This window comes from Vibrio sp. YT-16 (assembly GCF_033337405.1).
GTDB lineage: Bacteria > Pseudomonadota > Gammaproteobacteria > Enterobacterales > Vibrionaceae > Vibrio > Vibrio alginolyticus.
In genome coordinates this window covers 57,672-115,342 of sequence record NZ_JAWOQQ010000012.1, presented here as the reverse complement: position 1 = coordinate 115,342, position 57,671 = coordinate 57,672, and the positions used below count along the sequence as shown (strand labels likewise).

At 40.0% G+C, this 57,671-nt stretch carries 54 protein-coding genes (1 of these 54 only partly in view); 12 read left to right on the top strand and 42 right to left on the bottom strand.

The window, feature by feature from the left end:
* The 4 genes in view from R7F07_RS18215 to R7F07_RS18200 are tightly spaced (at most 11 nt apart) and all read right to left on the bottom strand, a layout consistent with a single transcriptional unit that may run on beyond the window.
* Positions 1-1,600, bottom strand: the 5' portion of a protein-coding gene (locus R7F07_RS18215) for a DotA/TraY family protein (RefSeq protein ID WP_025634141.1). 962 nt of this gene lie to the left of the window's left edge; the window shows 1,600 of its 2,562 coding nt (coding positions 1-1,600); it begins with the start codon at positions 1,598-1,600; its stop codon lies beyond the left edge, outside the window.
* Positions 1,601-1,608: 8 nt separating this feature from the next.
* The gene (locus R7F07_RS18210) at positions 1,609-2,229 is read right to left on the bottom strand and encodes a hypothetical protein (protein ID WP_025634142.1); all 621 of its coding nucleotides are present in this window, start codon (positions 2,227-2,229) and stop codon (positions 1,609-1,611) included.
* A gap of 2 nt (positions 2,230-2,231) precedes the next feature.
* Complete coding sequence (locus tag R7F07_RS18205) at positions 2,232-3,380, bottom strand: hypothetical protein (RefSeq protein WP_025634143.1); 1,149 nt, start codon at positions 3,378-3,380, stop codon at positions 2,232-2,234.
* 11 nt (positions 3,381-3,391) lie between these two features.
* Positions 3,392-3,715 (bottom strand): hypothetical protein, encoded by a 324-nt coding sequence (locus R7F07_RS18200; protein ID WP_025634145.1) that lies wholly within the window; start codon positions 3,713-3,715, stop codon positions 3,392-3,394.
* A gap of 75 nt (positions 3,716-3,790) precedes the next feature.
* Between R7F07_RS18200 and R7F07_RS18195 the strand changes: the two genes are divergently transcribed.
* Genes R7F07_RS18195 through R7F07_RS18180 form a run of 4 tightly spaced genes read left to right on the top strand, consistent with a single transcriptional unit; the run spans position 3,791 to position 7,724 of the window.
* Positions 3,791-4,309, top strand: coding sequence for a hypothetical protein (locus tag R7F07_RS18195; protein ID WP_025634146.1), 519 nt, complete (start codon positions 3,791-3,793; stop codon positions 4,307-4,309).
* The gene (locus R7F07_RS18190) at positions 4,302-5,093 is read left to right on the top strand and encodes a hypothetical protein (protein ID WP_025634147.1); all 792 of its coding nucleotides are present in this window, start codon (positions 4,302-4,304) and stop codon (positions 5,091-5,093) included. Before R7F07_RS18195 ends, R7F07_RS18190 begins: the two co-directional genes overlap by 8 nt.
* Position 5,094: 1 nt before the next feature.
* On the top strand, positions 5,095-6,414 hold the full coding sequence (locus R7F07_RS18185) for a toprim domain-containing protein (protein ID WP_025634149.1): 1,320 nt from the start codon (positions 5,095-5,097) through the stop codon (positions 6,412-6,414).
* Positions 6,415-6,416: 2 nt separating this feature from the next.
* Positions 6,417-7,724, top strand: coding sequence for a hypothetical protein (locus R7F07_RS18180; RefSeq protein ID WP_025634150.1), 1,308 nt, complete (start codon positions 6,417-6,419; stop codon positions 7,722-7,724).
* Positions 7,725-7,814: 90 nt separating this feature from the next.
* On the opposite strand, the gene R7F07_RS18175 is transcribed toward R7F07_RS18180, so the two are convergent.
* The gene (locus tag R7F07_RS18175) at positions 7,815-8,321 is read right to left on the bottom strand and encodes a hypothetical protein (protein ID WP_025634152.1); all 507 of its coding nucleotides are present in this window, start codon (positions 8,319-8,321) and stop codon (positions 7,815-7,817) included.
* 72 nt (positions 8,322-8,393) lie between these two features.
* Between R7F07_RS18175 and R7F07_RS18170 the strand changes: the two genes are divergently transcribed.
* The 6 genes from R7F07_RS18170 to R7F07_RS18145 are packed head-to-tail and all read left to right on the top strand — an operon-like array spanning position 8,394 to position 19,595.
* Positions 8,394-9,023, top strand: coding sequence for a hypothetical protein (locus R7F07_RS18170; RefSeq protein ID WP_025634154.1), 630 nt, complete (start codon positions 8,394-8,396; stop codon positions 9,021-9,023).
* A complete protein-coding gene (locus R7F07_RS18165; RefSeq protein WP_025634155.1) occupies positions 9,020-10,045 on the top strand; it encodes a hypothetical protein in 1,026 nt (341 codons plus the stop codon). Before R7F07_RS18170 ends, R7F07_RS18165 begins: the two co-directional genes overlap by 4 nt.
* Positions 10,035-11,156: a hypothetical protein gene (locus R7F07_RS18160; protein WP_025634156.1), complete on the top strand. Its 1,122-nt coding sequence runs from the start codon at positions 10,035-10,037 to the stop codon at positions 11,154-11,156. The genes R7F07_RS18165 and R7F07_RS18160 overlap by 11 nt, the downstream gene beginning before the upstream one ends.
* 2 nt (positions 11,157-11,158) lie before the next feature.
* Positions 11,159-12,643, top strand: a complete 1,485-nt coding sequence (locus R7F07_RS18155) for a hypothetical protein (RefSeq protein WP_025634158.1) — start codon at positions 11,159-11,161, stop codon at positions 12,641-12,643.
* Positions 12,644-12,651: 8 nt separating this feature from the next.
* Positions 12,652-18,816, top strand: coding sequence for a hypothetical protein (locus tag R7F07_RS18150; RefSeq protein ID WP_077202327.1), 6,165 nt, complete (start codon positions 12,652-12,654; stop codon positions 18,814-18,816).
* Between the two features lie 2 nt (positions 18,817-18,818).
* Positions 18,819-19,595: a prepilin peptidase gene (locus R7F07_RS18145; RefSeq protein WP_025634161.1), complete on the top strand. Its 777-nt coding sequence runs from the start codon at positions 18,819-18,821 to the stop codon at positions 19,593-19,595.
* 66 nt (positions 19,596-19,661) lie between these two features.
* Here R7F07_RS18145 and R7F07_RS18140 read toward each other — a convergent pair whose 3' ends face one another.
* From R7F07_RS18140 to R7F07_RS18130, 3 genes are read right to left on the bottom strand one after another with little or no spacing between them, the layout of a single operon-like run.
* Positions 19,662-20,105, bottom strand: a complete 444-nt coding sequence (locus tag R7F07_RS18140; protein ID WP_025634162.1) for a hypothetical protein — start codon at positions 20,103-20,105, stop codon at positions 19,662-19,664.
* Positions 20,098-20,415, bottom strand: coding sequence for a hypothetical protein (locus R7F07_RS18135; protein ID WP_025634163.1), 318 nt, complete (start codon positions 20,413-20,415; stop codon positions 20,098-20,100). The genes R7F07_RS18140 and R7F07_RS18135 overlap by 8 nt, the downstream gene beginning before the upstream one ends.
* 20 nt (positions 20,416-20,435) lie before the next feature.
* Entirely contained in the window at positions 20,436-22,679 is a 2,244-nt protein-coding gene (locus R7F07_RS18130; RefSeq protein ID WP_025634164.1) for a hypothetical protein, read from the bottom strand.
* A 172-nt stretch (positions 22,680-22,851) separates the two neighbouring features.
* Here R7F07_RS18130 and R7F07_RS18125 point away from each other — a divergent pair, with 172 nt between their 5' ends.
* Positions 22,852-23,571, top strand: a complete 720-nt coding sequence (locus R7F07_RS18125; protein WP_025634165.1) for a hypothetical protein — start codon at positions 22,852-22,854, stop codon at positions 23,569-23,571.
* Positions 23,572-23,641: 70 nt separating this feature from the next.
* Here the strand turns inward: R7F07_RS18125 and R7F07_RS18120 are convergent, their stop codons facing one another.
* The 33 genes from R7F07_RS18120 to R7F07_RS17960 all read right to left on the bottom strand — a co-directional run bounded on the left by R7F07_RS18120 (position 23,642) and on the right by R7F07_RS17960 (position 53,977).
* A complete protein-coding gene (locus R7F07_RS18120) occupies positions 23,642-24,298 on the bottom strand; it encodes a hypothetical protein (RefSeq protein WP_025634166.1) in 657 nt (218 codons plus the stop codon).
* A 9-nt stretch (positions 24,299-24,307) separates the two neighbouring features.
* Positions 24,308-25,393: a ParM/StbA family protein gene (locus R7F07_RS18115; protein ID WP_025634167.1), complete on the bottom strand. Its 1,086-nt coding sequence runs from the start codon at positions 25,391-25,393 to the stop codon at positions 24,308-24,310.
* Between the two features lie 1,873 nt (positions 25,394-27,266).
* Positions 27,267-27,692, bottom strand: coding sequence for a hypothetical protein (locus R7F07_RS18110; RefSeq protein ID WP_025767165.1), 426 nt, complete (start codon positions 27,690-27,692; stop codon positions 27,267-27,269).
* A 523-nt stretch (positions 27,693-28,215) separates the two neighbouring features.
* Positions 28,216-28,461 (bottom strand): hypothetical protein, encoded by a 246-nt coding sequence (locus R7F07_RS18105; RefSeq protein WP_025636793.1) that lies wholly within the window; start codon positions 28,459-28,461, stop codon positions 28,216-28,218.
* 72 nt (positions 28,462-28,533) lie between these two features.
* The gene (locus R7F07_RS18100) at positions 28,534-28,974 is read right to left on the bottom strand and encodes a hypothetical protein (RefSeq protein WP_025636794.1); all 441 of its coding nucleotides are present in this window, start codon (positions 28,972-28,974) and stop codon (positions 28,534-28,536) included.
* 540 nt (positions 28,975-29,514) lie between these two features.
* Positions 29,515-29,889, bottom strand: coding sequence for a hypothetical protein (locus tag R7F07_RS18095; protein WP_025636800.1), 375 nt, complete (start codon positions 29,887-29,889; stop codon positions 29,515-29,517).
* A 10-nt stretch (positions 29,890-29,899) separates the two neighbouring features.
* Positions 29,900-30,238, bottom strand: a complete 339-nt coding sequence (locus R7F07_RS18090) for a hypothetical protein (protein WP_025636798.1) — start codon at positions 30,236-30,238, stop codon at positions 29,900-29,902.
* Positions 30,239-30,817: 579 nt separating this feature from the next.
* Positions 30,818-31,999 carry a DGQHR domain-containing protein gene (locus tag R7F07_RS18085; protein WP_025636717.1) on the bottom strand — a complete coding sequence of 394 codons (1,182 nt, stop codon included), beginning with the start codon at positions 31,997-31,999 and terminating at the stop codon, positions 30,818-30,820.
* Between the two features lie 468 nt (positions 32,000-32,467).
* Positions 32,468-32,998, bottom strand: coding sequence for a hypothetical protein (locus tag R7F07_RS18080; RefSeq protein WP_025636817.1), 531 nt, complete (start codon positions 32,996-32,998; stop codon positions 32,468-32,470).
* Positions 32,999-33,735: 737 nt separating this feature from the next.
* Positions 33,736-34,047 (bottom strand): hypothetical protein, encoded by a 312-nt coding sequence (locus tag R7F07_RS18075; RefSeq protein ID WP_025636688.1) that lies wholly within the window; start codon positions 34,045-34,047, stop codon positions 33,736-33,738.
* Between the two features lie 179 nt (positions 34,048-34,226).
* The gene (locus R7F07_RS18070; protein WP_025636691.1) at positions 34,227-34,424 is read right to left on the bottom strand and encodes a hypothetical protein; all 198 of its coding nucleotides are present in this window, start codon (positions 34,422-34,424) and stop codon (positions 34,227-34,229) included.
* Positions 34,421-35,011, bottom strand: a complete 591-nt coding sequence (locus R7F07_RS18065) for a hypothetical protein (RefSeq protein WP_077202324.1) — start codon at positions 35,009-35,011, stop codon at positions 34,421-34,423. Before R7F07_RS18065 ends, R7F07_RS18070 begins: the two co-directional genes overlap by 4 nt.
* Positions 35,012-35,486: 475 nt before the next feature.
* Positions 35,487-35,696 carry a hypothetical protein gene (locus R7F07_RS18060; protein ID WP_025636820.1) on the bottom strand — a complete coding sequence of 70 codons (210 nt, stop codon included), beginning with the start codon at positions 35,694-35,696 and terminating at the stop codon, positions 35,487-35,489.
* 36 nt (positions 35,697-35,732) lie between these two features.
* A complete protein-coding gene (locus R7F07_RS18055; RefSeq protein WP_025636822.1) occupies positions 35,733-36,026 on the bottom strand; it encodes a hypothetical protein in 294 nt (97 codons plus the stop codon).
* A gap of 788 nt (positions 36,027-36,814) precedes the next feature.
* Positions 36,815-38,335, bottom strand: a complete 1,521-nt coding sequence (locus R7F07_RS18050) for an LPD25 domain-containing protein (RefSeq protein ID WP_138058894.1) — start codon at positions 38,333-38,335, stop codon at positions 36,815-36,817.
* Positions 38,336-38,848: 513 nt separating this feature from the next.
* Positions 38,849-38,977: a hypothetical protein gene (locus R7F07_RS18045; RefSeq protein ID WP_257390153.1), complete on the bottom strand. Its 129-nt coding sequence runs from the start codon at positions 38,975-38,977 to the stop codon at positions 38,849-38,851.
* Positions 38,978-39,027: 50 nt separating this feature from the next.
* Positions 39,028-39,459: a hypothetical protein gene (locus tag R7F07_RS18040; protein WP_025636572.1), complete on the bottom strand. Its 432-nt coding sequence runs from the start codon at positions 39,457-39,459 to the stop codon at positions 39,028-39,030.
* A gap of 184 nt (positions 39,460-39,643) precedes the next feature.
* Entirely contained in the window at positions 39,644-39,775 is a 132-nt protein-coding gene (locus R7F07_RS18035) for a hypothetical protein (protein ID WP_254919935.1), read from the bottom strand.
* Between the two features lie 88 nt (positions 39,776-39,863).
* On the bottom strand, positions 39,864-41,054 hold the full coding sequence (locus R7F07_RS18030) for a class I SAM-dependent methyltransferase (protein WP_025636575.1): 1,191 nt from the start codon (positions 41,052-41,054) through the stop codon (positions 39,864-39,866).
* 501 nt (positions 41,055-41,555) lie between these two features.
* Positions 41,556-41,990, bottom strand: coding sequence for a hypothetical protein (locus R7F07_RS18025; RefSeq protein ID WP_025636763.1), 435 nt, complete (start codon positions 41,988-41,990; stop codon positions 41,556-41,558).
* A gap of 26 nt (positions 41,991-42,016) precedes the next feature.
* A complete protein-coding gene (locus R7F07_RS18020) occupies positions 42,017-42,409 on the bottom strand; it encodes a hypothetical protein (protein WP_025636765.1) in 393 nt (130 codons plus the stop codon).
* A gap of 465 nt (positions 42,410-42,874) precedes the next feature.
* A complete protein-coding gene (locus R7F07_RS18015) occupies positions 42,875-43,168 on the bottom strand; it encodes a hypothetical protein (RefSeq protein WP_025636768.1) in 294 nt (97 codons plus the stop codon).
* Entirely contained in the window at positions 43,168-43,812 is a 645-nt protein-coding gene (locus tag R7F07_RS18010) for a hypothetical protein (protein WP_025636769.1), read from the bottom strand. Before R7F07_RS18010 ends, R7F07_RS18015 begins: the two co-directional genes overlap by 1 nt.
* A gap of 441 nt (positions 43,813-44,253) precedes the next feature.
* Entirely contained in the window at positions 44,254-44,949 is a 696-nt protein-coding gene (locus R7F07_RS18005) for a hypothetical protein (RefSeq protein ID WP_025636716.1), read from the bottom strand.
* A gap of 71 nt (positions 44,950-45,020) precedes the next feature.
* Complete coding sequence (locus R7F07_RS18000) at positions 45,021-45,506, bottom strand: hypothetical protein (RefSeq protein WP_025636715.1); 486 nt, start codon at positions 45,504-45,506, stop codon at positions 45,021-45,023.
* A 514-nt stretch (positions 45,507-46,020) separates the two neighbouring features.
* The gene (locus R7F07_RS17995) at positions 46,021-47,094 is read right to left on the bottom strand and encodes a hypothetical protein (protein WP_025636739.1); all 1,074 of its coding nucleotides are present in this window, start codon (positions 47,092-47,094) and stop codon (positions 46,021-46,023) included.
* 484 nt (positions 47,095-47,578) lie between these two features.
* The gene (locus R7F07_RS17990; protein ID WP_025636632.1) at positions 47,579-49,435 is read right to left on the bottom strand and encodes a DNA cytosine methyltransferase; all 1,857 of its coding nucleotides are present in this window, start codon (positions 49,433-49,435) and stop codon (positions 47,579-47,581) included.
* A gap of 625 nt (positions 49,436-50,060) precedes the next feature.
* Entirely contained in the window at positions 50,061-50,642 is a 582-nt protein-coding gene (locus R7F07_RS17985) for a DUF2913 family protein (RefSeq protein WP_054574998.1), read from the bottom strand.
* 299 nt (positions 50,643-50,941) lie between these two features.
* Positions 50,942-51,205 carry a hypothetical protein gene (locus tag R7F07_RS17980; RefSeq protein ID WP_025633930.1) on the bottom strand — a complete coding sequence of 88 codons (264 nt, stop codon included), beginning with the start codon at positions 51,203-51,205 and terminating at the stop codon, positions 50,942-50,944.
* Positions 51,198-51,371, bottom strand: a complete 174-nt coding sequence (locus R7F07_RS17975) for a hypothetical protein (RefSeq protein WP_155486753.1) — start codon at positions 51,369-51,371, stop codon at positions 51,198-51,200. Before R7F07_RS17975 ends, R7F07_RS17980 begins: the two co-directional genes overlap by 8 nt.
* A 255-nt stretch (positions 51,372-51,626) precedes the next feature.
* The gene (locus tag R7F07_RS17970; protein ID WP_025633931.1) at positions 51,627-51,944 is read right to left on the bottom strand and encodes a hypothetical protein; all 318 of its coding nucleotides are present in this window, start codon (positions 51,942-51,944) and stop codon (positions 51,627-51,629) included.
* Between the two features lie 18 nt (positions 51,945-51,962).
* Positions 51,963-52,682 carry a hypothetical protein gene (locus R7F07_RS17965; protein WP_025633933.1) on the bottom strand — a complete coding sequence of 240 codons (720 nt, stop codon included), beginning with the start codon at positions 52,680-52,682 and terminating at the stop codon, positions 51,963-51,965.
* A gap of 215 nt (positions 52,683-52,897) precedes the next feature.
* Positions 52,898-53,977, bottom strand: a complete 1,080-nt coding sequence (locus tag R7F07_RS17960; protein ID WP_025633934.1) for a hypothetical protein — start codon at positions 53,975-53,977, stop codon at positions 52,898-52,900.
* Between the two features lie 742 nt (positions 53,978-54,719).
* On the opposite strand from R7F07_RS17960, the gene R7F07_RS17955 reads away from it, so the two are divergent.
* Complete coding sequence (locus tag R7F07_RS17955; protein ID WP_158083951.1) at positions 54,720-55,730, top strand: RepB family plasmid replication initiator protein; 1,011 nt, start codon at positions 54,720-54,722, stop codon at positions 55,728-55,730.
* Between the two features lie 1,121 nt (positions 55,731-56,851).
* Here the strand turns inward: R7F07_RS17955 and R7F07_RS17950 are convergent.
* Positions 56,852-57,616, bottom strand: coding sequence for a hypothetical protein (locus R7F07_RS17950; protein WP_025633937.1), 765 nt, complete (start codon positions 57,614-57,616; stop codon positions 56,852-56,854).
* Positions 57,617-57,671 lie beyond the last annotated feature (55 nt).

Genomic DNA, 57,671 nt, shown 5'->3' with positions numbered 1-57,671 from the left:
CGGAAGCAACAGATACTATTGCAGACTCGTTGCCAGTCGCCGCTGCTTTTGCGTTTTCATTTGTCGAGTGAACGGCCATTAGTGCGGACCAGTTATTCAACTTCTGCGCCTCAGGCCAATCTGATTTTATGTCTCCACTCATTGCAAGTTGTTCAGTTAAGTCCCAAGTGAACTTTGGAAAATTGCTTGCCAGCCAATACGTCTTACATTCGTTTGCTTCATCTATTTCATCATCAAGAGATGAATCGAAAAGGTTTATACTTGGAATCCATGAGAATACAGAACGGCAGAAACTGGTTCTTTCCGGTATATTTGTACTCATTACATTGTCTAATGAAAAACCTACTCCAGATGAAGCTAATTGCATCATTCCATTCATACGGCTAAACGCTAGAGGAGCCATCATCCAGCCCCCTTCTGTTAATTCTTCGACCAGCGAGGATGAGCCTGATATGCTGATATTCGCTTTAGAACTACCGCAACGACTTGCTTCATATTGACCCTGCCAAGACTGAGATAACTCCCCCATATAACCGCGCTCTACAACTTTAGACTTACACATTGCTAAATCAACGTGCGCTTTGAATAGGTTTTCAGCTAACTCTTTAGAGCCTAATTCATTGAGTAAATATTCACGATAATAAGAGTCATCACTTCTTCGCATTGCCGTTACATATTTTGATAAATCTGCGTTCTTCAGCCGCGATAACATACTCGATACAAGCGTGTGTAATTCTGACATGAAAGTGAACGTAGCCTCTGTACCGTAGTAGTTCGAGTAATATGCAAGCTTTTGCTCCACTGATGAGCTAGCAGTAGGTTTACGGGCGAAATCAAACCTGATTGAACCACAGGCTCCTCCACGAAATTCTAAAATAGCGCCAGTATTTTCAGCCCCATTCTTTCCTATAGGCTCATCGACATAATTAAGAGAAGAAGAAGACCCGCTTGAATTAGGGTACATTGAGCTGATTCGTGAAAATGATGGAAATGAGTCGGTTGGGAATATGCTAGATGTCCCATTTGAATTAATCGATTTTAAAGTGAATTTTCTATCATTTGAGCTTTCAAACAACTCAGCACAAGAAAGCATAGAAACCATAGTTTCTCCAACTGAGAACACTTCACCTACATTCGTAGACGCTATTTGCGCTCCAGTATGATTCACATAATCATTTACTCCAGCTTTCCAGAATACATCAGCTGCTCCCGCACCATGGACGATTACATACATCCCAGAAGCTTGTCCTACCGATACAAAGGAACCAGCAGCATGAATCATAGGCGCCAATGACCCCAACGCTATTGCAATTCTTAATGGAACGTATGGTGACATTTTCCCAAAGACATGACCTGTAGCAGCAGCATTCATCATGATGTGACCAGAGTTATATATGACATTTATTGATCCATAGAGTAGGGCTAAGAAATTGAGCCCCCCCAACATGACCATTAAAGGCGTCAATGTCGCTTCTACACTCTGATTACCAAAAAGGTGATGTACCCAACCACCGAATAAAATTGCTAAAAAGTTTGTTGTCGACCCTGTCTGAACATGAGCCTCTATACAAGTAAGAGTAAAATCTGCACAAGTTGCCATAGGGGACCTCAGTTCATGGTTGCAGCTGTGATAGTGTTGCTCAGTGATTGATAGAAGAAATCGATGTACACAAGGAAAATTCCGAACCCCATATGAACAACAATATGACTAAACTTAATTTGTCCTGACATCTGTGGATTGGCTAAGAGAGTTATTCCCATCACACCTCTGAAGTAAGATATAACTCCGTAAATAGACATGACCGCAAAACAAGCTCGTATAGCAATAGAACGAGTTTGCATCCCCGTTCCTACGGTAGAAACATTGACTAGGTTAGTAGCTCGCTGACTTATGTCATCAAACATTGCCGCAGAATAGGGAGTGCTAAAATCTAATCCTGAACCATGCCAAAATAGACTCCCCCAAGCAGCTATTCCTTCTCCAAATTTCCACATAAATGCTGAAGCTATAAAAACTGCCATTATCAATTTAGGTGAGGGAGGACTTCCATACATTTGGCTAACCATGGGGGACGACGTTCTTGTCCTCATGAGGGCAAGCCATAAATAGACACCCTGGACAAATAGATATAAACCCAGCCCCTGAGCTACTAGGATTATTCCATCAACTAAAATGACAAATTCATGCGTCAGAAACCGCTCTAGAACGTCAGTGACCTCTACAGCCATAATTAGTATTTCCTTGCATTTCCAGCTATTTCATTTAGCAGTTGAGTTTGTAAGCCTAAATTGAATTCGCTTGATAACTGGGAATCCAGTATATGACCCAGCAGAGCAAGGACCCTTGCATCAATTTGAGCGTTCATTCTTTGGACTTGTTCCACAGTGGTAAAATTAGCCTTGCAAGCTTGACCAGCTGGTGTGTTTAACCAATCATCCATTTCACGCTGGGTATTTACCATTGCGGCTTTGCGTGAATAACAAGACTTGTCACCACCATTTCCGTAGAGCTTTATTTGCTCAGGAGAGTTATAGAAATCAATATCAGCCTTTATTTGCTCAAGAATAGATTGAATAGGGCGCCCATTTTCATCACGAGGGTTGGTGAGCCCGTTAACTCTAAGAGCTGTATTAAATCCAGCTGTAGTTCTTAGATGACGTTTAAGCCATCGGTTGTAAGCCATCTTTGCATCTGCACCCGAGTTTTCATTGATAACTTGGTTATTCTCACCGCGGGGCATTTTATTTATTTCACCGGAGCTAAAAAGTACTTTAAGCATGGTGTCAGTGCGCTCTTTCTCATCAGTTGATTTGGAGTAGCCACCTTCACCCATGCCGGGTAAAACACCTTTTATATTTAATAAATCGAGTTCAACAGTATCTCCATGCGTAACGCCCTCTAAAAGTGATACAGACTCATCTGCTAATGATTGCAGCCCTGTTTCACATCTATCTCCTTCACAATCAATTTCATCTGAAAGCTGCACAGCAAAATCAAGGCTATTTGTCTGGGCTTCGCAATAAAAGTCATCTGTAGCTTCATAAAGTGCAGACACCGCTGCTATGCCATCACACATCAATGGTGAGGGTTCCATCTTTGCTTGAAGCTCAAGGTTAGAAGTTTCCGAAACACTGTTAGAAATGGCCTGTGTTGATGCGAGTTCGCGCATCGTATCTTGAGATGCTTTCCATTCCTCCATTAGTTCTGTCATTGTCATTTCAGAAATCTTTAAACCCTTTTCTTCAGCCCATAACATCGCATCTTGAGCACTTTGGCTGATTATCTGACCTAAGCCTGTTGGGTCTGTACAGATTACGGCGTTTGCTGTCCCTGGCAATAAGACCGCCAGGGATAAACTTAATAACGTTTTCTTAAACATTAGCGTGCTCTCTATAAATCAAACCCACCAATATCAAATGATAGGTCTTGAGTTGGTTGAGACGGTGAGTTTCCATCATTTGATGGTTTGGATGGAGTTGCTTCGTTGAATAGTTCGGAGAAGTCGAGTTCAGGCACTTGTGTATGTTCAATAGAATGACCAGTCTTCAACGCCCTATCCGTATTCAATGCGTATTCTGAAACACCAATTTGCAGACACATATGTTCGAACTTTGCATCGTTTAGTCCAACCTCGCGATTCGAGGCAGGGTGGTTTCTTAAGATATGCATTTGTGGGTCGACCAATGGGCCGATAATTGAGTTATTGAATTTCATTTCAACCTCTAATAGACTCGAAACTAATGTCATATTACAATAAAAAACAACATCAGCAAAACCCAAAAGTCACCTATGATTAGACTAACGTTCGATAAAAAATGGATAGATGAATACTGGCAAGAGGTTGAGCCAAAAGTAATGAGCAGCATTTCATCCTTTGAGGCCAGAGAAAGCTGGGTTGTTGAGGATCAGTCTCCATCATTAAGAGAACTTAATCGCATTGCTGAAAACCTACCTCAATTAGCAAATTTCCCATTGAATCAGGATGTGCAAGAGCAAGCCGATCGGTTACTCGTAATTTTGGGGTGCTTACCGCTAAAAACGTCTTTAGCTGCTTTTGGTTGGCTGGGGGCTTTTAGTCAAAACGATCACAAATGGAATTACATTGTCTCTATCCACGCGAACCAAACTCTAGCGAGTCAAAGTATAGAAAACCGAAACCGGTATAAGTTTGCCAAAATTCTTCACACAAGATTAAACCTCTTCAACTTTCTAATCGAATTCGACAAGCAATATATGAGTGAGGATGCAACTCGATTGGCACTGGCAACTCACAAAAGATTAATTCAGGAGAATACTAAGGATGGATAATAATAAAATTATTCGTTTTGCACTTCTAGCTTCAGTCATTGCAACTGTCACTCCCTTTAAGAGTGAAGCAGCAAGGGTATGTCGACAAAAAGTCTCATTGCCAGCACCTTCAGCTGGTATATGTGACGTAGATACAAGCAATCCTAAGATGGGAAACCCATTTGCTTATATAGACCCGACTCAAGGGTGTGATTTCTCTTTTAGTTTGCCAGGTCTACCTTCGTTTAGCCTCGATGGTTTACAAGGAGCTCTATGCGATACCATTCAGGATATTGGGCAGCAAGGCATTGACGACGCACTTGGCCCTGTACTTGATGCGATTCCAGATAGTGTAGACCTCGACCTAGATAATTTGATGGAAGGCATCTTCGATGATCAAATTGAGATGCAAAGTAAATTTTGCCCTGTCTATGACGACAAGGGAAAACTGGTTTCGTACGAATGTGCGTCTGATGGGAATGGTGGCGGTGACATTATAGACATAGAAGACCCTGATCATGGAGACAGAGAATGTTATACACAAAATGGAATTACATACTGTAAGGATGATGAAGGAGAGGTAACTGAACCAGACCCAGAACCTTATGACCCTGAGAAAGACCCAACTTTGCCAATATGCTCAGAGTTAGACAGTTTCTTTGACTCTGAAGGTAACTTAATACCTTGTAGAAACGGTACAAGCAGACAAGCCGTTTACCCTCAATCTGAACAAAACCTTCCTAGTTCATCAAGAGATACCAACCAATCTACCAAACCAAAATGGGATGTGAAAAAAGGGTGGTAATGTGAATTTAATACTTGTTGAAAGCAGCCTTAAATCGAAGCAAGTTAACTTGGCTCTAGGTGCACTAGGTATTCAAGAAGAGTTTACTTGCGGATTTACTATGGGGAGAGTTTTCGATTTTAAGGTCGGAGACCCTTCTCTAAAGTGGTCCCCAAGGAACTCTGACGTATACCAGTATCTGTCTACTCAAATTCAACGCTCAGACAATGTTATCGCTATGACAGATGCTGACGAACAAGGAGAGTACATCGCCTACCAATTGCAAACCATAGCAAATCAATATGGTCGTTCACTTGTGAAAGCCGATCTGAGTGAGTTATCACCTTTAGGCATAAAAACAGCACTGAGTAAGGTTAGGCCAATAAACCTAGACGTTGTAGCACAAGCACATACAGAACGACTATTAAATCTTAAAGTAGCCAATTATGGTATTAATCAGGGTATTGGACCAACGAGTATTCATAAGTTAATGGTTGCAAGCCATTTAATGGATACACCTACTCTTAATGTAGCTACATTCTTAGATGATGAAAGTTCCGTTAAAGCCCTAACTTACAACACTTCCCTAAAGTCAGCCGAGTCTGAATTAGTTGAAGTTCCAACGAAACCGCCATCAACCTTAAACATCTACCAGAACGTAGCAATACACTACGATACGCCTGTCTGTGATATCGCAAATAATCTTCAAGACTTATATCAATCTGGAAAGCTTTCATACGGGCGTGTGACCGAGAATTATTGGTATCCAAGTGCAGAGAACTCCGTAGAAGATACCCTAAGCGAGCTTTGTGTAGCTATAGACATGGAAAGATTTGCGGCATTAACAGAAAGAAACCAAGCCCACTCAGCTATTTATGTCGTTGATCATCGTTCCGTGTACAGCAAACATTCAGAAGTAGAAATGGTAACTGAATTTACAAAAAGTGCTTTGGGCTTGAGCGATAAAAAGACGTATCTAGCTGATGCTGGTGGACCTATTTTGTCAACTGAAGAACTAGTTCAGCCTGGTTTAAAACGCAGCTCCCCAGATATCCAGATCTTACAAAGCTTAAATGAACTTGGCCTATATAAGCCTTCTACCAGCCCAACTCTTTGTAGTTCCCTTAGCTCAGCTTTTTACATTAACTCACAACTGAACAAAGAAGCTCTAAAGTTTCAGTTTTCTATCACTAAGCGTCTTTTCCCTTCTCTCTTAGAACATATAGAGATGCGTCAAAATCCAATCACCCAACGAGTAAACCATAAAGTAGATGGGACGGAACTAACTATCACTAACAACATGGCCAACACCTTGTTTGATAATTTAACGATGAGTAGGTAATCATGATCAAATTCCATAAAAAGAAAGGTTTAGCACTATCATTAATGGCCTTAGCCAGTTTCTACGCTTTTGCTGAGTATAAAACTGATAAAGCACCTATAAAGAGTAATCCAACAAGTGAGGTTTATGTAAGTGGCTCGAGTACTTTGCCAATTGAACAACTCGTTGAAGAAAAAATGAGTGTAACCACATACAAAATAATTAAAATCATGGAAGACACTAACCTTTATGCCGCCTTCACAAACAAAGGGACATTCATTGTTGATAGCGATGTTAACTTTGCAATTAAGGGGAAAATGATTGATCTGTCCAATGGCGATAACATCCTTGGTCGTATATTCGGCGCACATAAGGATGAGATACAGTCAATAATCACCAAAGAGAAGGCAATAGTTGCTTTCACAGATAGCAGTCATAAAGCTTCAGTCAAATTGAGCGACACCAAGCCCAAGCCTCAACCAATTCCAGCTGAACCTTCTGAACATAACACCAACTTAAACAGCTCTCATGAAGAAAAGATAAACGAGATTTTACGTAAATCTCCAGGAGTTCAGGCGTTAATCAAAAGAAAGTTGGCCATGGAAGCGAAACAAGAACAGCTTGAGCATCAAGAAAGTTCTGATTCTAGCAAACAACAACCCGTAACTCAGTCATCTATTCCAAGCGTAAGCTCCGAAAAAACATCTAACACAATCATGGATGAATTAAAGAACATCGAGCCTCATATGCGTCAAAAGTTAGGACCTACATACGCTCCGATGCTTCTTCCAGCAATAGATGATGATAGCTTTATTGTTTATGAAAATGATGCAGATGTCCCTTATAAGGGAACTTTGACAGTTGCTACCGATTTTAGTTGTCCAGTATGTAAACAGCTACATACTCTAATTCCTTCTTTAAATGCTGAGGGTGTAAAGGTACGTTACATGCCTTATCCTAGAAAACGGATTATTGATTACCCATTCGAGAATAACTTTACAGTCGATCAGTATATATATCGTACTCACCAAGAGCCCCTTAATAGCTTTGGTGAGTTAGTGCTTAATGGATACTGCTCTGATGATAATAAAGCCGCATACAATGAACTCTTTTCTACTAAGAGCTTAAGAAACTTTCCAAGTAACATTTCGAAGAGTTGTGAAACTAAAATGAGGGAATTCAAGATTTTGGGCGATTTAATGTTCGCAGGTGGAACTCCCTACCTAGTTTGGGGAGACGAAGACACTCCAGCAAGTGAAAGGGGTTATATTCGCGGAGTTATGAGAAGTGATAGAACAATTTTCGATCTACTAAAACGAAAGGAAAGTTAGTAACTAGATAATAACTTTAGAGATCATCCCAAACCCTGAAACTTTATTTGGCCCATCTTGGGCCAAATTTTTATTCAATATAATAAAAGTCTAATCTATGGGAGTTACTACTATTGCATCCGCATCGTCAGACTCATGATTACCGTCATATGGCACTAGAGTAATTAGAGAGGCAGATTCTAACTTGTTACCAACGCTTGCTGTAACAGGTAGGCACATATGAAGTTGACGATTCTCACTCTTTGTCATGTTATGAACCCCTCTGCGAGATCGTTCAGAAACAATCACCTCCGTTTCGACTTCATAATGCAATTGCAATTCGTGACTACTTGATAAAGAGAGTGGTGTTGGTTCTACTTTGAACCCGGTAAACTCAATTTTCTTTACAGCATCCCAAACTTCACCTAGTGGCCAACCTAAATAGTGGTTGTGTTTTGAATCAATAGAATAAGCAATCATAGAAGACATACTCCTTGAAAGTCCTATTCTACCTTCCGACACTTCTTTAATTTCTAGGCTGAAGATAGAGTATAGCTCTATGTCTGCTCGCCCACTAACTGCAGCAATCCAGGCTGCATTTCCCTCATAGTCACCCATTTGACACCATTGTTTTTAATTGATGAATGTCTTATATTATACAACTATTACCCCCCGCGCAACGAGGCAAACATGAGGTTAGAAGATAGCCTACAAGACCATGTTTTTGATTCAATTAGTAGGTCATTAGGTCTAACTATCAATGAAAAGCAACACCTTCAATTTGCAGTTAACTGGAACACGAATGAGTTGATGCTTTCGTCTTACATGGCTGCTAATGCTCTTAACGGAACATCTACGTTTGACTGCCAGCTGCCTATTGTTTCTATTGATGAAGATGGGGATATAACATCGCTCGAACTCCCCCATGAAATTGATTGGAGCAAGCCAAAGCAACAGTCCCTTCTATCCATAATAGAGATGCACGGTATTCGTCTTGATAAAAGCGAACCTAGTGAAAACTTTAAGACATGGCTAAGGGTTGCACAGCTGAATGAACTACATAGTGTTATTAAGCGATCTGTTGAACACCATCGTAGCAGCAATTCACCGAATGCCCATCAGATTCCGTTGTTATTAGATAGAACAGACTATCTCTTCGAACCTTCGTCAGGTTTGGCCGTACCTAACACGCAATCAATGCTAAGTAATCGTGTTGAAAACCAGATAATCAACCAGACAACCTACAAGCACAATCTAATTCCAGATAACGAAATAGTGGTTAACCCAGCATTAGACATTTCTATTGGGGTGGAAAGATGAAGAAATTCTTTACAATTGGGGTGGCTATAGTTGCATTCATTCCGTACACAAGCCATGCATTCTTAGCTTGGACGATTGTAGATCCAGCCAAAACAGGTCAAAAAGCTAGTCAAACAGCCACTGATGGTATGACAGCAGCTGAAAGAGCGCTGACTAAGTCTCAAGAAATGGCAAACGAGATCAATAACGCGATTAAATCATTCCAAAACGACGACAACCTCAAAGCTTTCCATACAGCTACTGTATCAGGTAGTCACTCTGAAACGCACAATTTGCTAATGCAATCAAAGATGGAAGTTACACCAGGCCTTTGTGAATTTGTTGAGAGGGCGTATGTAGCTAATTTTGATGAACAAGGCTGTCTATTCTTTGATGATGATGGCCTAACTAGTTCACTAGTAATTGAGGGGGAGAAGGTACTTCCTGGAAAACTAGCCGAAGAAACCTTTGATAACCTTAAGTCCAGCATATCTCATAGAGCTCCTATTGGCGCACCTAACCTTCACGAAGAATACACAATCCTTCTAAATGACACCTTTGGGCAAGCAGTATTGAGTGAGTTATCGCACGAAGACCGTTTAGCTATGGATCAGTTAGTTGGTCTATTAACAACTCAAAATCAATCTACGATCCCTCACCCAAAAGACATGAAAGGTTCTGACGATGAACTCAGATTAACTAGAAAACTGAATAGATACCTTCGAAGTGACTTAGCGATTGCCACTATGAAATCGAGTTATATAAAACGCTCCCAATTGAGCGATATGAACTCTATTCAGTCAGATATATGGCAAGGCAGAACGGAAGAGCTTAGCGATATGAAATCCTTAGGAATGCCTGTAGAGACAGTTAATGGGCTGTCTCCTAGGCCGACCAGCGAAAGTGTTGCTCGGATGGATGCAATTCAATCAGCACGATTAGCAAGATACCTTTTGGCCTACTACGAATCACTACTTACAAGAGAAGCCAACCTTGCTCTTAAGACTCAAATTTTAGCGGAGTTAGCAGAAAATGGACTATAACAAACACTCAATAACAGACCTTATTAACAGCATCCCGCTAGAGTCTATTAGGCTTGAAACACCTGACTTTGAATTCGCAAGCCAAGGACAGAGCTTAAGCACCTCTTCTGTAGCTCCCAATTTACCAGAAACTATCAACTTCACTCCAATATCAGAAATAACACCTGACACACCAATAAAACGGTATTCATTTTCACCTACCGTTAACATTGAAAGTACTGGTATCGATGCTGGTGGTATTACAAATGTAGCTGCGAGCTTAAAAAATTCAGCTATTGAGCACTCCGTAGGAAAAGGATCACCTTCAACTGAAGAGCATGTATTGAAGCATACTGAACCTGCTGAGGAAAAGCATATAAAAACAAAAGAAGAACCCCCAGAACAAAAAACTGCATCCCCAGACCAACCAGCAACTATTGAACGTAATGTTGAGAATGAAAACGTTCCTAAACAGGATGAAGAGAAACCAAATAATAGAAAAAAAACTACCCCACCAAGTAAGGAAAACGGAAGGGAGCAGGATAGTGTACAAAATAAAGAAAACAAGAAGGTCGACCAGTACAACCAAAACATAAATACAAATAGGAACTCTTATGGCCTATTTAACCTCAACCATAACGGCTCCAAAGCTCAAGGTGGGCCTTCTTTCTTAACAAACTCCTACAACAAATTAAAAGGAGAACAGCCAGGGTTGAAACAAATCAACAGTGTCATTGATAGGTCAAGAGATCTTCAACAGTCCTACCTGGACCTAAAAGGACTGATTGCAGAAGGAGCACCAGCTTCAACACTTAAAAAAGCTGAGAAAAACTTCGAGAAGATAGCTAGTGACCTAAATAAAAGTGTTTCAAAAGTTCAAAAGGGATTGGACAACCTTGGTCCTAATGCGATTGACCAACTAGGCAAAGCCGTAGGCCAAGACAAGCTATCCCAATGTAAAAAATCACTTGAAACTGCAACTAAATTACTTTCTGGAGAAAACGTTCAGGAAGTAGGTATGCAGACTAGCAAGATTGTCCAGAAAGCTGCGGAAAACATGCACAAAACTGTTGAAAACATTACAAATACAATTAACACAACCATCAACATGCTTGGGTTAGGAAGAGGTTAACGATGAGCAATTTTATTGAGTTAATGGAAAGTGAAAACGTACCAACAAACTTTAAATTTCTTCTAGGATTCCATCAAGAGACCAGCAAGCTTTCGCACTTCGGAATCGCAAAGCACATTGGTTTACTAGATCAATACATTGAAGATAGCGTTGACTTAGGTTTGCTTAACAATATGACGCTTGAAGAACTATGCATTCAGTTTCCTCACCTAAATATGAGTAAAGAAAAGTTATCTATCTTGAAATCAGGAGTACCTTACTTCAATGGCTTGTATCAACTAGAAATAAACAAAGAAGCCTACAAGTATAAGGACCTCTATGACTATTGCACTGATGGTAAATCAATTGTTCTGAACCTAAACAATAAACCCATAATATTTTTGCCTAGCGAAAATGATTACTATCAACTACAGCTCGATATTAGTAGCAAAAACCACTCTAACGAAATCGTTTTTTGGCTTGATTGCGCTGGCTTATTACCTACAACAGCCACCGAATCATCGGCTCCCGGTACAGGGATCGCCATACAAGAACAAGTCATGGCAAATAACTACTATATAGCCATAGCACCTGAAAGTGAGATTGTTCGTAACCTTTCTAGGATAGACTCCAGTGTATTCTCGAAAGTTAATGAAAAGCTATATGAAGACCAATTACCACATCAGGCCGAAGGGTGTATTGAATTTCTTTCTTTTGCGGAAAAGCACCTGATACACAAGATCCACTTCAATATTATAGATAGCTCTATCAATAGAGTCGTCTGTCTAAATCAAATGGTTACTGAATCTTTTGATTGGACTTCTCTAGGTATGTATCAGGGGTTAAAGCTATTTTTGCAAGAATCCGGCATACCTACCAAAGCTTTAAATGAAACCCCGTATTCAGGTTTCACGGTTATAGAAATGCTTACATCAGAACATACTGATGAAAGCTTTGAATGCGGCATTAAAATAAACTCAATCCCTATCCCTGGCGGCTATACCCTAATTTTGGACATGATGTACACATCTGAGTTTGAGATAGAGACAAATCAGACAAGCACTCCTGAAATTCAAGAGGGAATTGTTCAGTTAAGCTTCGGGAGTATTAAACAAGATCCACTTGGTGGAATGATCAATAGCGTACGAGAGCATTTGAATGAAGAAAATGGAGATACATTTCTAGCGTATGAAGATTCATTTCCTATCTACTTAACAGATCTTGTTCACACAAACCTCTCAGGTGATATCAATAGTTTACTCTCACAGTACGCTTCTTCAGGTATGCAGTTCCTAATAATTGGAGAAATCTCTAGCGAATTCATTGCCAATACTGCACTGATTGCAGCACAAAATGGCTTTATGGTGTTCGGATGGGTTTATTCGGCCACAGAGTCAGGCGCACTAAAAAAATTCACGTATAAACAATCTATTTATAGACAAAGCGAACCTCATGCACTTGGGCAACTCGTTAGACCTATCCAAATTGAACATGAAACTAGCGAGTAGGGGGAACTATGAATCACAATACACCTAGTAACATTGTAGAAAGACTAGAAGCAAGTCTCCGAGGCACGGTCTATGCCACTAAAAAAGACCGTAACAAAACTATTTTGAGAGATTATGGACATCCATTCGGACGCTCCAAGAACTCAATGGGTGCTAGTTTAAAGCTTTCCGATTACGTGAATGGAAAGTCAAAAAGTCTCAATGAAACTTATTCGAGGGAATTTGCAGAAGTTCATTGGGCTAAAGCCGCTGCATTGGCCATCCATCTAACATCTGGATTTGAAGTCTATTCAAAAAATGGTATTTCTGAATTCTTTGAAGAGCGTAAAAAGCTCGGAAAAATTGCAAGTGAGCTCAGGGCTACCGGAGACGATGTATATAAAAATCCTGAGTATGTGGCCGCTAAAAACAAAGCATATGAAGCATGGCAACGTAGGTTTAGTCCAGAACACAACTCAGCATCAATCTTAGATAAAACTCACAAAGCTCAAGATTCACTTTTAAGTGAGTTCTCTAGCCAAGCAGTTAAACTTGGGTACATAGATCATTCTTCACTTTTTAGATTAGAGAAGCTAGTTAGAGAAAACATAAAGTCTCTAAATAACGGGGTTCATGAAAATGAACTAGCTAATCCTGCTCAAATGTATCAACACAAAGCTGAACTTTATGAGCTAATGTTGAGCGAAACGTATCAAGCAGACACTAAATCACTGCAGCTTCTTGGTAAAAATATGTTTCAAGAGCACTTAAGTGAGATACAAAGTTACGCAGATAGTCAAAAGTACACAAGCTCTAGTGGTAAGCGCGTTGATTTTGACATTGACCTAAACTCATACGCTGACTCTCCAACTATTGGTGAAAATGGTGCAAAAGTCGGAGGTATCGCTAAGGAATTCCACCACAAAGGCGGTAAAAAGTCAGAATGGTCGGTTGCAGCTGGGATTAGGGTTTTTTACAACGACAAAAATCCGAGTGACATAACGCCAACGGTCTCACTTGCCGTCGGTATTTCGCTTATAGGTCGAGACTCTACATTTATCAGTTTTAAACCTGACTTCAAAGGCTGGTGCGAACGTCTACCTTGTGCCCCTTTGGGTAACGAGGCAAACCTAACAGCTGAGCAAGCTCGTCTTGCTCACGAAACTCGTCAAAAAGAACTAGCGGATAAAATAGCTGCCTCCGCAAAAGAAGCAGAGCTTAAGCATCAACAGAAGATGCAAGAGATAGCTGAAGCTAACGCTAAACGTGAGATCGAGGTTAAAACCTTAATTGATGCCAATTTCGAAAAACCAGAACTCACTAAAGATTCCGTAAAAGGCACTTATATCCAAAAAAAACATTTGGAGGCCTTACTAAACTATCCAGAACTCCATGGTCTGATGAGACTAACATCTTTATACGACCAACCAGCGGTTAGCATTCAAATGGGCCCTAATGTGGAGGAGACTAGAGGGTTACAGTTCTTAGCCCATAATGGCTCTCCCTGGAACAAAGAAAATCCCACTAACAAAATGTTTGAAGTCATGAATGACGACATGAAAAACAATTTTGTTCAACTCGGCAATATTACACCTAAGACAACGATCATAACGAGTGAAGGCTTTGCTAATGGAGGGTCTTTGTTTATCGCCGCTAAGGAACGTGGTTTAGATGTTGCTGTTGTTTGTGCGATGTTTGCTAATAATATCTCTCACGCAATAAAGCGGTACAGCCAGGACTACCCTAACAACCCCCTATTAAACGCCTCAGATAATGACTGTTTTTTAAAAGCCCCTACGAGTGAACACTCGATTAGAGCTCTTAATTTGAATACAGGCGCGAAGGTCGCTCTTCAAGCTTACGACGAATTTGGGGTAAAAAGCTTTAGCGTTGATTGGGAAAAGTTAGATGTACTTCCAGAAGCCACTGCAATTAAGGCTACAGACTACAATAATTTATTCGATATTTTTGAATATGATAAAGCTATAGAAGTTATGGGAGACCAGTTAGAGCTGGTAATAAGCAACAATACTACACCATCAAAAGAGTATGTCGCTCCCAGGAAATTTCTGGATGCAGAAAGAGATAAATTCACTGATATCTTTGATGCATATGGCATCGATGGGACCCTACTAACCACTAGCTTTCCCGTTGGAATGCAATTCGAAACTCCAAAAGCAGTATCCGTAGAACAAGAGCGAATAGATCACCGAGTCTCTGAGCTACCTGTTCAAGAAGCTAACGTAGCTCCTAATGAACATAATATAGAACGAATAGTGTCATATTCGCTACAACGTCACATCGACGGAGATTGGCAAACTATTGAGAAAGCAGACACCGCTAAAGAAATTTTAATAAACCTAGAAATTGAAAAGGGACACGCAGTTCAGATAGCTTATGAGAAGTTTTCTCAAGCTGAAAAAAACCTTGATAGTGCTTACACCAAAGCTCTCGAATATGTTGGTTCAACATACAGATGCTTTGACGAGGAATCAAAAGTACCTTTTACTTCCGCAGATACATACAACGATATTAGGGATATTCAATTGGCCCATGATGTCGTTTTGCTTGTTGAGAATGAAACGGGAACATTTGCTAGACCAATAAGAGTTTCTGAAGATGGTGAGCTTGTTATCGGAGGTAGCAAAGGGCTGAAACAACCGAGATACAACAGCAGAGCAGACCTTGCACAAGACATCAACGCTGTAGTCGAATCAATATATTTTAGTAACAATAATTATCAGTGGCTTACTGATCAAAACTTTGTATTACGAGATATTGATGCAGATGGTAAGCCAGACAGAACTACTTCAAGGACATTTGAGGAAGAATTCGGCCTCAGCGTATCGGAAGTAATGTCTACATTAGTGGACCCAAGGTCGATACAAGCAAAGCTCGAAAACTCAAATCAGACAATCAAAATAAATTGTACGACGACAAACGAACTTGAACCAGTAACTGAATTAGAAATTGACAGTAATGAAGTTGCTTATGAGCTTGACAGAATCAGCTCTCAACCAAACATTATTGATATCGATACATCTGCTTTTTCTAGTGCAGATCAAAACTTCTATATCGAACCCGCTGAGCGGCAGTCAAAACCTTACACAGTTAAATCATTTGCACCTAATGGAGCTGTAAACGGTAACTATGAGTTCGATTCATTGGCTCTTGCAGAGAATAAAATTGACGCATTGAATGGCACTAAATTCACCATACCTACAACCGTTTACTATATTTCAAAGCATGGTGAAACGCCTATATCAACAACAATCGACCCTGTGGATTTACCGCTATTGCAGCCAAAAGCACCACTGCAAGAGGAACCTGGTCAACTTTCTCGAGAACTAGAAACCTGCTTAGTACAAATTGATTCAACAGATTGGGGGACGTACGAACTCCCAATATCAAATGATACCCCGATAATGTTGAACCAAGAGGGTAGCTGGGTTAATGCATCAACTGGAGAGCCGACAAAGACTCTTAGCTTAATTGAGCTATACAACATCGAAAACGCCCATACAGAAGGTTTAGATAACGATAATGAATTAACCTTAGATAGTACCAACTTCGCAGAGCTTGCTGCCGATGGTGGCTTCGATATTGATTTCAGAGAACAATATACAGGCTTGGACCATGATCTTATTGAAACCACACATGAAATAGAACCCATTGTCGATGATTTCAACTTTGATATTGACACATTAGCTAACCTTGACATGAATGAACTGGAACCTGAAATAGAGGGAGCCCAGTTAGAACAGCTCAAAGAAAATATAGTTGATGCTATTGACCTAGAAACAGACAACGAGCCTGTAAACCACGAGCAAGAACTGACTAACCCTGACGCTTGGTCCGATGAACTCACTCACGGCAATCATAACCTGGAAGAGAGCATTGAGGTTGAGGCAGAAACGGATAGCCCAGAATTACTCGATAATGCAGATGACTGGTTGGATGAATTATCTGAACTTGACGCCCCATCGTTTAAACCCTCAACAATCGACCCATTAGAGAGCGATATGCCTGATTTTTCAGGTATGGAAGACGTTGAATGGGGTCTTGATGATTTCGGCATAGATGAGGAAGAGCAAACCATTAGTGTTGCTGGCTCAGAACATGTTGAAAACCAGGGCACAATAGATTTGTTTGAGTTAGCTGACCAAGAAGTGGAAGTCCAATCCGTATCTAACGAACAGCCATCATCTGTAAGTCAAGCAGAAAGACACAGTATAGATACGACAATCAATGACGTAAGTATTGAATTGGGTCAAGTTGACCCCAAGTCCGATGGACTGGATCTTAAGCATCAGAAAACTACAGGGGTAGGCGAGCGTTCCTTGGCTGAGCAATCTATGGAGAAGATTGATAGAACGACAGATGTGCTTGTCAACTCTACAACAAGACCACCAAACAGCGATGAACAAGTAATAAAAACTAATACTGGGGCAAAATCATTAAGTCAGCTAGTGTTAGATGAACTAAATGCTACAAGTATTAACTTTAGTGACCAGTTCACACCAAAAGATACTTTTGTTGGAATTTCAAGCTTTACGACGGTAGGTGCCTGGGCCGATAGTTCGAAATATTGGAAATCAACAACCACTGTAGAAGCCTCTACTTTGAATGTTAGAAGTGAAATCGATTTACCTTTAGTAGACGTAGAAGCTCCAGATGTTAATGTGCCAACAACAGAACAATTAACGTCTATATTCGATAAATCTAAGCAGAAAGCTTGGAATGAACAACGAGCCGCAAACTCAATCCAGGCGCAAGTCGAAATGTTTGAGGAAATTGCGCTTTCTGAGAACCAAAACTTTAATGCGAACCTAGATGTTGCACCAGACCTTGATGGTACTTCCTCTTCCTATAACCCTAATAGTGAACAGACATCCTCAGATGCGATACCGTCAAAAGACACAACAAGCCCTGACATAGAAAATACAGCTCCTGCAAACGAGATAAAGGATGAATCCAGAAATGGACAACACCAAAGTGAGATAGAAAAGGAACTTTTAAAAGTACTTCAGTCACTCAAATCCTCAGATAAGGAGAGTGTGGCCCATCTTACTGGACTACTTACAAACATAGCTGAGAGTGCAGCCAAAAATGCCATAGACGTCCATGACGTTAAAAGTAGAATTGAGACACCACATAAAGTAGAAGTGACTAACCAATCAGAGGAGCCTATCCAGGTTGTAACCAAAACATTCTCGGAGACAACAAAGGTCAATATTAATGACTTCGACTTCGATGATAATCCTGATGTAAAAGCTTATGTGAAACTTGCTAATGAACTTGTAGGCGACAAAGGACAGTCAGCTATACAAAAGAAAGCAGCCTTCCTATACGCATCAAAGACATCTCCAGAATCAGATACCAAAGAGCTAACTCAAAAAGCACTTGAAGTATTGGTATCAATAAAAAAACCTGAAGACAACTTAGCTAAACAAGAATATGCATCTAAAGCTAGTGAAATAGGCAATTGGTTGGCGACTGAAGCTAGAGTGGGGATGATGATCGAATCTACACGCAATGAGCAAGGCTACGTGACGAAATTTTCTGCTCTTGATAAAAAGCTACACGCAAAGGTACATGAATATCTTACCACGCCTTCAAGCCCAATTAAGGGCGCTAATGACCCTATATACTTTAGTCGAATTTGTCTAAAGGACGCTATTGAAAAACGTCAAATACCTGAGGATACGCTTAGGCAAGCTCTTTTCGGCATATGGAATAGCCCTGTGGGTAATACAGGTGAACTATCTAAATACTACAACAAAGTTGCTACCAGACTGCACGAAACTGGAGTAAGGAAGGTAGTTAACGATCTTAAAGAGAAAGGTATTATTGAGAATGACCCTAGTAGTAGACAAAATCTACTGTATGAAGACCCACTAGATGGGACACAAAAGTCCTTAAAGATTTCAAGTTTAAAATCTGCAGCAGCTGGTTTGGTAGCAGAACGTGAAATACAAGCTGCAAAAGAAATGCCTCGAACAGCGAAGAAGAATCAACGTGAGCCATACAGCTACTTCGTAGCTAAAGCATTTGAGAATCTAACTGAAATTAGTACTCCTTTAAAAACGGAGATTGATTTAGATAAGCCATGGAGAGCAACATTGCGAAGAGGTGATGGTTCGCGTTCTGATATGAACTCCAAAGAGCAAGAAACTATGGAGATTACAAGATAACAATGATTTCTTATCTGTTCCTGGTAATTACTGGTAGTCTCATTGCAAAGATCACTTATGTCATAGCTGGATTACTGCCACAAATTGAAGAAGATGAGATCAGAAATGATCTCATCACCTATTATCCTGAATACTCTTTAGAACCAAGTAACCGTGAAGGACGGTTTGACTTCACTAGCTTATGCAAAAGTGTTGGATACTGGGTACCTTTCTCCTGCATTGCTGGTGGCCTGAAGGGAAACAACCAAACTTATAAAGAGGTATTTGTATTAGAAATTACCGTAGCCGCTTCAACGGTGACTCTATACCAAATAGCAACTTCATTTGAGCAGTTTCTTTTAATGCTCATTTTCTTTTGCCTAACAGCAATGGCGTTTTTGGTTGACCTAGCGAGTCAATTTCTACCAGAAAAACTAACAAATTTCATTTTATGGTCTGGTTTGGTTCTGGCTTGTACAGAGTATGGCTATCTATCTTCCGAAGAATCGCTTAGCGGTGCTTTATTAGGGTATGGGCTTCTTTACCTTTTCAATACTATGCATAAAGTGCTTTACAAAAATATTGGAATGGCAAATGGTGATTTAAGGCTGGGGGCTGGTATAGGGGCTTGGGCTGGCGTAGAGATAACAATGCTCACAATACTCTTTATGTTTGTGTTCATCGTCATAACATACATAAGAGGAACGAGAGGGCAGTATCCACTGGGGCCATATATAGTGATAAGCTCTTACATAGCATTCATAGTCAACAATCCCAGTTTTTTAACTATTAATTTTTAAATTAAAGCAGCTATCGTAGCTGCTTTATTTTCTAATATGAATAGTAATATGGGCCCTACCAAACCACTACCTCATGTTACTTTCATCCAACCCATATTCTGTCTCCGCTAAATCGAGTAGCAGATTTAAAAACTCATCATTCGTTGAAGACTTAGCTACTCTCTTACATAAGGAATCAAACCTTTTTTTGGTAAGCTTAGACAGTGCCATTGTGGTTGTTGAAGTTTTATCACGAGATTTCGCAGCATGAAACAAACCGACGAACTTATCTACTCTAGACTCTGGAAAGAAAACCAATAATTGCATGAAAGTAGACCGAATCTTCTGTACATCCGTTTCATCAATTTTATTAAGCTGAGATTGAATTGCTTTAGATGTTGTACGAAAACCATCCGGGTCATTGCAGTGGTTAAGTGCCAAAAAATTATCGTTAGCATCCAGAATCCACTTTAAAAACTGGTAGTTATTTGGCCCACGTATGTTAACTTTTTTGCTTAATGAATTAGACATGAGTATCGGCCTTTTTATACAGCGTGAAAAACACGGTCGTCCATAACCAAGCTAAAACGTAAAATCCCTCGCCGGGAGGAGCTGTAAGCAAACATCCAATAGATACAATTACCACTGCAACCTCAACGGCCTTTAAGAGGGTAGGAGATAGTACTCCACCTTTGAACTTATGAATGATGCATAGCAAACCAAGTACAAATGCCGACGTCATAAAGACTAAGACTGCATTTCCTTCAACAACTGATGACACCAAACTTACGGTAGCAAATAGGGCAAGTAACATCATAAATTTGTTAAAAATCTTTAGCATTTGTACTCCTGATCTCTTAGTTATATATACTCAAAGTCAGCATGCTTAGAAGCTTCAGTACCTACGTACGAGTATTCCGCTTTTCTCACACGAACAAAGAGGGGGCTATAGCTATTATGTTGGTTGAAGTGGCCAACAGCATGGTTTCTTTCGTCAGCGATAGCTCTTTCGATTAAAGCTGATTTAAACTCGCTATACGTAGTGCTCCTATTACCATCGGAATCCTCAGGTAACTCCAAAATCAAATTCAATATCAAATCTGAAAATTTATCATTTGGTTCTGGTAGCTCAGAGTCGAGTCTATCGAGTAAGGAAATCGAATCTGATATCACACGGTAGATTAGAATATCAGTAAATTTAAGCTTCTCGAGATCATTAGAAAACTCAGAATCGATGCCTTCAACTCTGTTTAGAATTGAGCCGAGAACATCGTTAATAGCAACGTCTGACTTGGATTTGAGTATTTCTTCATCAACCTCACTACTTTTGAGTGACATCAGAGTAGAACAAAGCTCATCGACAACGATTTGAATTGATTTTTCATAAATTGAGTCTCTTGTAGTTAGCAATCGCTCGCAGAATGACATGTGTCTTTCAGCAATATGAATCCTTTCAAGTTCTGAGTTCAACAAAGATCTCCTAGATTCACCTGCCTTTTCATACTGAGAAACTTTTCTGTTTAATCGTTGCAGTTCCTCTTGTAACTTATCAACTCTTAACGAGAAATCAGAGCACTCTGCTTTTAACAAACGTAAGTCAGAAGAGGTTGATTCAAGAGATTCGATTTTCTCAAGCTTCACCTTCTTATCTGCCTTAGCTTTTCTCAACTGTGTACGATTAGATGCAATTGAAGCGTTAGCTTTCTTGGCTCGTTCAATATATAAACTGGCAAGTTCAATTAGTCTTAGATAAAGAGGTTGTCGAGCGCCTTTATAAATGCTTCTTTGAGATTCAATAGCGCTTCTAGTGCATCTCTTTAAAGAGTCAACGCTATCCCTATTAAAAAGCACGAGCTGGTCTTTCTTAAGAATAATGTCCTTAGCAATAAAATCTTCAAAACGTTCGTCATACAGCTTTGCTGTCCTCTCAGATATCTCTTTTATGCTTTTCTCGCGGAATTCAGAGTTACTTAACGTTTGGTTTGGTGCATTCTTTAGTACGTCCATCATTATTTCTTCTGAACGACGAAGAGAAACATCAACGTTATCCAGTAACAGCTCAGTAGGACGAAGAGTATTGCTCTCATCAATCGTGCATAATCCCGCTCTAACGAAATACATTAAAGCGTCTTGCACTTTGAAAGGTATGTCAGAACCATAAGAGACATTATTCAATAAATTTGAGCGCTCTTGTAGAAACTCTAAATCTGAGTCACTTCTTAATGCGCGAGCTTGGGCCCGTACTGCTCTTGATATTTGGCATGAAAATAGGGCAATTGAAATCTCATCAACAACTTTAAAAATCTTAGCTGCAAATCTTGTAATCCTATTATCTAAAGAGTTAGTTAGGGTCAAGTAGCCTAATCGCTCATCTAGCCACATGAAATCCTTATGACAGATAAGCAAAGAGTGAGCTAATTCCTCTCTTTTATGTACAGGCAGCTTTTTAGGCATGAGAGGTAGTAAGATTTGCTCTTGTATCATCCCATTGAACTTTACAGCTCGTTCTGCGTGGTTAAGAAGGTTTTCTAACTTAACGTTAAAGTTGTTTGGAATAAGGAAAAGCGTAGACTCTTTAGTATTTCTCTCACGACCCTTTATACGTGTGTCATTGAACTCAAAATAGAGCCTCTTAATTTTGAGTTGTCTCGTGTCGACTTTTGGTCTGAACTCTAGGATTTTCATCAGCCCCAAAACATTAAATGGTTTTTCACTAAATGCTTCTTGATGTCCAAGCTTGGGGTTAAAACTCTGATATTTGGGATCGGCTAAACGTTGGGCAAGTAGCCCAATTTCAATTGGGACCTGAGAGTACAGGTAATCAAACAGATTTTCGAAAAACTCATCCCACGATTTAACTAGTTCCTTGCCAAACGAATCTACAAGTACACTCTTGATGACACGGATTCTTTCGGTACTAACAGTTGCTTCTGGGTACTCCACGTCAAGAAATTCTTTAATCTGAGCTTGAGTATGTGGACCCTCACCATTTAGCCCTAGTGCCAACTCTAAAATTCGGGCGTTGCGTTTGGGATTCTCTAGTAGTTCAATCTTTTGAACAATGTCTGCCAGCCTAGAGATAAGTAACTTTTTGGTTTTTGGCATTCTTATCACCTTAAATCAAAGGTTTACTACTTTTGTATTTATTATATTGCGGTAATAACCATATTGCTAAGAATTCTATTATATATTATAGCAAATGTTAAGTCAGCTTTGTGTTAATAAAATTAGATATATGCTATAAATGGACTATAAACAATAGAAAGTGGAGTTCACAATGACTGTAGAGCTAGAAGAGTTAAAAAGCCCTTGGGTGGAACTGTATGAACAATGTTTAGAATCAGCATACGATTACCCTTACAGTGACTTAGAAGGTTTCCCTGGCTTATACGCCAGAAGACTTAAAACAGCAATTTTGCTAAAACAAAATAGGAACAAAAAAATCAGTATAACTGAAGCAAGTACGATTGCAGATAGAGCAGCAAAACACACCCTAGTCGAACTTAGGGCTAAGTTCACAGAGCGTTGTAGTTTTTCACACATCAAAAACGAGCTCAGAAAGGGTAGTGCTAGCCAGATTCCAGGAAGAAAAATAATAGACAATGGTATGGCTGCAAAATTCATGAACATTGTCGTTGGTTTCCCTACCTATAAACTAAGTTCTAACGAGATTAAATTTCTCCTTTCGAAATTCGATAGTGACTTAGTACACTACGATAGTGAGAAGTGGTACATAACGATCAAGGTTTTTGAATTGCATTTAGAAGAGGCGGAACCGACACCACAAGAGATGGCTGTTCTGGATAGCGTTGCACGATCTTCAATTCCTAGCATTATTGCATACACATTGGACTCAGATTACAAGATCGACTGGAAGGACTTTTTTAACGCTGTTAAAGCAAGAGTTAAAGAAACAGTTAAACAAGGTTTTAATAGGTTCAAAAGTCGGAAAGGGGACTTAGACAATGAACAAATTGAGGCTCTCTTTGACGAATAAAATCGCTACCAACTCCTTTCAAAAGTGGGGCTTAACTAAACAGTGCTAAGCCCCATTAGCCCCATTTTTCTTAAGCTATCAGCAATGACTCCATGTTGAAATTATCAATAGCTAAGCTATCAGAGACACCATCTTTACTTTCAAGATAATCATCTTTCGTAGAAAAAGCATCTGGCTGTTCAGTTTGCCCCTCAACAGCTCTAAAGCCAATAGGGTGGTTTGAAAGCTTTTCAATACTTGAAGCTATTTTAGCCAAATGTTGCTCAACATTTTCGAGTGTCTTGTACTCATTACACTTAAACCTTTCTTTATTACTTTGGTTTTGAAGGAAATGAATAGCAGAATTCATCATATTGATAGCATGTTGGTTGACATCATTAAGAGCTTGCTTGGGATCGTTTTCGGAATGTGCAGACAAATAAGTATGAACGAGACCTTGGTGATACACAGAAGAATCCGTTATGTGTATGCTAGCTCTTCTCTTTACTTTATCAATGTGTAACCCTAAGTTGCGGCACCAATCCCAGTCTCTGATCTCATGAGGGAGGATGTTATCAAAATAATACATAAGCTTATCGAACTCACCCTCTTCGATGAAATACCCAATTCTAATTAACTCTTCGACTAACGATTTGAGAGTTATTGATTTTGAATTCGCTAACTCTCGGCATTCTGTTGAGTAATCATTTGGTATCCTTATTTCCACTTTTAATGAAAAGCGCCCCATGACCTTTGCCTACTTATTCTTTTTGTTGTTTTGGTACCAAAGCTCTGCAAACAACTCAAGGCCCCAAGCGTTTAGCTTGTCTGCTTCATCTGGTATGAGGAATGAGTTGTTATCTTTACCGTAATACTCTTCAATTAAAGGTGTAATTTCTTCACGCAATGCGGCAATAGTACCTCCAATGAATATGATTAAATCAATATCTACAGCTTTAGATAAGGTATCAGTGATTGCGCCAAAAATCTTACTAGCTAGCTCCTTCCGTGCATTCTCTGCCCATTCTGAATGATCTTTTTCAACCCCCCGAACTGTAACAATACCTTCATCAATTAACTTACGGCACTGCTGATGTGTGGGTGTGGTGAAACCTAAATCGTAAAGGTAGTTGGATGCTTTTTTGACAATCTGATTGAACCCGATGTCCTGGGTGACAGAACGATCCATATCAATAGTTCCATCGTCAAACACAGCTATATCAGTTGTTTTACCACCAGGATCAGCGATTGCGATCGTTTTTCCTATGTATTCAGGGTTATGTACCAACATCCCTGAATCATCTCTCTTAAATAGGAATACACGAAGGGCTGCTAGTGCTTCGGGCTGAACAAGTAGAGCTTCAATATTTGACTTCCGCAGCTTCGATTCCGGGTCAGTACCTAAGTGATCAAAAGATCTCTGCATAGAGAGCATCTTTTGCTTAACATTGTTTTCGTTGACGGACCCATCTGTTTTAAAGAACTGTCTTAATGGCATTCCAGTACAAAGAACGTACTTTTTATTGAGTAACTCATCTCCAAATTGATTTAAGCCATGCTGCAGTAAAACCTGAGCTGCTTCACTATTGGAGAAGTCATCGTTCCTGGGAATAGGTTGTTTTACCTCACCAATGGTGTAAGCGTTACCTGTAACAGCAGAAGTAAATTTCGTTTGAACAGGAGCATTACTTGATACTGAAAAGGTTTCATCTAGTACCGCAAAACGTTCAGTCGAACGTTGGATGTGTGTAGGAAAGGAGGTTTTAACAGATTCAGCTGAGATCTTATGTTGGGCATTACCGTCATCATACCCAATAAATAGTGTTGAACAGTCGTTAAACATAGTAAAATATCTCTATTGTTTTTTAGTGATAAATGCAATATATAGCATGTCTGTGACAACCTCAAATATTTTCACTTTAGGAGGCAGGTGTTGATTGAAGACTGGCGAGAGAAGTTAAAGGAGAACTTGGAGAGAAATTACCAAATAGAAGTATCATCTCTCTATATATCGAAAAAGAATCGAATGGTATATGTACAATTTTCTGACAGTTCAAATGTACAAAAATACTTAGGTTTAAATTTAGACCTAGTCGATGTAGTGATTAGACAAAATACATGGGAATATTGCCAGAATAGCAAGGTATCAACGTTAATTGAAAAACGACATAGAGTAAAACTACCAAAGAATAAAATGAGTAAATATTGCTTCGAATCTTAGTAAGAGTAATCGAAAACTAAGTTATTTTTTATCAGAAGATCTATTTAACTTTAGTTAAATAGATCTTCTGATAACCTATTTTATGGTAAATGGCCATTATGTTTAATACTCACAAATTTCAAATTCACAGGGGAAAGAGATTTCACATAGTCAACTTTCAAAAGGAGGTATCTAACTTATTGATATTTGGTAGGTGGTAACAACTACGTGTACAAAATTCCAATCGTCGCGAATTTAACATAACATAGATAATATACACTAAGAGTGTAAGAGCAATTTTAATATGTCCTCTTATACTTAATGAACATGCAGAGCTTTGAGTACCTCAACCGATGCTAAATCCCATGATTGACCGAGACTTTAATCGTATTACAGTGATGCAAAATGTTCGCGAACACCGCCTTCGTCAAATCGACGATTTAGGCTGCAAATATATATAATTTAAGCCCTCGACAATTGGAAGCTTATGTAGTCAGTTAAGCCAGTTTGGTGCTTCTACGTTAGCACATACGTCAAGAGCCGAATCAAGCAACCGACGTTTTCTTTGCCTAATCATCTGAACATCATGGGAGCTCAATACTTTGATTTGTAGCTAACATTCGCTTGTGAGGTTCTAACGGAACAACACAACTTGGCTCTGACTGTCTATACACTAAGTCAGTTGATGACAGTCGATGGCCCCACGTGCCACACTAGCCATTTGCTTGCCAACCTCGTTATTCACATAGGTCAAATAATAAATAGTATTTTCAATTTCTGAATACAAAGGTGGAAGGTTATCATTAAGGTTCCAACCTCATTTTAAAGTAAATTGTTCTGAGCTCCTTGCTCTAAGTAGACCTCAGTTGCTCTCCCCAACATCCCCCTGGCCTTCACTCAAAATATTCACATTATTTCAAAAGATACGTCTCTTAACATCTTAAAAATGGACGCACCTATCGCTTTGGCAACATCACACATTGAGCTGTCTAAAGCTAAAACATGCTCTTAAGTTGATAACTTAAGATAAATCCACCACAGCACTTAATTACTCACAGTTGTAGATATGCCCTGGCAAAGGGTCTTTTTTGTCCTGACCGATTAGTGGCTATTTGGTGGGACTGTAATGGCAATTGGATGGCATTAATCAAGCTAATATACCCGATGGACATTTAATAAGTGAGTAAAGCATTACGTCACAGTGAGAGTAATCGGACACTTAAAGGTCATAGAAAGGAGCCCAAAAGGACAGTGTAATTTTTGATATTTACAAATATGGGAGAAAAACAAGTCTGTTAAACAAAACGCAGACCCTTCTTTAGAATTAAAATATTTTAATACTTTTAAATTTAAAATAATTAAAAGGGCTTCGCCAAAATATAGATCGAAATAATCAATGTCAAGTTCTTTGATATTGCATTGTGATCGGGGGATGACGGGTTGGCTGGGGCCGAGCTGTCGGGGGTGACCCCCAAGAAGCGGGAAATTAAGCATTTAGGGCTTTAGCCCTAAGTGCTTAAATGGATAATTCGCTATATCCAGAGTGATCAATTGACTCTGTCATGGTGATCTTGCGACCAAAGAATGACCACTCTAATTTACGTACTAAACGTGTTTTGTACTGGACTTCTGAAATTACAGAAGGCGTAGTTTCCACACCAAACGTTTCTCTCAGTAACTCTTGTGCCTTAGCAACTATTGACCCCTGCGTAATCTCGAATTGAAGATCGAACAACTTTTCTTTCACAAGGTCTCCGATAGGTGTTTCTGAGGCTTTGCCGAATTCATATTTTATTCCCAGTTCACAGTAGACAGCGTTTGGAGTTTTTTTCTGAAATTCCGCGCTAAAGAATCTCCCCTGAGTTAAACCCATATCGTTATCACCAACTTGACCAATAATCTTGCCGTTAGTGATGTAGAAGTTATGAACTGTTACTTTCATTTTTTGTCCCGCCAGTAGTATTCCCAACTGTTTCCATTATACCAAAACCAGATTAAAATACCACATTAAAACACAAACAAAAGTAAAATATACTTAACTATTATTATTGACTTTTATCCAGACAAAGACGACACAATAGGGCTCGATAGAGGGTTAGCTTTTTAGGCGAAGCCGTTAAGAAAAGCGTTGAAATTTCTTTTAGCTGCCGAAGGCAGATCATTTAGGCCACCAGCCCCCTGCCATAGCAATGACAACGGGGTTTATGTTGGCATTGCTATGGCGCTGGAGGTCTAGCAGCCTTGAGCGATACATTGAAATGCATCAAACCTTATTACTGCACTAAGGATGACAACGTCTTTTTGTTGGCGTCCATAGTGAATTAGGTTTGATTGAAATTTCAATGACAACACTTAGCGAGGAACGAGCTTTAGTGATGTAGGGGTAAGTCCGGCGGGTGGGCCTCGGTGGCGACTAGGGGGAACCCCTATTAGTGGAGAGCGTCCAATTGAAACAAATTTACTTGTTACAATTGGATAGTTATTAGTATTAAAATTAAAAGTATCGCCAATTTTACTCTTTGCTTTGTACTCGTTTTCGTTTTGATAGTTTCTACAATTTTATCTATTAGACCGAAAGCCTCTGCAAACCCAACAATTAGTACAAATACTGTAAAAGCATCAGCCACATTTGAGAAACCCAAACGCTCAAAAATAAATGTTAGAGCGTCAGCTACTGCGTAAATGCGTAATAACAATGCTGCTAAATTCAATATGTTCCCCCTACCCTTAATATATTCCTTTTCAATTAGCTAGTATGTTCAATTGATATATGTCAGATATCACTAGATAAGTTTGAAACTAGATAATAATGAATCTGGCTCATTGGTCTGTTCGATTATTAAGGGTTGTCCTGACACATCCCATTCATAAGTAGAAACCGTCTTTCCCCTAAACTGTTTCATCACTTTTAACCTAGGTTCATTAAACTTCTTCCCTAGAAGAAACTTACCTATTGAAATTACTTTTGATAAAGAAGAACCACGATGCCCTTCCTCTGATAAGCAACTTAGGATTTCTACGATATTATGTCTTGTGTCGATATCCGAGTTAGTACCTAAGATAAAAGCTATGTCTGAGTCCATGTATATTGAATCATTGATCACCTTTTCATAGGTAATCGAAATAAACTTACCCTCTACTAAACCGACATTGTTTTTCCCAACATAACCGAATAAACGACTGCAAATAATGGTGTAATTATTGATGATAACTTCTAATTTCATACTGCCCCCAAGCCTATGATATTTATTTGTTCAGAGTATGTATTATAAATAAACGCAACTATAAATACCATATTAGAACACACAATAAAGTAAAATATACTTAACTATTCTAGTTGACTTTAGACCGGACAAAGACGACACAATAGGGCTCGACAGAGGGTCAGCTTTTTAGGCGAAGCCGTTAAGAAAAGCGATACAAAAGCTTCTAGCTCGCCGAAGGCGATTCATTTAGACCACCAGCACCCTGCCATAGCAATGACAACGGGGTTTATGTTGGCATTGCTATGGCGCTGGAGGTCTAACAGCCTTGAGCGATACATTGAAATTCATCAAACCTTACCACTGCACTATGGATGACAACGGATTTTTGTTGGCGTCCATAGTGATTTAGGTTTGAATGAAATTTCAATGACAGCACTTAGCGAGGCACGAGCTTTAGTGATGTAGGGGTAAGTCCGGCGGGTGGGCCTCGGTGGCGACTAGGGGGAACCCCTGTTAGTGGAGAGCAAATATTGCCCAGTAAATCTGAGCAATATTTATCTATTGATGGTCGAATGACAACGCTGCTCTTTCAAGCTCCTTCTCTAGCTCCACAAGGCGTGTCGGAAGTAACGCAAAAGAAAACAAGGTCAATAATGATTCGATTGAATCCCGCCATTGAGCCGTTGACTGAAGTATTTCTAGAACCCCGAAATCTGCACAAATCTGTTTTAGCTTAACTTCATTGTTAGCTTTTTCTTCACGCTTAAGGGCAACCTTCAAGAATTCATCGAATTTATTCTGAGACATTTCTTTGACTGAAACAAAGCCAGTTCCTTTTTCTGTCCATACCATTAGATGCGGTTCTCCGCTGAATACACTGATCTGGTCTTTATAGTGCTTACTAATTAGCTCAATCTGTTTCTCAGTTCTCATAGTGGTGCCCCTACTTCAATAAACTAATGTGATTTGGTTTGTTACTCAATAGCTCTGCGATCTCAAACTGCTCCGCTACATACTCGACATTAGGGATTAAGGTAGGCTCCCATGTACTAAGCGCGACCTTTCTGCCTTGTTGAACATCATCAACAATGTTGTCTAGACTTTTGACGCTACATACCTCATACAAGCTTGTACCAAATTCATCATTCTCTACTACACATGTAGCGAACGTGCCAACGTCCTTAGATTCAATGATTAATAGACGTACTTCTGACTCCTGTTTAACCCCGCCTACTATATGACCAATAGTCACTTTTTCAATGTTTTGAATAACTGTCTTCATAATGCCCCCAAGCAATTTAACAATATAAACAGTAACTTACTTGTATTTATTATATCAAACCACCCAGTTAAATACCACATAATAACACGATGTATTGAAAAATAAGTATTGTCCTTTCGATTGACATTAGCCCCGACAAAGGCGACACAATAGGGCTCGATAGAGGGTCAGCTTTTTAGGCGAAGCCGTTAAGAAAAGCGATACAAATGCTTTTAGCTCGCCGAAGGCGATTCATTTAGACCACCAGCACCCTGCCATAGCAATGACAACGGGGTTTATGTTGGCATTTCTATGGCGCTGGAGGTCTAGCAGCCTTGAGCGAGATAAACTTTTGCACCCTAGGGTAGCAATCTGAATGACAAATTCTTTTCTTTGGCAATCAGATTGCTCTAGGGTTTCATTAAATGAAGCACTTGAAGAGGAACGATTCTTAGTGCTTAGGGGTAAGTCCGGCGGGTGGGCCTCGGTGGCGACTAGGGGAAACCCCTGTTAGTGGAGAGAAAATTGTGAATGCGTTATATTGTTTACTCGCAACAAAAAGCCCTGAACTTAGTCAGGGCTTCTCTAATTAAAGCTTGGTTAAGCGGCTTGTTCTGTTGCTCCATTAATGTCACCACTATCATCGCTCATACTTTGAGAACCAAAGTACTGATCCTCTAACTTTTGCCGTGCTTCAGAAAGTGGTACACCCAGGGTTGTAAGGAGTTTATTTGCAGCCAAGTCAATGCTAGTTTTATTCACTGACATATTGCCACTCTTGTCATCTATGATGCGGCCAGTAAAGTCAGACGTACCTAGATCGCGTGAGTAGTTAAGTTCTTCAAGCTTATCCCACTGAACTGCTTCGAGAGAGCCATAGTGATTCATTGCGATATTTCCAGCTACTGCAACAGCCTTTAGTGTAGCTACATGAGTTAGAATACAGGTATTACGGAATTCTTCTGCTGACGTATCGCTGAATGCTAAGCCTCCCCAACCCATGGCTCTAGAAACAGTAGTCCAAAACTCGTTTGCTAGCTGGTACTTTGAATCAGAGATTTCTTTTACTTCCTTACTCAACCCCAGCAGGATTTGGTTGATATCTTTGATAGCTTTCAAAGGAAAGTACTTTTCAGACTTCTTGGTGATCGTATTGTGCTCCATATCAACCAGGTCTTTAAACGCAACGCAGTTCTCAGTTATGTAACGAGCTAAACATGGAAGAGGGTCACGTGTATTAAAGGCATCTGAAATACTTTGTTGAGGTTTGGCCAAGTTTTGGTTGATGTCACAAAAGCCCAACTGCCTCTCTTTAAGTGTCAAGTTCGTATATAGCATAATAGGAACATCTACGTTCTCTAGATCAAAACCTAACTCGGCGAGTTCATCACACAACATTTCTAGAGCGAAGTCGATTCCAACAGAACGATGTTGGCCATCGAATAGCTTAATGGAACTATCCATAGATATATGAAGTAGACCAACTCGCGCTCCTTCCATAACCTCTTCAAATTCAGGCTTTTTATCTTTCTTCGACACAACCACACCAATGATAGTTGGGATGATGTAAAAACGCTTATAGTTGTTCACAAGGTATTTCGCGAAATCTTTCGCTCGCTTCATATTTACCTCTCGCTGGCTACGTTTAAGTACACTACCCTTGTTATCGATGTTTAGTAGTGAGACCAATACTGAAGCTGGAACATTCACTAGATGAAATGGTTTGAATTGCTTACCTACAGTACAAGGAAGTGAGTATGCGAAGTTTTTATCAATTGACATATTTTAGCCCCCAAGCTATTTAAAAATCAGTTAACATGAAAACTATGCCTTTGTTTTCATGTATTTATTATACACCCTCACCCCAAAAAATACCACATTGTAACACCAAATATTTAATAATTATTGTTGCCTTTTTTGATTGACATTAGCCCCGACAAAGGCGACACAATAGGGCTCGATAGAGGGTCAGCTTTTTAGGCGAAGCCGTTAAGAAAAGCGATACAAATGCTTTTAGCTCGCCGTAGGCGAATCTTATGACCACCAGCATTCTGCTAGGTCGGTGACAACGGGGGTTTGTTGGCAACGACCTAGCGCTGGAGGTCAACAGCCTTGAGCGGCAGCACTTAGTGAGGAACGAACCTTAGCGCTGCAGGGGTAAGTCCGGCGGGTGGGCCTCGGTGGCGACTAGGGGAACCCTGTTAGTGGAGAGCAAATCAACAACCTGCCGCTTTGGGCAGGTTGTTGATATCAAGCACAACAAGAGTCTACTGATACACCTTCTAGGTATTGATGAGCCTTACCAATGTCTGACCAGTAAGTCAGCTTTTTGAGCCTCATTGATGGGAACTGCGTTAATGACCAGATTTTATCAAAAGCGCTATTTGCCTTTTCTTCGTCATCATACGCTGAATGAATACTCCCAGTTATTGAGTTGTATAAGACGATAGCGTTATATTGTTTTGTGTTTGTTGACTTACTAACAGTACCAAATTCTGTTGCTGTGCCTGGTTCACATGAGCCTAGCTTGATTGTTTTTTTAGTGTCCTCTTTCTGTCCTACTTCATAAGCCGATGCTAGTTGAAGAGTACCAGCAACGCCTCCATTGCAAGCTGCTTCAGTGTCAGCTGGTAGGAATAAACCCCCATTGATACAAACAACCGCCTTTAACTCTTCGCAGTACATCACTGATAAGCGCTGGTTCGTGTTAGGGATGAATACCATAGCAGGTATAAAAGTTTCCTCTCCAGTAACCATATGTGTAAAAGTATTTAATTCCATACATGCCCCCAAGCATTTAAATAATTGATTAAACTGGCGTTATTATATACTAACCCTTACAAATATACCATATGATAACACAATATTTTATAAATTATTGTTCCCATATTTTATTGACTTTGGGAAGGACAAAGGCAACACAATAGGGCTCGATAGAGGGTCAGCTTTTTAGGCGAAGCCGTTAAGAAAAGCGATACAAATTCTTTTTGCTCGCCGAAGGCGATTCATATGGCCACCAGCATTCTGCTAGGACGGTGACAACGGGGGTTTGTTGGCATCGTCCTAGCGCTGGTGGACAACAGCCTTGAGCGGCAGAACTTGGTGAGGGACGAGCCTTAGGGATGCAGGGGTAAGTCCGGCGGGTGGGCCTCGGTGGCGACTAGGGGGGACCCCTCTTAGTGGAGAGCTAAAATCTCACAAACCCACCTAATAAAAAGAGGCTCCCTTGGGAGCCTCTTTTTAGCGTATGATAAAAATCATCGATATAGTCATGTTTGAGTAATCAAGCACTCTTTATGACCAAATAGTGTAAAACACCCTGAATATGTCAAATGTTCATTCCCGGTAAATCTATTCAGATACACTCTCATTTGAACTAGGTAGTAACCGGTATCAAAATGCTCGTTGCAAACTTCACAGTCGCCAAACTTACATGTACCACTGCCAAGCTGTGTTAGCCTATACACATGTCGTAGATCACTTGTATCAGTCATCACTCAATTACCTTGTAGTTTAATCTATCCTAGAACTGTAAAGCCTTTAAGTTTTGCAAACTTGTTTGACACACTAAATCCTTTGACGACATCTAAAGGTAATCTCTGTCTTTTTATTATCCACCATGCTTTTCTTATGTGTAGCAATGCGAGTCTACGTTTTTTATTTATCGTCTCTTCTTGCTTTGTTGGTCCGCAATTTCGTAGGTAACTAAGAAGCAAACAATACAGACCATCTAAGCATTCGACCTGAAACCAGATGTCACTGCCAAAACTTGGAATGTCCTCCAGTTCGAAACAAACCTGTTGCTTTCCATCAATTTCTCTAAATTTCATATTGCCCCCAAGCAATTGCTAACAACTATTATATATTATAGCAAGTGGCCGAGTTAAATACCACATTTATACACATGTAATTTTGGTAGTCTATTGAGAGCTTTGATATTGAAAGAGACTGATATTATGTTTTCTTCTGGCTTAAGGCTCGATAGCGGACCTGAGCCGCTATCATAAGGTTATTTTATTCTTAGATGCTCACCACGCTCATCCGGCTTTAGAGTGAAGAGTATGTAATCAACCTGCTCTATACAGATCTCATAATCATCGTTGATTAGTAGCACCTCCCTATCATCAGTACTGGATGTGTATTGCTGGGTAACCTTCCCTTTTAATACTTTATCTTTATTGAATACCTTTAATCCTACTAATCTCATACATTCTCCTTACTAGCAGTGATTGAATGATGAACGGCCTCCTTATGGAGTTCTAATATCTCCTTGCTTGTAAGGTAGCTATGAATCTCATTTATTTTCTTAATTACTTCAGAATGATCGTTGAAAAGTTGTTTGCGCTTATCCCATACGACTTCGTGGTGTGCTAGCTGTCCTGGTAGTGTCTTGTCATGAATGCCATAGACATATGTCCCTTCTCTGATTTTCTTTTTGACCAGCATCTTAGACATTAAAAAAATGATGAGTAGGTCCGTTTCTATGATCTGAGTAGTGAGGATAATACCGAAGAATAGACAGTCCTCCCGGTCTACGTCATCGATGTGAATCCCATTGTAACCATTCGAAAAGTAATACACTGGACTGCCTGGTTCCAGATTGTATGAAAAATAGAGATATGCATTTTCATTCTTCTGGAACAGCTCTTTCCTTCTCGCAATCTGAGTACCATATTGATCCATGTAATTATAGTTACAGATGTGCATTTCAGGGCACAACGATATGGTCTTTCCGCAGGTAGTTATGTACTTCTTTCTCTTGCTTATAGATAAGCTGCTTATTGTTTTGGTCATATTGCCCCCAAGCAATTGTTTTTCAAATGTATTGTTACATTAGCAATTAAAGAAATTATACTAAAACATGCCATAAGATACCACATTCACACACCTAATATGGTTAAATATACTTAACTATATTGATTGACTTTACCTCGGACAAAGGCGACACAATGGGGCTCGACAGAGGGTCAGCTTTTTAGGCGAAGCCGTTAAGAAAAGCGATACAAATGCTTTTAGCTCGCCGAAGGCGATTCTAATGGCCACCAGCATTCTGCTAGGACGGTGACAACGGGGGTTTGTTGGCAATGTCCTGGCGCTGGTGGACAACAGCCTTGAGCGGCAATACTTGGCGAGGCACGAGACCTAGCATTGCAAGGGTAAGTCCGGCGGGTGGGCCTCGGTGGCGACTAGGGGGAACCCCTGTTAGTGGAGAGCAGGTAAGCCGCAATGTTTACTCATTGCGGCTTACCTGGGGTCAAGTACCCATTAATTAGTAAACACTTAGGTTTATTACTTCCGTACCGCTTTCAGCCAATGTGGCAATTTCTGGCTCAATATCTACCAGTTGGTCATATACTGAAAGCTCCTTGGCAGCGGCTATGTCTAGATAATATTCAGTTTTATCGGGGGTAGTAGCAATTGCATTCGTCTCTGGCAACGATTCAGCTTGAAAAGCTGCTATTGGTAAGTACTTAAACATGTCTTTCCTCCTAACATTTACAAATGATCTTGCTTGTCAGATGACACTCATTGCTCTTTCGTAGAACAGACAGAAGTTCGCTCTGTCTGTTTGAATTCTCTCTTTAACCTTATCTTGCGTTGATTCTCTTAGCGCATCTAACACCTTTACTAATATGGAAGCAGTGAATGCGTCTATCAGTAGTGGTTGAAGACCTAGTTCTTTAGATTCATCAGTAAAAGAAATTGTTGTGAGTGATTTATTGATTAATTCATTTGGCCAAACAAAGAGCATTGCTTGGCCTTGAGCGACTTTTTTAAGATTATCGTAATTGCAGAACTCTGTTTTCATATTGCCCCCAAGCAATTGTTTTCAAATAGATAGTTACATAAGCAACTAAGGAAATTATACTAAAACACGCCCTAAAATACCACATTTACACATTTTACATAGTAAAATATACTGAACTATATTGATTGACTTTGGACCGGACAAAGGCAACACAATAGGGCTCGATAGAGGGTCAGCTTTTTAGGCGAAGCCGTTAAGAAAAGCGATACAAATGCTTCTAGCTCGCCGAAGGCGAATCATATGGCCACCAGCATTCTGCTAGGACGGTGACAACGGGGGTTTGTTGGCAACGACCTAGCGCTGGAGGTCAACAGCCTTGAGCGGCAGCACTTAGTGAGGAACGAACCTTAGCGCTGCAGGGGTAAGTCCGGCGGGTGGGCCTCGGTGGCGACTAGGGGTATCCCCTATTAGTGGAGAGAAATTTTTATGTTTCGATTGTAGTTGATTGGTTTTATGTACACCAGAGAAAAAAAAGCCCCGACAATATTGCCGGGGCTGGTCGCTTGGGGAGCGGTTATTCTGGTGCTGGTTCTCTATATACCAGCAATCTTCCACTAATTGACTTTTGATTGCTCTTTCCCTTATGGGGGACACAGATAGAGTACAAGGAAAAATGTTTAGCCTTCACCACTTCTGTTAGGCATTGGCTTTTAAACCTACGCTCGAGAATGTTCAGGCTGTCTTCTAAAGTATGCGAAAGAGGTTCAGGCTTTCTCTCTACTGCTGACCCACCTAAATTGTAATAATATAATTTCCACATAAAAAACAACCCAAAACCAATACCAAGTCTAATGTACATTCAAGCTAATGTTTGCTTCAAGTTCGAGTGTGAAAATCGTATCTTCATAGCTATAAACCACAGTGTTATTACTAACGATTGGTTCTGACATTAAGAACAACTCTGACATATCGAGAAATGACTGCTTATCTATCTGTTCCTGTGGAAAGCTACCCACCTGTACTGTGATAACCTTAGTAAATCCAATCCATTTCTTTACATCTTCATGTTGCTTTTTCTTATTGGCAATCATAGATTTGATGTAGCTACTTCCTTGCCCTTCCTTCTCTTTTCCACTTTCGACGCTGACGACTTCGGAATGATTAAGCTTGATAGGCTCCTTGTTAGAGTTGTCTTGCTGACCATTACTAGATGGCTCGTTAAGGCATGAGTAATCAGCCAACATACCAATGCATTTGAAGAAGCCATTTACATCCGAACGGTCAGTAAAATGAAAACCTGGGATAGCGCCATCAGATTTAAACTTTGAGTAATACCCATTGTTCTCCTTAGCCACTGAAAGCAACGACTTAAAAACATCAGGGCTTTGTTTTTCTTCGAAGTTCACCACGAAAACTAAATGGCCTTTTTTTGTGTGATGCATCACCTCAATTGGCTTGGCCTTCCCAACAATAGAGTTCTTAAGGTCTACTTCGGATTGATTACTACTGTTTTCTGTTTTCTTGCCAGTAACCTTCTTTTCTGGAATAGCTATTTCTCCATAAGGAACACTTGATTTTTTATCGTTCGTGTTGAGCACTATCTTTCTAATTTCTATACCGCAACGAATGTAATCTTTATTTGTCAGATAAAAGCCTCGTCCCATAGAATACTTTTCTCTGTGCTCTGTACTAAGCTCTTTGTCGGATAGGGCTGCGGTGTCTTGGTGGTTTAGCGCTGCTTTACGCATCTCAGAAAATAGATCTCGGGTGTGCTTTGACCATGCCAGGATGATGGTTCTATTAGTTTGTGTTTCATAATAATCAGTATAAGGGTCTGATCTATCACTCATAGAGGTAAATTTGGCAACGATAACCGCCTGGGCATCTTCAGGGATAGATAAGTTGTCCTGGAAAGCCTCTACCGCTTTCCGATGTTCCATTATGCGCTTTTGCCTTTCTTCGTATGCTTTCTTTTCTTCCTCTTCCTTGCGCTTAGCTTCTTCGGCAATAATAGAGGAATAAAGTGCCTTGTTCTTGCTGTTGTCGATATCTTCTAAATCGACCTTAGTTAGAAAACCAAACTCAAGCAGCTCTTCTCGTGTCAATCGCTCCTTGAATTCTTCTACATACGATTTCAACTTCCCTAGGCGCTCTTTTATACTTTTGTCGCAACCACGACCCAGGCTTAGGTCAATATTGAAAATCGTGCCAGAATCGAAAGTTACCTTAACATCTGTCTTTTCATACCCTAGTTCGCATTTTGCAGCTACTTCATGAGCAAGTTGTTCAAAATCTTCGATAGAGTAATCTTTCTCTTCAAGCATTTTTGATTCAGAAAATAATACAGTAACTGAAATTGGTTTAATCATCGTTGCCCCCAAGCATCGGAAAAATAGATTAAGAATAAGTTGTTCTCTTAACTTAAAAACATTATAACTCACACCCCCAATAAATACCATATTAACACACTATAAATAGTAAAATATACTTAACTTTATTTATTGACTTTGGCCCGAACAAGGGCGTCACAATAGGGCTCGATAGAGGGTCAGCTTTTTAGGCGAAGCCGTTAAGAAAAGCGATACAAATGCTTTTTGCTCGCCGAAGGCGATTCATATGGCCACCAGCATTCTGCTAGGACGGTGACAACGGGGGTTTGTTGGCATCGTACTAGCGCTGGTGGACAACAGCCTTGAGCGGCAGCACTTGGTGAGGAACGAGCCTTAGGGATGCAGGGGTAAGTCCGGCGGGTGGGCCTCGGTGGCGACTAGGGGGAACCCCTATTAGTGGAGAGAAAATTCATCTCAATATCTTGTTCACAGGACAAAAAAAAACTCAGTGCTTAACACTGAGTTTTTTTGAGGGGTTTTGAAGTATCTCTACTACTTTTGGTTCAGATGATGAACCGTTGGTATTGAGGTATATTTCACGTTCTCATCGATTTGACCCACCGCGCTGACCGAGGGAGAAAGTGCTGCTATTAATAAGAAAGCGATAATATTGTTACTCATAAGATTAGCTCCTAGTTGCCGAACGAAATAAAACTTTATACTGGTAATCCTCAAGAAACTTTAGCTCGAGGTCGAAGGCTTAAAATTCTCGTGTAAATAGCATATTTCTGTTTTGCCAAATCTTTAGTAGTAACATGTGAGCTCTTACCTAACTTAGGTTCTGTTTGACTGTCAGTGCCTAGCATTTCTTTTAACACTTCAAGCTCAGCCTCGAGGGTGTCATTTGATGAAATGTATCCAATATAGTTGAATACATCCTGGGAAGAGAAACTTAAGCCATCAGCTTTCTGGTGCTCATGCCGGGAGATATAGCAGCGCTTACCGTTAATGATATCGATATGATAAGCCTCTACAATGCGGTCACCGTATCCATCATCCCAGCCATTATCTTTGTTACGGCCATATAGCCGTGAATGTCTGTAATGAAACTTGAGAAATTGCTTCATTTCTTCAAAAGAAATGAGAATATTATTGTGTCTCATATTGCCCCCAAGCAATTGAATTTATTAACAAGCCATGTAAAGAGTATAACAAAACACGAATTAAAATACCACATTATAACATCTATGTTGTGGTATTTTTTCTATTACTCTGTTCGTCTTTAGTGAATTCCTGGGGTGACATGGCCCTTAAAAAATCTAAGGCCATGGCATTCTCAATTAACCACTAAATTTCTGTGCTGCCTATCCATTGCTCGCCTAGATAGACATCTGCATAATCGTATTCAAACTTAGAGCAGCACTCCTCTAAATCTTCGTAGGTCCAACCATCAGCTGGAGCTGGTACCAACTCCTTCAAGATAAAATTTTCCCCATAGCAATATAGATTAGATGCCTCTAGTCCAGTAATTAAACAGCTCTCGCCTTCTTTAGGTCTTGCTATACATTTAACACTCATTAGATTTACCTTTTGAAATCACTATTTTTACAGTCTTCACTTGTGTACCAGATTCGGAGAAAGTCCCTTCTTTACAACTAGTGACCGATGCGCCCAGCTCCTTCAGCCATTCTTGGAATTCTCTTTGAATTCTACGGGTCCCGTTAACCGCTCCATCACTTGCTATGGTAACTAAGCGGCCACCGATGTCTAAGTGATTGAACATCTTTCTTATATGCTTAATGTCCTGGTGCTTATTGAATGGGGGGTTAGCCAAAATACGGTCGAACTTATTACCCTCAGGGTACTCCATAAAGTCCATACAGTGAGTTGCGTATCTATGATGCTTAAGCATGTCGAAGTTCTGAGGGTTCAGCTCGATAGCAACACCATTATCACTAATTCGAGCCATACGATTTGCACACCTACCATCGCCGCAACTAGGTTCCATCCATCTATGTTCAGGCCTGAGATCTAAGTCAATCATCATTTCATCTGCTAGAGTGTCCGGAGAGAAAAACATTTGGTATTTTTTCTTATCATTGAGCTCTTCTCCTTCGATAAGTTTCTTTTGTATATCAACTACGTTTCTATACTCGAAATGAAATGCACCTTTTTTGTATTTGCCTCCAGCCTTAAGTAATAAGTTCTTTATCGCTTTGTAGTGCTTCAGCTGCTTTTGAGGTAATACTAGTGTGTTGTCTATTGGTAGAAGCAATGACAGTTCATGTTCAATGGAGTGATCATCAGATTGCTCTTTCTCATTAAGTTTGTTGAAAAAGAAATGGTCATGTGCATGCTTGATTACAGTCAAAGTATCCTCACTGATGAAGTGAATGTCTGGGTGGAAACCAAGAGCGTTCAAAAAATTGGCTTTATCAATGATCTTATTGCCTGTTACCTGGCGAGTATCGCACTCATTTCTCTCCAGCCATTGGTAATAGAAAGTGTCTTCTAAGGGTGCCGACATTTTCATATTGTTGATAATGAACAGACTCTTTAAGCAATTGGGCTTTGTATCGCTGTGAACAACTATTGCTCTTGAGGGACGACTAGCACCAAATTTTTTTTTGTATTCCGCTTTACTAGGGGTGTCTAGAAGTACGGAAGAGCCGCAGTCATAAAGCACCTCAACATTTCCTAATGATTGTGAAAGAATGAATGACAGACCATCTTCGTCTATAAATGTTGTAATTTCCATAATGCCCCCAAGCAATATATCTAATTGATTAACTGGTAATAATTATATCTAACCCCATAGACAAATACCATATTTAAACACTAAATAAAGTAAAATATAATTAACTAATCACATTGACTTTGCCCCGGACAAAGGCGTCACAATAGGGCTCGATAGAGGGTCAGCTTTTTAGGCGAAGCCGTTAAGAAAAGCGATACAAATGCTTTTTGCTTGCCGAAGGCGATTCATATGGCCACCAGCATTCTGCTAGGACGGTGACAACGGGGGTTGGTTGGAATCGTACTAGCGCTGGTGGACAACAGCCTTGAGCGGCAGAACTTGGTGAGGGACGAGCCCTAGTGATGCTGGGGTAAGTCCGGCGGGTGGGCCTCGGTGGCGACTAGGGGAACCCCCTATTAGTGGAGAGCAATTTTAAGTTTCTATTTTAGTTCTATGATTTCATTAACACGAGAGACAAAAAAAACCCCGACAATATTGCCGGGGCTGGTCGCTTGGGGAGCGTTAATCCCTGGTAGGTTCTGAGTCTAATGCTTTAACATAAACAGCATCAGCAACACCGTTTTCACACATTGAAGTAGCTGAAAAATTGTCTTTTGTGGTTTGACTGTAAAGTTCACTGTATTGCGAGTTACTGAGCCAGATCAGGCTGTTATCATCGTCCAAACCTAAAAATCCTTTGGTTGGTGAGTAGATACGATAAAAAGAGCTCAGCTCATAGGTTTTAAATACCCTGCTATCTGGTAATGAGAACCAATAGCAGTCCCAATCTAAGTGAATATAGGCTTGCCTCTCTTGACACGGTTGTGAGAAACCTATCACTTTGAAGCCTTGCAGAACTAAGCCATAACCATTAACGACAATGACCTCCTCTCCAGAAGTAAACCTTGATTCGCACAATGGTATTGAAGTTAAGCTATTTTCAATATATTTCAGCATGGATATTCCTCTCTTACTCCTTGAGATTAAGCTATTAAGCCAGTAAACAAATCTTGCTCTAGCTCTTTGGATGAGAACTGAAATCCTTGACTGATATTGAATTCCCGGTCAGCTACCAAATCGACAAAAAAGTCATGAACATTTTCATTTTTACAACACTCTTTAATGTTCTGGGCTGCAATATAGGCTGCATGCTTAGGATTGATAGCACTGACAACGAAAGCTTTGCTCTCTGAAGAGCCAAATCGAACTGAAGTTAAAAACTCCGTATATTGGTCAAACTCATTGCCCCGCAAAACAACTTTAATTTCACTACCCTTTGAAGTCTCAAGTTTTACATAAGAGAATCCATCTTCCAGCACTTCAAGTAGTGCTCCCTTGCAACCTTTAAATGCACCTTCAGTTACGATAATTTTCATAAAGCCCCCAAGCCCTGAATATCAATCAACGATTAAAGCATTTCTGCCCCAATCCATAATAGCCATTATACCAAATAGACTATTAAATACCACATAACAACACTAAATTTAGTTAAATATATTTAACTTTATTTATTGACTTTTGGCCGGACAAAGGCGACACAATAGGGCTCGATAGAGGGTCAGCTTTTTAGGCGAAGCCGTTAGGAAAAGCGATACAAATGCTTTTTGCTCGCCGAAGGCGATTCATATGGCCACCAGCATTCTGCTAGGACGGTGACAACGGGGGTTTGTTGGCATCGTACTAGCGCTGGTGGACAACAGCCTTGAGCGGCAGCACTTGGTGAGGAACGAGCCTTAGGGATGCAGGGGTAAGTCCGGCGGGTGGGCCTCGGTGGCGACTAGGGGGAACCCCTATTAGTGGAGAGCAATTTAGCCACCGAGACGATGGCTAAATTCTATAGGTTAGGACCACTCAAAGATCGGCAATGATCGCTCTTCTCCTGCATCTGAATCTAACTCTACACACTTAAAACCCAATTGGGCTGCTTTCGAAAGAATAAAATTTAGCTCGTCAGAATATTCTTTACGGATATTTAAATCGTGTTGTGTATGCAATTTAATGAAATAGCCCGTATTTCGTTTTGCTACTAATGAAAATTCTTCCTTAGAGATTTCATCAAGGGCAACTACATCTCCTTCCTTTATATGGCCAGTGCTAAGCTCAACTGTTGTATATTGGTTGTTGATATCAAACATTAGCCTTCCCCTTGGTCTAAATTGATGTTCGAGTGTGAACAAATGACCATCCTAAATGCGCCCTTTGTTTTGAGCTCTATTACGTGGGAAAAGACTTCTTTCGCCTCAAAAAACAACTCATCTTTAAAATATCCTTTTTGATACGTACCTCGGAGTGTACGAAACCCATCAAACTCCGGTACTCCCTTAATTCCTCGGTCCGTATTAGAGCGAGCTGAAACAACGACTATGCCGCCCTCTTGACTACAGAGCTTAGCTAGGTTTTTCCAGACCTGTTTTCTGGGTAAAGGGGGCAATACATTGGTGCAATATCCACAATATACAAATGAGTAATGCGCTTTAAGAATGTCTAGATCAGGACAAAATGTGTAATCGTACTCTGCACACATACCTGATAAATCGTATATAGCTTGAGTGTCCTTACTTTCTTGTTCACGCCCTTTCGCATAGTTCAAAGCTGGGGCTGACACTAAATGAGGGAACTGTGAGAGAAACTGTTTTAATGGGGCACTAACAGATTTACGTGCGATTGAAGTTTTTGAGGAGACCTCGAACTCCTTCTTGATCTCTTCAGGTGTTTGATAAAAGGATTCTGATTCAAATTGTTCTGAAACGGGTACTAACTTTAATGCTAAATTTTCCATACTGCCCCCAAGCAATGTATATCATTGATTAACTGTTAATAATTATATCTAACCTCACACATAAATACCATATTAATACACATATGATTGTTAAATATAATTAACTATATTTGTTGACTTTGGCCCGGACAAAGGGGCCACAATGGGGCTCGACAGAGGGAAAGCTTTTTAGGCGAAGTCGTTAAGAAAAGCGATACAAATGCTTTTAGCTCGCCGAAGGCGAATCATATGGCCACCAGAATTCTGCTAGGACGGTGACAACGGGGGTTGGTTGGCAATGTCCTAGCGCTGGTGGACAACAGCCTTGAGCGGCAATACTTGGCGAGGCACGAGGCCTAGCATTGCAAGGGGTAAGTCCGGCGGGTGGGCCTCGGTGGCGACTAGGGGGGACCCCTGTTAGTGGAGAGCGCTTGACTGGCCATAATGACCAGTCAAATTTTTCTACAGTATATATAAATCGTAGTAGCTAGCTTCTTCAGCTGTAAGCTTATACCCAGGCTCTACAGAGTGGGTAGATACGCGATCTTTACTACATTTAATGGCTTTAAGTGTGTTATTGATCTCACTGCAAGCATCAACAACAAACAGATCTGGGATAAAGCCATTCTTAAAAAAGCTTGATTGTTTATTGCGGATCATCTTTAGGAAGACTGTTTCAATTTTAGGTGGTAGCCCGTAAACAAGTGCATGCCTTACAGTCATTAAATTTATGAACTCATGAAGTATTTCGTGGAATGTAAATCGACCTACTTGGTGTTCTGAGGATTCTGTAAAAGCGGTACACTTGTAAATCAGATTGGTAAGGAGATTACATGTAATGTAATCAACCTCTAAAAGTTGGCCTTTGCATTCAGATTTTTTGATTCCTAAATCTTGTACTTGATTGACCCACTCCAGGTAAGGGAGCACCGTATTTAAATCATCCAGTAAGTACCCAAGTTTGGTTTCGAATTCACGTACCTGTTTGTACCAGCATGCTAGCACCTTGTCGGAATTTCCGTATTTGCTCTGAATAGGTTGGGTTCGGATGCTTCTAAGACGTTTGCCTTGAATAGCATTTACGCACTTGAATGCTAGTGTAAGTGCTTTTTTTACTTGTGCCTTCTTTTCTTCGTTGATCTTTATGATTCTGTCCATACTGCCCCCAAGCAACTTTTTATAAAAAAGAGGGCCATTGAGCCCTCTATACACGTTAGATTTACCGATTACTATTCTTGACGGAACGGATCAATTACAAAGCCAAGCGCGTCTAGGGGTTGGCTATTGTATGCAGTAAGTGCTTCGCGACCTAAATCCAGTTCGTATCCAGAGCCAACAAAGTCATCACCTACAAAGCCACAAATAACATTGTTTGAGATACCTTCGATACCTTCCCAAGCTCTCCCGGTCCAATATTGCGATTCGACAATCCAAACACCTTCACGATGAACGCGCACTCTAAAAGCACTTTCACTTCGCTTAAGTTCTTCTTTACTTATATCGATGTTCACATCAGGATTAAATAGGTCACCAGATAGAGCTTTTAAATCTACATACTGGTCTTCTTGTTTAATGAATCGGATTTTCCCTAATCGAACAGCTAGGGCTACTTTGTCTATTTCGCCGTTTCTCTCCGTGGATGTTTCAGTCTTTTCGGGTGTCAGCTGATTAAGTAATGAAATGACTACTTTCTTATCGAATGATGAAATCTTCATATTGCCCCCAAGCAATTGTTTTAAAATAGATAGTTACATAAGCAACTAAGGAAATTATACTAAAATACGCCCTAAAATACCACATTTAAACATTAAATATAGTTAAGTATATTTAACTATATTGGTTGACTTTACCCCGGACAAAGGCGATACAATGGGGCTCGACAGAGGGACAGCTTTTTAGGCGAAGCCGTTAAGAAAAGCGATACAAATGCTTTTAGCTCGCCGAAGGCGATTCATGTGGCCACCAGCTTTCTGCTAGGACGGTGACAACGGGGTTTTGTTGGCATCGTACTAGCGCTGGTGGACAACAGCCTTGAGCGGCAGAACTTGGTGAGGGACGAGCCCTAGTGATGCTGGGGTAAGTCCGGCGGGTGGGCCTCGGTGGCGACTAGGGGTATCCCCTATTAGTGGAGAGAAATTTTCTTGCAAGGTCTCTATTTCTTTTATTGAATTTATACGGACAAAAAAAAGCCCCTGCTTTGTAAGCAAGGGCTTTTCGCTTGGGGAGCGTTTAATCAAATGTTTGAGGATCTAGCTGTTCAAGAAATGGTACTACGTCTCTCTTAAATACCGCCTCAGCATTCACAGTATGAGCGCGAACCCATGCATTATTTCGGGTTGGTGAGAATTTGAAGCTAAACTTTCTTAGTCTTTGGGTAACCTCTTTCGGTGGCCTACCACCTAACCAAATACCAATGCGCCCATCAATAACCCCGTGCTTAATTCCATTTTCTAATTCACCTTCTAATGAGTTTGAATTTCGACTTTCTTCGACTCGCTCTGCTTCGACTAAACGTTGTTTTAATCGTCGGATATTAGCATTTGAGTTTGCTAAGCTAAATCGTCCCCAAGTGTTTACTATTGGATTTGGCTCCAAAAACGTTTTAAGGAGGTTTTGAGGTATACCACGTTCAAGCATCTTGTTTTCAAGTACAGCAGCACTATTATCTGTAAGCTCTCCATTTTCAGACGCTTTATATGCAGCTGGCACTAAACGATTAGCTATTTTCATGTAGCCATGCATTGTTTCCGCTTCACTAATTTTAATTCTTAATTGCTCAACCGGGTTATCTGATGACATTTTGACAACTGAACCATCCCCATCGGGGAACAGTTTCTTTGCAATGGCTTTTAAGGCTCTCTGAGGATAATCTGCATATTGATTAAGCTTATCCCTACTATTCTTATTGGCCTTTTCTGCTTTCGCCACAGGGAATCTCGCTGGCCCTGTTACATGCCATGAGATACATTTGGACTCTGCACTTATGTACTCATCGAAGTAGCGTTTTAACTTTCTTTGAAATTCTTCAAACTCAATTTCAACAATTTCTTCCACTGAACAATTAAACGCCTTCGATGGTGCGCTTTCCGAAGTGGACTTGATCAGCTCATGAAGTGAAATTTTGAATGTCCGTAATGCGTTGCAGTAGTCAACTACTGCTTGAGCGGCGTGACGCTCAGGAAATTGAGATTGGCCATTAAAAGCTCGCTCAATTGATGAAGGATCAAGCTGGCTCTTATATTCAAGCAGATCCTTGTCTTCTCCAATGTATTCCTCGATTTTTTTATTAACTAAATTTTGCATCTGTAGCCCCCAAGCTATCTATGTTTAACAAATGATTTAACGTATTTATTTGATGTGTTAATTATACTAACAACCCCCAATAAATACCATATTAACACACAAATAAATGTTAAATATAATTAACTATTTAGATTGACTCTGGCCTGGACAAAGGGGCCACAATGGGGCTCGACAGAGGGAAAGCTTTTTAGGCGAAGCCGTTAAGAAAAGCGATACAAATGCTTTTAGCTCGCCGAAGGCGAATCATATTGCCACCAGCATTCTGCTAGGACGGTGACAACGGGGGTTTGTTGGCATCGTACTAGCGCTGGTGGACAACAGCCATGAGCGGCAATACTTGGCGAGGAACGAGACTTAGTAATGCAAGGGGTAAGTCCGGCGGGTGGGCCTCGGTGGCGACTAGGGGGAACCCCTGTTAGTGGAGAGAAATTCATAACCTGCAATAAAAAAGAGCTCTATTGCAGGTCGATATTCTATTTAGATTCTATGCCGCCATTCGCTCGTATTGTGTGTTTAACACATTGTTAAGCCACTTACCAACCCATTCACCAACCCAACAAAAGGCCGAGTAAATCACCGACTGGCCCAAACATTCGTGGGCTAGTCCTACGGTCAGATCGCGAACGAACGATTCTGGTATTTGCTTGCACTTGGCATGTTCAACAGTTGTAAATAACCTAGCTAATTTACCATTGCTATGGATTAGAAATGGATCGGTAGATCGACACTTTTGGTATGATTTGGTTATGCACCCTACCTTTGTAGCAGTAGGCTTAAGCCACTGGAGTCGAAAGCCTTTCTTTTGAGCAATGTCTCTCTTTTCCTTTTCCACTAAATATGTATAGGGCTTATAGCTTTCATGAGTTTCAGGTATATCATCGAGTACATCAGCTAAGCAGCTATATTTATAAGTTGTCCTTACCTTTTGGGGCATAAAGTCCTTTAAACCCTCTTTGAAGGAGCTGCAGTATCCAATACCACAAAGCCTCTTTCTATCTTCAAGTGCACCAAACTGAGAACCTGCTAATGTCATATTTATAAAGTTGTACCCAAACACTTTACTAAACGTATCTACGATAACAGCGTATGAGTTTGATTTAGTAAATGAAGTAACATTCTCAAAAACAGAAATAATTGGATTCGTTATCGACTGCCAATGCAAGAAATCGATAAAACACCCGCCTGTATTTTTGTGTGCTTCTGCAAATTTATTTCCGTTCTTAGATCTGCCGCTTATGGAACTCCCTTCGCAAGGCAGCGATCCTGAATTGACTTCCGTTCTAACGCCACCTCTGGACAAATCAACACTCTCCAATCGCATATTTAATCCGTATTGCTCTTCCGGTGCCTCCACAGCCCACACAGGATTATTTTGCAGACATGCATTGAAGTACCTTTCACTCGATTCGACAATTACCTTTACGAAAGTAGAAAGCTTACTCCGCTTAAGTCCATCGGAAATACTTGAGCACAATACCCCTATACCATTAAATATATCTGAAGTGGATAAAGGTATATTCGCTTTGTACTTTGACATAGCTCTCTGAACACGCTCTTTTTGTTTGAGATTCCTCCAAGTCTTTATCACTCTATCGAGACTTAACTTCTTGATAGGTGAAGCCGGAGTTAGTTCAACAGAAGCAGAACCAAGCTCAGCCCCTGTGATATTTTTAGATAAGTAACCATTCAATTCATCATTTTTTACGTAACCCATATTTTTCATAGTATGTGAAAATGCGGCTTCAAGAGGATCTGTCCACTGTGTATCTATAAAAATTGCAGATGGTTGAAGTGTTTTGATGAAGGCAGTCATTAAGTAAAAGTAACAATTAGCCTCTGGCGCACCTTGTAAGCTAATCACTTCAGCCTTGATGCTACTCTTCTTTAGATCAAACAGCTCTATTGGCGAGTTGTATTCCAACTCGTTAGAAAGGAGTACTAAATTAGAATTAAAGCTGAATACGGCATGGTTTAAAGGCTTAAGATTTCTCGTCATATCCTTAAACCTCAGCTCTCTGTCACGAATCTCTTGGACTGAATGCAATTCGACAATTCGGATTTCACCATCTTTGATGTAGGCTTTTACATGGTCTCCGAAAATATCTAAATCAGCGTGCTTTAAGTCAATGACAGGTCGCTCTTTACCGTTTCGTCTTGAGTTGGTCACTTGTCGAGAGCCGAAACGATCAATAACTATTTTAATTTCTTTCTTTGTACGGTCAGACTTAAGCTGAAACTTAGCCCCTCCTTTAAAACCCGCCATTAGTAAATACTGCCCTTCGAAGAATACTCTTAGTTTATTTCTATGGAGAGAAACTTTCTTCTCTAATACCTTTATCATACTGCCCCCAAGCAATTGATCTCACTTGCCTTAACTATGTCATAATTATATAAAAAACAACAAATAGATACCACATTTAAACACTAACCTTTGTGAAATATAATTAACTTATTATCTGGACTTTGGGCCGGACAAAGGCGACACAATAGGGCTCGATAGAGGGTCAGCTTTTTAGGCGAAGCCGTTAAGAAAAGCGTTACAAATGCTTTTTAGCTCGCCGAAGGCGGATCATATGGCCACCAGCATTCTGCTAGGACGGTGACAATGGGGTTTTGTTGGCATCGTACTAGCGCTGGTGGACAACAGCCCATGAGCGGCAATACTTGGCGAGGAACGAGACTTAGTAATGCAGGGGTAAGTCCGGCGGGTGGGCCTCGGTGGCGACTAGGGGGAACCCTGTTAGTGGAGAGCTTTCAAACCCATTAACTCCATTTGTTTGTGAGGAATAAAGTTTCGTTACTAAGCAATAAGTTTGATACTGAGTATTAAAGTTTTATACTTAATGGCAGCCATCAGAGTACGCCGCCATTTCTAAAACGTTTATGTCCAACTTAGAACTAGCTGGTGAAGCCAGTTCATGGAAGATAGAATGAGCGGGCGTTTAAATGATGGCTAGCCAGCTTTTTTAAGCTGGGTGTACTAAGATGTGGGCTTGATGTTTCTCGGTGTTCCACTCTTTCATTTCAGCAAGAAATAGGCCGTGAGCATTAATCGATTCAATTAATTCAGGTGCACGCTCTAGTTGGATAAGCATCGATAACGGGGTGAGTTGATTGTGTTCTTGGTCAAAACCGTGTTCGACTTGTTCCTCTAGCATATAAAGAATCCCAGGCTCCGCTTCACTACCCTCCTCAAACAGTCTTGATTCGATACCCTCTACGTCATAAAGGTGTACGAGTAGGTTATAAAGCTTTTCAGCACCGATGAGTTTTGTATGCTTCGATTGTGAATTAAGTTGATGCAGTTTCATTTCTAGGTTCCCACCTTTTTTTCTTGCTAAGCTGATCATCAGTTTGATGTCTTTTTTGATATTCGATAACGACTTATCGTTGAGCTTTGGCTTAAGGTACTTTATCAGTATGTCATTGCGTGATTTTACTGGAACAAAACGGGAAGATGCGGAAACCTGACACAGCAAATGAAGCAGGGCGTGGGTAATGACGTTGTGAAGGTTGTGGTAGTAGTCAAAGTCTCGTTTGATTTGCATAGCCAAGGTAGCGTTGTGGGTGGATTATAAGAATATTGGGGCTGGGCGTTTTAAATCAACCTTAATAATGAGTTCGGGAGTAGTTTCCCAGACATAGAGTTGTTCATGGATTGCTAATGTTTGATTTTCCGAAAATGATAATTGTCCAGAAACGTATTTGAATGGGACCGCTCAATCTGTGGATGCTCAAGACAACCAGCATGAAACTTTATTCCTCTCCTACACCAATACATCCCAGACCAATTAATAAACCAGGTCATCATATTGCATGATATGGGGCCTATTTTTTTATCTAAGGTTCACCTTTTACGATGAAGCCTTTCGTTGGCCTTTTTGTGCTTTTGATAGCAACCCATCGAATCTGTGCCGCTAAACATAGCCTTCCTGCGTCGTTCGTAAGCACTACTAGGATTTGAGTTACCTTTCTTCTCTTTTCGTTGTTCACTTGATAGAAACCTGTTAAGTGCTTCATCAAATGAAGATGTATCACTCTTAAATGCCCATCTCACTGCTAACAAAAAACCTGCAACCAATAATGTGCCTAGAAGTACTTTCTCACTCATTTGGTGACTCTTCTGTTGAGCTCTTACTATCTGTTGTCAACGTTCCAATTAACTCATCATCAACTGGACATTCATTGCATCGGTTCAGACACTGTTCTTTAACAGGGACTGACACACTACAAAGTTCATCATTGCTCTGTTCTATAAGTGTTTCAAGACGACTCATTATTTCCTTCCTATAGTTAGGCATTAAGCGATTGTGATTATAGAAAATTCATCCATTTCCTAAATTTACTGAGACAAAAGGTCATGACAGTTTGAGCAAACACCTTGCTGTTTTTCTCTATCCACTTTTAGCCAATAACATGCCTGGGAGTTCTCAAAACATGCATTATTATCACTACACCCGCAGCCAATGCAGACAGCTTCTTTAGGCTCAGGTCGAATATTATAAATAGATAAATCTACCATGCTTTCCCCTTTAATCATTTGTCTTAACGAAAGGGTCGGGACAATCATCTAAATCAACAAAGTGTCTGTCTGCGATTTCTTCTATCTTCGGATACTCTTCTATGAGATCGAAAACCGACCTACCTTTGAGGTCATAGTCGAACTGAATTCCAGCTCTGAACCAATAATCGATCTGTCTATTCAAGCAGTTCTTTGCTGTAGATTTAGTTGGCTTTTTAAGTAGTTCCTCTAAATCTTCAGAGTCAACATAACCACCCGTCATGTCTTCAGCACAGCCAACTTTTTTAAACAAATACTCCCAGTCGGCGTACAATTCTTCGTATGTCATTGGTGAATCTTCTCCTGGTTAAATAGACTTCATGTTCTTGCGTCGTTTAATTGCATCAACCTCACGATTGTAAGCCTCTAAAGGCTCAAGTAAATGAGCATATAGCTTTTCATTTTTGATGTACTCATCATGATTTATTAGTGCCTTAAGTTGTGCTACGGACTCTTTAATTGGCACTCGTACTACCCAAGAGTCTGTTTCAAAAGAGAATTGCCATGCTCTTTTAAAATAATTTTCGAAAGCGTTTAGAGCCTTACTTCTCATAGTCCAAACATTACGCCTTCTTAATGCGTGATCACTCTCTAAATAGTGATTAGCAATATTATCGTTAATGTCTATCTCCCAACTCTCAGGATCTAAAACAGAACTAGTAAAGTGAGCGACCGTCACCCATAGGCACAGCTGTTCTCGTGTAAAAGTATCCGGATTGGAATTAAGCGAATCTAATACCTCAATAGCATATTTTTTCGCTTGTTTATTGATGTTTGCTAACTCTTGAGCCTTACGTTTTTCGATACGGGCTTTCTTCTCTTTAATTTTGGTAAACTTTTCTTTTGCTTTACTCAAAGCCTTTGCTGCGACTTTCATCGCTTCAATTTCTTCGAGTTCAAACAAGTCTCTAGAGAATGGGTCTTCGACTACTTCTTTTAGAAGTCCATTTGATAGCTTTGTTAGAGCTGTTTGCTTTTTGCGGGTACGTTCGGATGTCCAGTGCTTTGTGAAGTCTAAATCTGACAAAATGTTTCCCTCTGAGTGCTGATTTATTAATTAGTGTCAAACGTTAAATCAAGTCGAAGTGTTTCTGATTAACTTCTATACCCATGCCTAGTTTCTATCCAGTACATACAGCTAAAATCTAGCGCTATGACCTTGTAAGTGCGACAGGGAGCAAAGGGAATCCGAGTTAATGTGTTTAGTTAGTGGAAGCATTAATCGGAATCCCCGAAAATCAACTAAAGCACGTTCGAAAATGCAGATGTATATTGAAACTCATAACCCATATCTTCGAGTTTCCATAGTAAGTCTCTATAAAACCCCCTTAGAGTGTCCAGAAGCTCATATAGAGCTGACGATCCTTTATATTTATAGTCCTTGTCCGTATCTACAGCTAAACGATGACAAAGAGTGGATAAACCATCTAAAGAACTCAGAATGTAACCGGTATTAACTAGTTCAAGTGCACTGCTTATAGTTTGTCGAGTAGATTCTGACTGAGAGCTTGCTTTATACATTGTCGCCAGCTCATCAAAGTACTGCTTACCATCCCAATACTTAACAGCTATTTCTTCTAAAGAGATTGGTTTAAATTGGCAAAATACATCAAGCATTGAACACGCCTTTAGAGCTTCAACCTTCTTGAGTGTATCTTCTAAGCCGCATTCCAAGGTTAATGGAGCGAGTAATGAAAGGTACTTTCCATCTTTTGAAAGTGAGACCTCATCCAGACTTAAATCGTCTAGCGCACCAATTATCGCACTTTGGTTTTCTTTTGGAACATCAGATATATCAAGTTGAACGAGGGTATGATCGTCTTGGTTGATAACATGAGCCTTAGATTGGTGAGACTGCACTTTCTCTAAAGTGAAGATATCCTGGGTTATGGGCAGTTGGATTAACAGATGTGTGTCTGATTTTGGTAACTCGCTAACTTTCAAACACCCATAAATGATATCCAATTGTTGTCGAGCGGATATTAATTTAAGTTCAGTAGCATGAAAGAGCAAAATTGAAAACCTGGCAACCGAGAACTTGTCTAAGCACTTATTTCCACTTTCATACCATGATACCAAGAAGTTCGTTATGTTTAGAATGAACTTGGCACGTGATTCTGGTTTTCCTATAGCTGATATAGCTACATCCAATTCCTTCTTAAATGATCCCATCTTAGCCTGGAACTTTAGGCCAGGCTCAATATCAAGTTCATCTACCATTTGAATTGCGCTGTTAATCACCTTATTCATACAGCCATAAGAGACTAGTAAATTTTTAGCGTAGTTTAGTTCTTCTCTACTTACAAAAGATCTTCTTTTCATTTTAGCCCCCAAGCTATTACATATATTTCAACGGGATAGAACCGTTAATTCCCCATTAGTATAACAGTAAATACCATATTATAACAGTTGTTTGTGTATGATTTTTTAACTTTCTTTGTTTATATGACATGATGGTTCTGGAGAGCCTCGGAAGATTAAACCCATTGTGTTCGTGCGTATGATCCTTAAACCAAATGGTTAATTAAATGAATGATCTAAAGATCGTCATTGAAAATTTAGGGCAAATGCAAGCTGAGAGCGCCTCTATGCTTATGATTGGACACAACCCGGTATATGTGTCTAAATAGAGCAAATTAGCTCATATAGCTCTACTGAGTGGCTTTTTGAGTTAACATGCAAAAAAAGAACTATTACTACTTCTTTGTTCTCCAAGATCGTCCCTTTACCCTTCTAACTGATTAATTTCTAGACACTATTTAATAATAATATTTTTATTGATCTTATTAAGATCTTTTTTAAGATCTTATTAGGGTGTTGATAACTTATCTATGTTTTTATAATTCAAGTAGTTAGGAATTCGTTTAAGATCATCTAGGACGAAACACTATTACATTTAGGAAGATTTGAAGATCGCTTAGGACGACTTACCGTGCCATCTAGGACGCTTTCGGTTGTGGATAAGTCTGTATAAGTATGTATAAGGTTGGTTTGCTTACTTACTGGCACATTTAAGCCTACAATGTTACATTTGGTACAATTTCTTATTGTGTGTATCAGTATCATGACCGAGAACAACAGCAAAAACGATCTTACTGTTAGACAAGCGAACGCTTTAACAACGGCAGCTTATAGCCTTACTCGTTATGAGAAGCGGCTTGTATACATGTGCCTCAAGCGGATTAATCAGGAAAACCCTACTCCCGAACATTTAAAAACAATGGAATATGGTCAGTATCCGATCACTATTTCTAACAAAGAGTTCATCGAATACTTCGAGATAGATGATGAGTCGAAGAAAAACCTATCAAGAGACATACAACGCGCAGCACAATCTTTACATGAGAAAAGTGTGGTTATCTATCTTCCTGATGAAGACAGCAAAGATGGTGAAAAAGCTTATGATGCTATCCACTGGACCACTAAACAGAGCTATCGTCCTAAACGAGGACATGTAGTGCTGTATTTGAATGCTGAGTTGATTAGTATCATTAACCAAACCACATCAAACTATACACAGCTGCTGATAGGTGAAGCAGGAAACTTATCTTCCGTTTATACCATGAGGCTTTATGAGGCTATCAATCAGTGGAAGAATTTAAGAAATAACCTAATTCTAGATGTTGATTGGATGCGCTCTAGGTGGCAACTGCCCTCTTCGTATGACAGAACTGCGGTTCTTAAGAAACGTTGGCTTAACCCAGCAATTGAAGAACTTAATAAGTTGCACATTTTCAAAAGTCTTTCCTACGAGGATGTTCGAAAAGGTACCAAGACTGTCGCATTTAAGTTTACCTGGGAGCTTTCTAAAAAGGCCCCAAGTAAACTATCCCTTGCAAGGTCAGCAATCAAAGCTATCAATGCCAACCTTCAACCAAAGCAGAGTGAAATGGTCGCATTGACTGAGCAGATTGGAGAACTATTGCTGAATGGTGAAGATATATCCCCTGCTGTCCTAAGCGCTATTAAGAAGTTTGGTGAAGAGTCAAAAGATGCTAAAGGTACATCAATGAAGAAATCAGATGACGTCATTGATGTAACCGACTATGAAATAGTCACAGATGATGAAGATTAGCTTCAACTAGCACACCAAAGAAGTAAATTTCCATCCAACTAGCACATTCAACAATCAAGTGTGCTAGTTCTGCCTCAAAATACCGTCCTAAGTGTCACCTTTACCAGATATTGCTGGTGGCTAAACCTCTCAATAACTGTGATCCAACTCCCTAATTGTTGTTTTTTATCCGTGATTGAAGTTGTTTTGTGGGTGATGAAGACCCAATTCTTTCTTTATAACCTGCTTTTTTGCTTCCTTTGAATGAAAACCCTGTAAATGAAGGTTAAGCTAATTTTTCAGAACTCCTTCTAACGTATTGAATTATAAGGATAGTATCTATTGCTTCTAGTTGGAGGGGTGACACTTAGGACGAAAGTAAGGGATCAATGAATATGCAATGCGTTTTTTTCTCTATTTTCGTCCTAGGTGTCACTGTTCTATGGCGATGTTTTAATCGGATTTTTTATAAGTATATGTATTTTAATTGTTTTTCTGTGTCAAGAGCGTGAGGGGTGACATTTAGGACGGTTTTAAAATGATACTTTAAGAAGCAACAATGTGTGTCCAGTACTCTATAGAATAAAGCTCAAACTTAATGATTATAACTGACTGAAAATAAAAGATATTTTATTTGTGCCTTAGGCTGATATAAAAAGCTACACACTGGAGTCATACTTTCTCTACGTTCGATATACAGTAAAGAGTGATAGGTGACATCTAGGACGAAAACATTCGTAGGGGTAAAATGGTTTAGCCCAGTTGGGAATTTAAGAAAAGCTAGTTACTATAGATATCATTGAATATATTTAAAGCATTGAAAATAAAGATAAAAATCTCTTCTCTGTGACATCTAGGACGTAAAGCCTACTTGAGTATAAGAAAGTAGAAAAGCATATCAATGAGTTAAATATATGCGGTGGCACTAGATAGAAAACTTTCGTCCTAGATGTCACACTTAGATAGAGGTGTTCTTCTATCTTATTGATTTACTATGGTCCAATAGTGTCTGGGGTGACATTTAGGACGAAAACTAACGCTTTAAGAAAACGTCCTTGATGTACCACTTGTATATTAAGACCTGGTACACCAAGGAAGGTTTGTTTGAGAGGCCCAGAAAAGCTTTTACAAACTCAAGCTATCTAGTAATAGTAGGTCTTCCCGGATGGAGGTCGAGTGCTTGTGGTACCACCATTTACAGTTTTGTATCTGGAACCGGAAGGTTTGTTGTAATGTGCCCACCCTCTATACCTTACTCTCCATGGATCATCTGCACCCATTGTGTAGTATCCCATGTCAGCAAACGCAGCACGAGTTAAGCTTACTCTACAGCTAGGTGTAGCAGTTGATGTCACTGGCCCGGAAATTTCAAATAAACCAGCATTAGCGATTTCATCAGTGAGATTGTATATTTTACTATGATCAGTGATGGCTATTTTTGTGATCCCTTTGGTTTCCAGGTTATATGTTACAAGGAAATCAATGTTCGACGAGTTAGGCCAATATGAACCATAAGATGAGCTAAAGTACCCACTTGCTTTGCTGTCCATTGCGCTTTTAGCTCTTTTTGGAGAAAAACATGCTCCCCTTGCGACATTCACAGAAGCACATCCACAGTTAATAGTAATATCTACTGCCTCATCTTCATCCTCTCCAGGTTTGGGGATCTCAAAGTCCCCTACTGGATCATCTGGGACGGTTGGGAGCTCAACGATTGTTTCGTCAGAGATGTTTCTGGAGCCTAAAGTATCATCCAAGCCAACTGCACTTGTTTGGTTCATGTGTGAAGGAACCTTAATAACTTTATTGTAGCTCCCTGCATTGTGTGGTGCTTTGATTGAAGCAATTACAGAGGGGGCGGAAACCGCTAAAGCAATCCCCACTGTAATGAGATTAATGTTATTCATTGCAATCTACCATTGTCATTTATGGATAAAAAGCAATATAGGCCTTGAGCGAATT

Excerpts from the sequence above, each read along its gene's own strand:
- R7F07_RS18210 (WP_025634142.1), bottom strand. The coding sequence starts at position 2,229 with ATGGCTGTAGAGGTCACTGACGTTCTAGAGCGGTTTCTGACGCATGAA.
- R7F07_RS18205 (WP_025634143.1), bottom strand. The coding sequence starts at position 3,380 with ATGTTTAAGAAAACGTTATTAAGTTTATCCCTGGCGGTCTTATTGCCA.
- R7F07_RS18200 (WP_025634145.1), bottom strand. The coding sequence starts at position 3,715 with ATGAAATTCAATAACTCAATTATCGGCCCATTGGTCGACCCACAAATG.
- R7F07_RS18195 (WP_025634146.1), top strand. The coding sequence starts at position 3,791 with ATGATTAGACTAACGTTCGATAAAAAATGGATAGATGAATACTGGCAA.
- R7F07_RS18190 (WP_025634147.1), top strand. The coding sequence starts at position 4,302 with ATGGATAATAATAAAATTATTCGTTTTGCACTTCTAGCTTCAGTCATT.
- R7F07_RS18180 (WP_025634150.1), top strand. The coding sequence starts at position 6,417 with ATGATCAAATTCCATAAAAAGAAAGGTTTAGCACTATCATTAATGGCC.
- R7F07_RS18175 (WP_025634152.1), bottom strand. The coding sequence starts at position 8,321 with ATGGGTGACTATGAGGGAAATGCAGCCTGGATTGCTGCAGTTAGTGGG.
- R7F07_RS18170 (WP_025634154.1), top strand. The coding sequence starts at position 8,394 with ATGAGGTTAGAAGATAGCCTACAAGACCATGTTTTTGATTCAATTAGT.
- R7F07_RS18165 (WP_025634155.1), top strand. The coding sequence starts at position 9,020 with ATGAAGAAATTCTTTACAATTGGGGTGGCTATAGTTGCATTCATTCCG.
- R7F07_RS18160 (WP_025634156.1), top strand. The coding sequence starts at position 10,035 with ATGGACTATAACAAACACTCAATAACAGACCTTATTAACAGCATCCCG.
- R7F07_RS18155 (WP_025634158.1), top strand. The coding sequence starts at position 11,159 with ATGAGCAATTTTATTGAGTTAATGGAAAGTGAAAACGTACCAACAAAC.
- R7F07_RS18150 (WP_077202327.1), top strand. The coding sequence starts at position 12,652 with ATGAATCACAATACACCTAGTAACATTGTAGAAAGACTAGAAGCAAGT.
- R7F07_RS18145 (WP_025634161.1), top strand. The coding sequence starts at position 18,819 with ATGATTTCTTATCTGTTCCTGGTAATTACTGGTAGTCTCATTGCAAAG.
- R7F07_RS18140 (WP_025634162.1), bottom strand. The coding sequence starts at position 20,105 with ATGTCTAATTCATTAAGCAAAAAAGTTAACATACGTGGGCCAAATAAC.
- R7F07_RS18135 (WP_025634163.1), bottom strand. The coding sequence starts at position 20,415 with ATGCTAAAGATTTTTAACAAATTTATGATGTTACTTGCCCTATTTGCT.
- R7F07_RS18130 (WP_025634164.1), bottom strand. The coding sequence starts at position 22,679 with ATGCCAAAAACCAAAAAGTTACTTATCTCTAGGCTGGCAGACATTGTT.
- R7F07_RS18125 (WP_025634165.1), top strand. The coding sequence starts at position 22,852 with ATGACTGTAGAGCTAGAAGAGTTAAAAAGCCCTTGGGTGGAACTGTAT.
- R7F07_RS18120 (WP_025634166.1), bottom strand. The coding sequence starts at position 24,298 with ATGGGGCGCTTTTCATTAAAAGTGGAAATAAGGATACCAAATGATTAC.
- R7F07_RS18115 (WP_025634167.1), bottom strand. The coding sequence starts at position 25,393 with ATGTTTAACGACTGTTCAACACTATTTATTGGGTATGATGACGGTAAT.
- R7F07_RS18110 (WP_025767165.1), bottom strand. The coding sequence starts at position 27,692 with ATGAAAGTAACAGTTCATAACTTCTACATCACTAACGGCAAGATTATT.
- R7F07_RS18100 (WP_025636794.1), bottom strand. The coding sequence starts at position 28,974 with ATGAAATTAGAAGTTATCATCAATAATTACACCATTATTTGCAGTCGT.
- R7F07_RS18095 (WP_025636800.1), bottom strand. The coding sequence starts at position 29,889 with ATGAGAACTGAGAAACAGATTGAGCTAATTAGTAAGCACTATAAAGAC.
- R7F07_RS18090 (WP_025636798.1), bottom strand. The coding sequence starts at position 30,238 with ATGAAGACAGTTATTCAAAACATTGAAAAAGTGACTATTGGTCATATA.
- R7F07_RS18085 (WP_025636717.1), bottom strand. The coding sequence starts at position 31,999 with ATGTCAATTGATAAAAACTTCGCATACTCACTTCCTTGTACTGTAGGT.
- R7F07_RS18080 (WP_025636817.1), bottom strand. The coding sequence starts at position 32,998 with ATGGAATTAAATACTTTTACACATATGGTTACTGGAGAGGAAACTTTT.
- R7F07_RS18075 (WP_025636688.1), bottom strand. The coding sequence starts at position 34,047 with ATGAAATTTAGAGAAATTGATGGAAAGCAACAGGTTTGTTTCGAACTG.
- R7F07_RS18070 (WP_025636691.1), bottom strand. The coding sequence starts at position 34,424 with ATGAGATTAGTAGGATTAAAGGTATTCAATAAAGATAAAGTATTAAAA.
- R7F07_RS18065 (WP_077202324.1), bottom strand. The coding sequence starts at position 35,011 with ATGACCAAAACAATAAGCAGCTTATCTATAAGCAAGAGAAAGAAGTAC.
- R7F07_RS18060 (WP_025636820.1), bottom strand. The coding sequence starts at position 35,696 with ATGTTTAAGTACTTACCAATAGCAGCTTTTCAAGCTGAATCGTTGCCA.
- R7F07_RS18055 (WP_025636822.1), bottom strand. The coding sequence starts at position 36,026 with ATGAAAACAGAGTTCTGCAATTACGATAATCTTAAAAAAGTCGCTCAA.
- R7F07_RS18050 (WP_138058894.1), bottom strand. The coding sequence starts at position 38,335 with ATGATTAAACCAATTTCAGTTACTGTATTATTTTCTGAATCAAAAATG.
- R7F07_RS18045 (WP_257390153.1), bottom strand. The coding sequence starts at position 38,977 with ATGAGTAACAATATTATCGCTTTCTTATTAATAGCAGCACTTTCTCCC.
- R7F07_RS18040 (WP_025636572.1), bottom strand. The coding sequence starts at position 39,459 with ATGAGACACAATAATATTCTCATTTCTTTTGAAGAAATGAAGCAATTT.
- R7F07_RS18030 (WP_025636575.1), bottom strand. The coding sequence starts at position 41,054 with ATGGAAATTACAACATTTATAGACGAAGATGGTCTGTCATTCATTCTT.
- R7F07_RS18025 (WP_025636763.1), bottom strand. The coding sequence starts at position 41,990 with ATGCTGAAATATATTGAAAATAGCTTAACTTCAATACCATTGTGCGAA.
- R7F07_RS18020 (WP_025636765.1), bottom strand. The coding sequence starts at position 42,409 with ATGAAAATTATCGTAACTGAAGGTGCATTTAAAGGTTGCAAGGGAGCA.
- R7F07_RS18015 (WP_025636768.1), bottom strand. The coding sequence starts at position 43,168 with ATGTTTGATATCAACAACCAATATACAACAGTTGAGCTTAGCACTGGC.
- R7F07_RS18010 (WP_025636769.1), bottom strand. The coding sequence starts at position 43,812 with ATGGAAAATTTAGCATTAAAGTTAGTACCCGTTTCAGAACAATTTGAA.
- R7F07_RS18005 (WP_025636716.1), bottom strand. The coding sequence starts at position 44,949 with ATGGACAGAATCATAAAGATCAACGAAGAAAAGAAGGCACAAGTAAAA.
- R7F07_RS18000 (WP_025636715.1), bottom strand. The coding sequence starts at position 45,506 with ATGAAGATTTCATCATTCGATAAGAAAGTAGTCATTTCATTACTTAAT.
- R7F07_RS17995 (WP_025636739.1), bottom strand. The coding sequence starts at position 47,094 with ATGCAAAATTTAGTTAATAAAAAAATCGAGGAATACATTGGAGAAGAC.
- R7F07_RS17990 (WP_025636632.1), bottom strand. The coding sequence starts at position 49,435 with ATGATAAAGGTATTAGAGAAGAAAGTTTCTCTCCATAGAAATAAACTA.
- R7F07_RS17985 (WP_054574998.1), bottom strand. The coding sequence starts at position 50,642 with ATGCAAATCAAACGAGACTTTGACTACTACCACAACCTTCACAACGTC.
- R7F07_RS17980 (WP_025633930.1), bottom strand. The coding sequence starts at position 51,205 with ATGAGTGAGAAAGTACTTCTAGGCACATTATTGGTTGCAGGTTTTTTG.
- R7F07_RS17975 (WP_155486753.1), bottom strand. The coding sequence starts at position 51,371 with ATGAGTCGTCTTGAAACACTTATAGAACAGAGCAATGATGAACTTTGT.
- R7F07_RS17970 (WP_025633931.1), bottom strand. The coding sequence starts at position 51,944 with ATGACATACGAAGAATTGTACGCCGACTGGGAGTATTTGTTTAAAAAA.
- R7F07_RS17960 (WP_025633934.1), bottom strand. The coding sequence starts at position 53,977 with ATGAAAAGAAGATCTTTTGTAAGTAGAGAAGAACTAAACTACGCTAAA.
- R7F07_RS17955 (WP_158083951.1), top strand. The coding sequence starts at position 54,720 with ATGACCGAGAACAACAGCAAAAACGATCTTACTGTTAGACAAGCGAAC.
- R7F07_RS17950 (WP_025633937.1), bottom strand. The coding sequence starts at position 57,616 with ATGAATAACATTAATCTCATTACAGTGGGGATTGCTTTAGCGGTTTCC.